Origin of the sequence: Borborobacter xinjiangensis (assembly GCF_047739745.1) — a bacterium.
GTDB lineage: Bacteria > Pseudomonadota > Alphaproteobacteria > Rhizobiales > Rhizobiaceae > Pseudaminobacter.
In genome coordinates this window covers 1-55568 of sequence record NZ_JBLLVA010000021.1, presented here as the reverse complement: position 1 = coordinate 55568, position 55568 = coordinate 1, and the positions used below count along the sequence as shown (strand labels likewise).

At 62.8% G+C, this 55568-nt stretch carries 56 protein-coding genes (1 of these 56 running past the window's edge); 27 read left to right on the top strand and 29 right to left on the bottom strand.

The genetic code is table 11. From position 1 onward, the window contains the following. A protein-coding gene (locus ACLKMW_RS19455; RefSeq protein ID WP_415726162.1) for a beta-ribofuranosylaminobenzene 5'-phosphate synthase family protein crosses the window boundary here: on the bottom strand, nucleotides 1-828 show its 5' portion. Its footprint begins 141 nt before the window's first position; only the first 828 of its 969 coding nucleotides appear in the window; its start codon is at nucleotides 826-828; its stop codon lies beyond the left edge, outside the window. A 158-nt stretch (nucleotides 829-986) separates the two neighbouring features. On the opposite strand from ACLKMW_RS19455, the gene ACLKMW_RS19450 reads away from it, so the two are divergent. The 6 genes from ACLKMW_RS19450 (at nucleotide 987) to ACLKMW_RS19425 (ending at nucleotide 7061) form a co-directional block, all read left to right on the top strand. Beyond that, a complete protein-coding gene (locus ACLKMW_RS19450; RefSeq protein ID WP_415726161.1) occupies nucleotides 987-1379 on the top strand; it encodes a 4a-hydroxytetrahydrobiopterin dehydratase in 393 nt (130 codons plus the stop codon). Between the two features lie 104 nt (nucleotides 1380-1483). Beyond that, complete coding sequence (locus ACLKMW_RS19445; protein WP_415726160.1) at nucleotides 1484-2569, top strand: tungsten formylmethanofuran dehydrogenase; 1086 nt, start codon at nucleotides 1484-1486, stop codon at nucleotides 2567-2569. Further along, nucleotides 2563-4194: a formylmethanofuran dehydrogenase subunit A gene (locus ACLKMW_RS19440; RefSeq protein ID WP_415726159.1), complete on the top strand. Its 1632-nt coding sequence runs from the start codon at nucleotides 2563-2565 to the stop codon at nucleotides 4192-4194. The genes ACLKMW_RS19445 and ACLKMW_RS19440 overlap by 7 nt, the downstream gene beginning before the upstream one ends. Then, complete coding sequence (fhcD, locus tag ACLKMW_RS19435) at nucleotides 4182-5090, top strand: formylmethanofuran--tetrahydromethanopterin N-formyltransferase (protein WP_415726158.1); 909 nt, start codon at nucleotides 4182-4184, stop codon at nucleotides 5088-5090. Before ACLKMW_RS19440 ends, fhcD begins: the two co-directional genes overlap by 13 nt. Continuing rightward, complete coding sequence (locus tag ACLKMW_RS19430; RefSeq protein WP_415726157.1) at nucleotides 5087-5902, top strand: formylmethanofuran dehydrogenase subunit C; 816 nt, start codon at nucleotides 5087-5089, stop codon at nucleotides 5900-5902. Before fhcD ends, ACLKMW_RS19430 begins: the two co-directional genes overlap by 4 nt. A 175-nt stretch (nucleotides 5903-6077) precedes the next feature. Then, nucleotides 6078-7061: a L,D-transpeptidase family protein gene (locus tag ACLKMW_RS19425; protein ID WP_415726210.1), complete on the top strand. Its 984-nt coding sequence runs from the start codon at nucleotides 6078-6080 to the stop codon at nucleotides 7059-7061. Between the two features lie 216 nt (nucleotides 7062-7277). On the opposite strand, the gene ACLKMW_RS19420 is transcribed toward ACLKMW_RS19425, so the two are convergent. The 3 genes from ACLKMW_RS19420 to ACLKMW_RS19410 all read right to left on the bottom strand — a co-directional run bounded on the left by ACLKMW_RS19420 (nucleotide 7278) and on the right by ACLKMW_RS19410 (nucleotide 8816). Next, on the bottom strand, nucleotides 7278-7691 hold the full coding sequence (locus ACLKMW_RS19420; RefSeq protein WP_415726156.1) for a BA14K family protein: 414 nt from the start codon (nucleotides 7689-7691) through the stop codon (nucleotides 7278-7280). Between the two features lie 288 nt (nucleotides 7692-7979). Next, complete coding sequence (locus ACLKMW_RS19415; protein WP_035028221.1) at nucleotides 7980-8192, bottom strand: cold-shock protein; 213 nt, start codon at nucleotides 8190-8192, stop codon at nucleotides 7980-7982. A gap of 411 nt (nucleotides 8193-8603) precedes the next feature. Then, nucleotides 8604-8816 carry a cold-shock protein gene (locus tag ACLKMW_RS19410; RefSeq protein ID WP_415726155.1) on the bottom strand — a complete coding sequence of 71 codons (213 nt, stop codon included), beginning with the start codon at nucleotides 8814-8816 and terminating at the stop codon, nucleotides 8604-8606. Between the two features lie 403 nt (nucleotides 8817-9219). Here ACLKMW_RS19410 and ACLKMW_RS19405 point away from each other — a divergent pair, with 403 nt between their 5' ends. Beyond that, nucleotides 9220-9711, top strand: a complete 492-nt coding sequence (locus ACLKMW_RS19405) for a Kazal-type serine protease inhibitor family protein (RefSeq protein WP_415726154.1) — start codon at nucleotides 9220-9222, stop codon at nucleotides 9709-9711. A gap of 51 nt (nucleotides 9712-9762) precedes the next feature. On the opposite strand, the gene ACLKMW_RS19400 is transcribed toward ACLKMW_RS19405, so the two are convergent. From ACLKMW_RS19400 to ACLKMW_RS19385, 4 genes are all read right to left on the bottom strand, one after another. Continuing rightward, nucleotides 9763-11217: an MFS transporter gene (locus ACLKMW_RS19400; RefSeq protein WP_415726153.1), complete on the bottom strand. Its 1455-nt coding sequence runs from the start codon at nucleotides 11215-11217 to the stop codon at nucleotides 9763-9765. A 115-nt stretch (nucleotides 11218-11332) separates the two neighbouring features. Then, nucleotides 11333-11788: a redox-sensitive transcriptional activator SoxR gene (gene soxR, locus ACLKMW_RS19395; protein ID WP_415726152.1), complete on the bottom strand. Its 456-nt coding sequence runs from the start codon at nucleotides 11786-11788 to the stop codon at nucleotides 11333-11335. Nucleotides 11789-11855: 67 nt separating this feature from the next. Then, a complete protein-coding gene (locus ACLKMW_RS19390; protein WP_415726151.1) occupies nucleotides 11856-12458 on the bottom strand; it encodes a DUF922 domain-containing Zn-dependent protease in 603 nt (200 codons plus the stop codon). Nucleotides 12459-12553: 95 nt separating this feature from the next. Further along, the gene (locus ACLKMW_RS19385; protein WP_415726150.1) at nucleotides 12554-12901 is read right to left on the bottom strand and encodes a hypothetical protein; all 348 of its coding nucleotides are present in this window, start codon (nucleotides 12899-12901) and stop codon (nucleotides 12554-12556) included. A gap of 724 nt (nucleotides 12902-13625) precedes the next feature. Between ACLKMW_RS19385 and ACLKMW_RS19380 the strand changes: the two genes are divergently transcribed. From ACLKMW_RS19380 to ACLKMW_RS19360, 5 genes are all read left to right on the top strand, one after another. Continuing rightward, entirely contained in the window at nucleotides 13626-13898 is a 273-nt protein-coding gene (locus ACLKMW_RS19380; RefSeq protein ID WP_415726149.1) for a hypothetical protein, read from the top strand. Between the two features lie 570 nt (nucleotides 13899-14468). Next, nucleotides 14469-15104, top strand: a complete 636-nt coding sequence (locus ACLKMW_RS19375) for a TetR/AcrR family transcriptional regulator (RefSeq protein ID WP_415726209.1) — start codon at nucleotides 14469-14471, stop codon at nucleotides 15102-15104. Between the two features lie 10 nt (nucleotides 15105-15114). Next, the gene (locus ACLKMW_RS19370; RefSeq protein ID WP_415726148.1) at nucleotides 15115-15558 is read left to right on the top strand and encodes an SRPBCC family protein; all 444 of its coding nucleotides are present in this window, start codon (nucleotides 15115-15117) and stop codon (nucleotides 15556-15558) included. A 49-nt stretch (nucleotides 15559-15607) separates the two neighbouring features. After that, nucleotides 15608-16042: an SRPBCC family protein gene (locus tag ACLKMW_RS19365; RefSeq protein ID WP_415726147.1), complete on the top strand. Its 435-nt coding sequence runs from the start codon at nucleotides 15608-15610 to the stop codon at nucleotides 16040-16042. Between the two features lie 375 nt (nucleotides 16043-16417). Further along, nucleotides 16418-18190: an adenylate/guanylate cyclase domain-containing protein gene (locus tag ACLKMW_RS19360; RefSeq protein WP_415726146.1), complete on the top strand. Its 1773-nt coding sequence runs from the start codon at nucleotides 16418-16420 to the stop codon at nucleotides 18188-18190. Nucleotides 18191-18228: 38 nt separating this feature from the next. Here the strand turns inward: ACLKMW_RS19360 and uvrB are convergent, their stop codons facing one another. Then, nucleotides 18229-21465 carry an excinuclease ABC subunit UvrB gene (uvrB, locus tag ACLKMW_RS19355; RefSeq protein WP_415726145.1) on the bottom strand — a complete coding sequence of 1079 codons (3237 nt, stop codon included), beginning with the start codon at nucleotides 21463-21465 and terminating at the stop codon, nucleotides 18229-18231. Between the two features lie 200 nt (nucleotides 21466-21665). Between uvrB and ACLKMW_RS19350 the strand changes: the two genes are divergently transcribed. Then, a complete protein-coding gene (locus tag ACLKMW_RS19350; RefSeq protein WP_415726144.1) occupies nucleotides 21666-22799 on the top strand; it encodes a glycosyltransferase family 4 protein in 1134 nt (377 codons plus the stop codon). Between the two features lie 65 nt (nucleotides 22800-22864). On the opposite strand, the gene ACLKMW_RS19345 is transcribed toward ACLKMW_RS19350, so the two are convergent. The 4 genes from ACLKMW_RS19345 to ACLKMW_RS19330 all read right to left on the bottom strand — a co-directional run bounded on the left by ACLKMW_RS19345 (nucleotide 22865) and on the right by ACLKMW_RS19330 (nucleotide 27401). Further along, a complete protein-coding gene (locus ACLKMW_RS19345; RefSeq protein WP_415726143.1) occupies nucleotides 22865-23122 on the bottom strand; it encodes a SemiSWEET family sugar transporter in 258 nt (85 codons plus the stop codon). Between the two features lie 169 nt (nucleotides 23123-23291). Beyond that, the gene (locus ACLKMW_RS19340) at nucleotides 23292-24218 is read right to left on the bottom strand and encodes a radical SAM protein (RefSeq protein ID WP_415726208.1); all 927 of its coding nucleotides are present in this window, start codon (nucleotides 24216-24218) and stop codon (nucleotides 23292-23294) included. A 261-nt stretch (nucleotides 24219-24479) separates the two neighbouring features. Then, on the bottom strand, nucleotides 24480-25697 hold the full coding sequence (locus ACLKMW_RS19335) for a mandelate racemase/muconate lactonizing enzyme family protein (RefSeq protein WP_415726142.1): 1218 nt from the start codon (nucleotides 25695-25697) through the stop codon (nucleotides 24480-24482). A gap of 87 nt (nucleotides 25698-25784) precedes the next feature. Beyond that, nucleotides 25785-27401: a GMC family oxidoreductase gene (locus ACLKMW_RS19330; protein ID WP_415726141.1), complete on the bottom strand. Its 1617-nt coding sequence runs from the start codon at nucleotides 27399-27401 to the stop codon at nucleotides 25785-25787. 171 nt (nucleotides 27402-27572) lie between these two features. Between ACLKMW_RS19330 and ACLKMW_RS19325 the strand changes: the two genes are divergently transcribed. After that, nucleotides 27573-27965, top strand: a complete 393-nt coding sequence (locus tag ACLKMW_RS19325) for an acyl-CoA thioesterase (RefSeq protein WP_415726140.1) — start codon at nucleotides 27573-27575, stop codon at nucleotides 27963-27965. A gap of 10 nt (nucleotides 27966-27975) precedes the next feature. Here the strand turns inward: ACLKMW_RS19325 and ACLKMW_RS19320 are convergent, their stop codons facing one another. Next, complete coding sequence (locus ACLKMW_RS19320; protein WP_415726139.1) at nucleotides 27976-28350, bottom strand: winged helix-turn-helix transcriptional regulator; 375 nt, start codon at nucleotides 28348-28350, stop codon at nucleotides 27976-27978. A gap of 88 nt (nucleotides 28351-28438) precedes the next feature. On the opposite strand from ACLKMW_RS19320, the gene ACLKMW_RS19315 reads away from it, so the two are divergent. After that, nucleotides 28439-29035 (top strand): NADPH-dependent FMN reductase, encoded by a 597-nt coding sequence (locus ACLKMW_RS19315; protein ID WP_415726138.1) that lies wholly within the window; start codon nucleotides 28439-28441, stop codon nucleotides 29033-29035. Between the two features lie 172 nt (nucleotides 29036-29207). Here the strand turns inward: ACLKMW_RS19315 and ACLKMW_RS19310 are convergent, their stop codons facing one another. The 7 genes from ACLKMW_RS19310 to ACLKMW_RS19280 form a co-directional block, all read right to left on the bottom strand. Continuing rightward, entirely contained in the window at nucleotides 29208-30518 is a 1311-nt protein-coding gene (locus tag ACLKMW_RS19310; protein WP_415726137.1) for a hemolysin family protein, read from the bottom strand. Nucleotides 30519-30774: 256 nt separating this feature from the next. Beyond that, nucleotides 30775-31485, bottom strand: a complete 711-nt coding sequence (locus tag ACLKMW_RS19305) for an LssY C-terminal domain-containing protein (RefSeq protein ID WP_415726136.1) — start codon at nucleotides 31483-31485, stop codon at nucleotides 30775-30777. A 17-nt stretch (nucleotides 31486-31502) separates the two neighbouring features. Next, nucleotides 31503-32420 (bottom strand): extensin-like domain-containing protein, encoded by a 918-nt coding sequence (locus tag ACLKMW_RS19300; protein ID WP_415726135.1) that lies wholly within the window; start codon nucleotides 32418-32420, stop codon nucleotides 31503-31505. A 107-nt stretch (nucleotides 32421-32527) separates the two neighbouring features. Beyond that, nucleotides 32528-33343 (bottom strand): extensin-like domain-containing protein, encoded by an 816-nt coding sequence (locus ACLKMW_RS19295; RefSeq protein WP_415726134.1) that lies wholly within the window; start codon nucleotides 33341-33343, stop codon nucleotides 32528-32530. Between the two features lie 132 nt (nucleotides 33344-33475). After that, a complete protein-coding gene (locus ACLKMW_RS19290; protein WP_415726133.1) occupies nucleotides 33476-34204 on the bottom strand; it encodes an MOSC domain-containing protein in 729 nt (242 codons plus the stop codon). Beyond that, entirely contained in the window at nucleotides 34194-34619 is a 426-nt protein-coding gene (locus ACLKMW_RS19285; RefSeq protein WP_415726132.1) for a DUF3775 domain-containing protein, read from the bottom strand. Before ACLKMW_RS19285 ends, ACLKMW_RS19290 begins: the two co-directional genes overlap by 11 nt. Nucleotides 34620-34711: 92 nt before the next feature. Further along, the gene (locus ACLKMW_RS19280; RefSeq protein ID WP_415726131.1) at nucleotides 34712-35605 is read right to left on the bottom strand and encodes a DMT family transporter; all 894 of its coding nucleotides are present in this window, start codon (nucleotides 35603-35605) and stop codon (nucleotides 34712-34714) included. 160 nt (nucleotides 35606-35765) lie between these two features. On the opposite strand from ACLKMW_RS19280, the gene ACLKMW_RS19275 reads away from it, so the two are divergent. After that, complete coding sequence (locus tag ACLKMW_RS19275) at nucleotides 35766-36116, top strand: DMT family protein (protein WP_415726207.1); 351 nt, start codon at nucleotides 35766-35768, stop codon at nucleotides 36114-36116. Between the two features lie 107 nt (nucleotides 36117-36223). Then, complete coding sequence (locus ACLKMW_RS19270; protein ID WP_415726130.1) at nucleotides 36224-36760, top strand: tetratricopeptide repeat protein; 537 nt, start codon at nucleotides 36224-36226, stop codon at nucleotides 36758-36760. A 10-nt stretch (nucleotides 36761-36770) separates the two neighbouring features. Here the strand turns inward: ACLKMW_RS19270 and ACLKMW_RS19265 are convergent, their stop codons facing one another. Next, on the bottom strand, nucleotides 36771-37937 hold the full coding sequence (locus ACLKMW_RS19265; protein ID WP_415726129.1) for a PQQ-dependent sugar dehydrogenase: 1167 nt from the start codon (nucleotides 37935-37937) through the stop codon (nucleotides 36771-36773). 261 nt (nucleotides 37938-38198) lie between these two features. Between ACLKMW_RS19265 and greA the strand changes: the two genes are divergently transcribed. The 3 genes from greA (at nucleotide 38199) to ACLKMW_RS19250 (ending at nucleotide 40662) form a co-directional block, all read left to right on the top strand. Further along, on the top strand, nucleotides 38199-38672 hold the full coding sequence (gene greA, locus ACLKMW_RS19260; protein ID WP_415726128.1) for a transcription elongation factor GreA: 474 nt from the start codon (nucleotides 38199-38201) through the stop codon (nucleotides 38670-38672). Nucleotides 38673-38749: 77 nt separating this feature from the next. Further along, a complete protein-coding gene (locus ACLKMW_RS19255) occupies nucleotides 38750-39790 on the top strand; it encodes a glycosyltransferase family 4 protein (protein WP_415726206.1) in 1041 nt (346 codons plus the stop codon). 137 nt (nucleotides 39791-39927) lie between these two features. Further along, nucleotides 39928-40662 carry a glycosyltransferase family 25 protein gene (locus ACLKMW_RS19250; protein ID WP_415726126.1) on the top strand — a complete coding sequence of 245 codons (735 nt, stop codon included), beginning with the start codon at nucleotides 39928-39930 and terminating at the stop codon, nucleotides 40660-40662. Nucleotides 40663-40692: 30 nt separating this feature from the next. Here ACLKMW_RS19250 and ACLKMW_RS19245 read toward each other — a convergent pair whose 3' ends face one another. Then, complete coding sequence (locus ACLKMW_RS19245; RefSeq protein WP_415726125.1) at nucleotides 40693-41175, bottom strand: Lrp/AsnC family transcriptional regulator; 483 nt, start codon at nucleotides 41173-41175, stop codon at nucleotides 40693-40695. A 259-nt stretch (nucleotides 41176-41434) separates the two neighbouring features. Here ACLKMW_RS19245 and trxB point away from each other — a divergent pair, with 259 nt between their 5' ends. Together trxB and ACLKMW_RS19235 are read left to right on the top strand one after the other, a co-directional pair. Further along, nucleotides 41435-42409, top strand: coding sequence for a thioredoxin-disulfide reductase (gene trxB, locus ACLKMW_RS19240; protein WP_415726124.1), 975 nt, complete (start codon nucleotides 41435-41437; stop codon nucleotides 42407-42409). Nucleotides 42410-42450: 41 nt separating this feature from the next. Further along, nucleotides 42451-43347 carry a LysR family transcriptional regulator gene (locus tag ACLKMW_RS19235; protein ID WP_415726123.1) on the top strand — a complete coding sequence of 299 codons (897 nt, stop codon included), beginning with the start codon at nucleotides 42451-42453 and terminating at the stop codon, nucleotides 43345-43347. A gap of 557 nt (nucleotides 43348-43904) precedes the next feature. Here ACLKMW_RS19235 and ACLKMW_RS19230 read toward each other — a convergent pair. Further along, a complete protein-coding gene (locus ACLKMW_RS19230; RefSeq protein WP_415726122.1) occupies nucleotides 43905-45956 on the bottom strand; it encodes an elongation factor G in 2052 nt (683 codons plus the stop codon). Nucleotides 45957-46149: 193 nt separating this feature from the next. Then, on the bottom strand, nucleotides 46150-47352 hold the full coding sequence (locus tag ACLKMW_RS19225) for a pyridoxal phosphate-dependent aminotransferase (protein WP_415726121.1): 1203 nt from the start codon (nucleotides 47350-47352) through the stop codon (nucleotides 46150-46152). A 214-nt stretch (nucleotides 47353-47566) separates the two neighbouring features. Between ACLKMW_RS19225 and ACLKMW_RS19220 the strand changes: the two genes are divergently transcribed. After that, complete coding sequence (locus tag ACLKMW_RS19220; protein ID WP_415726120.1) at nucleotides 47567-48415, top strand: EAL domain-containing protein; 849 nt, start codon at nucleotides 47567-47569, stop codon at nucleotides 48413-48415. Between the two features lie 93 nt (nucleotides 48416-48508). Beyond that, nucleotides 48509-49120, top strand: a complete 612-nt coding sequence (locus tag ACLKMW_RS19215; protein ID WP_415726119.1) for a glutathione S-transferase family protein — start codon at nucleotides 48509-48511, stop codon at nucleotides 49118-49120. Nucleotides 49121-49770: 650 nt separating this feature from the next. Here the strand turns inward: ACLKMW_RS19215 and ACLKMW_RS19210 are convergent. After that, nucleotides 49771-49983: a cold-shock protein gene (locus ACLKMW_RS19210; protein ID WP_415726118.1), complete on the bottom strand. Its 213-nt coding sequence runs from the start codon at nucleotides 49981-49983 to the stop codon at nucleotides 49771-49773. 333 nt (nucleotides 49984-50316) lie between these two features. On the opposite strand from ACLKMW_RS19210, the gene ACLKMW_RS19205 reads away from it, so the two are divergent. Further along, on the top strand, nucleotides 50317-50643 hold the full coding sequence (locus ACLKMW_RS19205; protein ID WP_415726117.1) for a hypothetical protein: 327 nt from the start codon (nucleotides 50317-50319) through the stop codon (nucleotides 50641-50643). 27 nt (nucleotides 50644-50670) lie between these two features. On the opposite strand, the gene ACLKMW_RS19200 is transcribed toward ACLKMW_RS19205, so the two are convergent. Then, nucleotides 50671-51246: a methylated-DNA--[protein]-cysteine S-methyltransferase gene (locus ACLKMW_RS19200; RefSeq protein ID WP_415726116.1), complete on the bottom strand. Its 576-nt coding sequence runs from the start codon at nucleotides 51244-51246 to the stop codon at nucleotides 50671-50673. Between the two features lie 280 nt (nucleotides 51247-51526). On the opposite strand from ACLKMW_RS19200, the gene ACLKMW_RS19195 reads away from it, so the two are divergent. Beyond that, a complete protein-coding gene (locus ACLKMW_RS19195) occupies nucleotides 51527-52351 on the top strand; it encodes a transglycosylase SLT domain-containing protein (RefSeq protein WP_415726115.1) in 825 nt (274 codons plus the stop codon). A gap of 1324 nt (nucleotides 52352-53675) precedes the next feature. Next, nucleotides 53676-54131: a GFA family protein gene (locus ACLKMW_RS19190; protein WP_415726114.1), complete on the top strand. Its 456-nt coding sequence runs from the start codon at nucleotides 53676-53678 to the stop codon at nucleotides 54129-54131. A 228-nt stretch (nucleotides 54132-54359) separates the two neighbouring features. Here ACLKMW_RS19190 and ACLKMW_RS19185 read toward each other — a convergent pair whose 3' ends face one another. Beyond that, nucleotides 54360-54563 carry a sigma factor-like helix-turn-helix DNA-binding protein gene (locus ACLKMW_RS19185; RefSeq protein ID WP_415726113.1) on the bottom strand — a complete coding sequence of 68 codons (204 nt, stop codon included), beginning with the start codon at nucleotides 54561-54563 and terminating at the stop codon, nucleotides 54360-54362. Between the two features lie 254 nt (nucleotides 54564-54817). Beyond that, nucleotides 54818-55228: a hypothetical protein gene (locus tag ACLKMW_RS19180; RefSeq protein WP_415726111.1), complete on the bottom strand. Its 411-nt coding sequence runs from the start codon at nucleotides 55226-55228 to the stop codon at nucleotides 54818-54820. Nucleotides 55229-55568: the final 340 nt, after the last annotated feature.

The window sequence follows — 55568 nt, the reverse complement described above, 5'->3', positions numbered from 1 at the left end:
GAAGACGAAGCCGGTCGGCCCCCACGAACTTTGCCCCATTCCGACGGCGCCGGCCTCCGCGAGCCGTTGTATTACAGCTTCCACCCGTTTGCTGGTGAAGATGCCGCCCTGCGCCGGAGCGAAATAGGAACCGATGATCGTCTGGATTCGCGCGATTGCCTCGCCAAAGGCGGGCAGGTCGCGCTCGACCAGGGCCGGCATTGCGCCCATCAGCACGTGGCGACAGATTTCACCAGCGCTTGCAGTCGGAAACGGCGGCAACGCCTTGAAAGCCTTGACCTCCTGCTCGCCATGGATGCCGGCTTGATCGGACTCCATCACCAGTATGACGCGCCAGTCTTCCGGGAACGGGATCCGCGCGATGACAGGGGGCTGGGTGGCGCCGTTGTCCTTTCCCGCATCGACGATGAGGCCGCCATTTTCAAAGCTGGCAATGCCGATTCCGGACCGCTCTCCGCGTCCCAGAAGGATCGCGTCGTTGCCGACGTCCAGAGGCAGCTGGTGCAGGGTGCGCAGGGCGGCCGCCACCGCGATCGCTATCTGCGTGCCCGAACCCAGGCCTGCATGGCGCGGAATGGCGCGTTCGATCACCAGCCGGTGCCGTGCGCGAATACCAAGGTGCCGCGACAGCGTCGCCAGGTGTTCGGCCGCGCGGCCGTCCTTGTCGCCTTCGACGGTTGTCTCGCCGGCGCGCGACAATGTCGCAACCATTTCCGGCTCGCTCAGCGGCAGGCCGAGGCTGCCGAATCGGCGCGCGCTCTCGCCGCTCAGGTCCAAGAAACCGAGATGAAGCCGTGCTGGTACTTTGATCGTAACAGAATTAGACATCTGCCCCCTGGTGGGTGCATCATACGTGCATCACAGAAGTTTAGGTGCCCGCCGCCATGATAGCGGCTTTCATGGAGCGAGCAAGCGGCGAAGGGCATCAGTTGCCCTTCGCATCGGTGCCATATACAGGCAGCCTAATGCAACAGCCGGAGATGACGATGAGCGACGAAGACAAGAAAAGACCGAAAGAGCGCGTTTATTCCGAGGCCGAGATCACCGAGCGGCTGAACCGCGACCTGCCCGGTTGGCGCTATGAAAACGGCTGGATCAGGCGAAAGTACAAGACGCATGGCTGGAAATCCACGCTGATGGTGATCAACACCGTGGGCCATCTGGCGGAAGCCGCCTGGCATCATCCCGATATCGCTGCGTCCTATGCCTGGGTCGAGGTCAAGCTGACGAATCATGCGGCAAAAGGCGTCACCGACAAGGATTTCGAGCTCGCCCGCAAGATCGAAGATGTGATCCACTGGCAACCGGCCAAGGAAGGCGGCGCGCTCGAGGGTACGCCACCGACGGACCAGCGTTTCGCCTATATCAAGTACGATTGAGGCTGCTTTAGGCGAATTGAGCCGGGCGGAAATGTCGGATAACAGGGTTCAACTCGAAAACTGTTTCGTTTAAGATCGAATTGGCACCAGAAAGTTAGTTAAGTATGGCGGTTGCATGGATCGGCGACCGGGACGTTCCGTTTGCGCGCGCGGTAGAGCAAGCCGCCGAGCTTCTGGTGTCGAGTCTCAGCCCGGTTTTCAGTTTGGATACGGATGTACATGGCGCAAGGGCGGCGATTTTCCTCGCCGGCCAGGTCGGTGCTGCCTATGACCATGTCGGCGGTGACGCGCTGGCGCGGGAGACGGCTCTGTGCACTGACCGGGGCGGCATGTTCATTGCGCCGGGCGAGGTGCGCCGGCGCGCGGACGTCATCGTTCTGGTCGGTGAACTGCCTGCCGCTCATAGCGGGTTCGTAGCCGAACTGGCGACGGTCGAGCCTGACCTGGACGGAGATACGCCGTCGGCGCGCAGGTTTTTCGTCATCGGCGACGCATCGACCGAAGTTCCGGACGGGATCGAGGCAGTCCGGCTTTCCTGCGATGGAACGGATATCAACGGCACCCTTGCGGCACTGCGGGCGCAATGCCTCGGCCGTCCTGTCACCAGCCCGGTGTCGAATTTCGATGACTTCGCCAAAGCGCTGGCCGACGGGCGCTTTCCGGTTTTCATCAGTTGCGGGCAATCGCTGCAATTGCTCGCGCTGGAAATGCTGCAAGGTCTGATCGCCGATATCAATCGCACCAAGCGCGCCTCCGCACTGCATCTGCCGGCCAGCGAAAGCGGGTGGGGCAGCACGCTCGCTTCCGTCTGGATGACAGGATTTCCAATGCGCACCAGCCATGCGCGCGGTTTGCCGGAATTCGATCCTTGGCGCTTCGACGTGTCGCGAATGCTCGCTGACGGCGAGGCCGACCTGCATATCTGCGTTTCCGCTTCCGGAGACGGCTTGCCCGAGGCCGGAAGCGGCAGCTTCATCGCCCTGACGAAGACTGAGGAACCGGTTCCCGGGGCAGCAGTCACCATCGCGATCGGCGAGCCGGAGGTGGACCACGACGCGGTGGCTTACTCAAGCAGGATCGGCACGCTGACGGCCGTGACGGCGAAAGCCGATTCCGGTTTGCCGTCGGCTGCTATGGTTCTGCGATCGATCACCGAGAGCCTGCCGGGCGGAAAGGCGCTGCCATGCTGACCAGGATCGCCGGCGGCGAGATCATAGATCCGGTGAACGGCCGATCGGGCATTGGCGATGTCTGGATCGAGGACGAGATGATCGTCGCCGCGCCCGTTGGCCGGCAGGCCGACCAGACCGTCGACGCGACAGGCTGCATCGTCATGGCTGGCGCGATCGACATCCACTCCCATATCGGCGGCGGCAATGTGAACACGGCGCGGCTGCTTTTGCCCGAACAGCATAAGGCACATAGGCCACGGCCGGCCGAGACACCGCTTTCCAACGCCGGCTGGTCGACGTTCGAAACCGGCTGCCGCTATGCGAAGATGGGCTTCACCACGGTCGTCGAGCCTGCCATGTCGCCGGGCGCGGCGCTCCATACCCATCTGGAACTTGCCGATATTCCGATCATCGACAAGGCGACCCTGGCGATCCTCGGCAATGACGATTTCCTGCTGTCGATGATCCGGGACAATGCATCGGCCAGCATGATCGAGGATTATGTTGCCTGGACGGTCGCGTCGAGCCGGGCGCTTGGCGTCAAGGTCATCAATGCCGGCGCCGCGACTGCCTTCAAGGAAAATGTGCGGACGTTCTCGCTCGACGACGTCGTGCCCTCCTATGGCGTAAGCTCGCGGCGCATCGTCAAGACTCTACAGGCGGCGGTCTCCGCACTTGGCGTGCCGCATCCGCTGCATGTCCATTGCAACAATCTGGGTGCAGCGGGCTCGGCCGACACGGCGGCCGACACGATCGCGGCGGCCGAAGGCGTGCCGATGCATCTCGCCCATCTGCAATTTTACGGCTACGGCACCCAAGGCCGGCGGAAATTCTCTTCCGCCGCGGCCCGGCTTGCCGAACTGGTCAACAATACGCCCGAAGTCACAATCGATATCGGCCAGGTGATGTTCGGCCAGACGGTGACGATCTCGTCGGATGTGCTGCGGCAGTTTTCGGCGCGCGGCTCGGCCAGTCCGAAGAAGACCATGATTTTCGACGGCGACGGCAATGGCGGCGGCATCGTGCCCTACCGTTACAAGGGCGATTTCTACGGCACCGTGCAGTGGGCGGTGGGGCTCGAGCTTTTCCTGCTGATCGACGATCCGTGGCGCGTGTTCTTCACCACCGATCATCCCAACGGCGCGCCCTTTACCGCCTATCCGAAGCTTTTCGAATTGCTGATGGACCGCAATGCCCGCGAGGAGGCCGCGTCCAAGCTGTCGCAAAAGGCTTTGGCCTTGTCGACGCTGGCGTCCATTGACCGTGAATACAGCTTTGAGGAAATCGCCATCATGACGCGCGCAGCACCCGCAAAGCTGCTCGGGCTGAAGGACAGAGGCCATCTCGGCACCGGTGCGATCGCCGATATCGCCGTCTATCGCAAGGGCACCGATATCGCCGGGATGTTCGGCTCGGCGGCTGCGGTCTTCAAGAATGGCGAGCAGGTGGTCAGGAATGGCGAGATCGTGAAATATCGCTGGGGCAGGGCGCTGCGGCTCAATCCCCCGCCGGAGAAGTCGATGGTGCGAAGGCTCGATGCCTATCATCAGGAACGCTACGGCCTGTCGCTCGACTGGTTCAATTTCCCGGATTCAGCCATTCAGCGCGAACAAGCTTTCGGCGAGGTGCCATGCAACGCCTGACGGTCAACGGTGTGGCGATCGACGATACGTTCGCGGAAGCGTTCGGCATGCGCGCCACCGCAATCATCATTACAGGACCCAACCGCAAATGGGCGCGCCAGGCGGCGATCACCATGACCGGCTACGCGACCTCCGTGATCGGTTGTGGCTGCGAGGCGGCGATCGACGTGGAACTGTCGCCCTCGGAAACGCCGGATGGCCGGCCCGGCGTCCGCGTCATGATCTTCGCGGTCAGCACCGATGAATTGCAGAAGCAACTGCAAAATCGTCTTGGCCAGTGCGTGCTGACCTCGCCGGGCAGCGCCTGCTTCGCCGCCCTCAAGGGTACGGCCGATCTCAAGCTTGGAGCAGCGCTGCGCTATTTCGGCGACGGCTGGCAGGTTTCCAAAAAGCTTGGGGACAGGCATTACTGGCGGATTCCGGTCATGGACGGCGAATTTCTTTGCGAGGCGACAACCGGCCTTACCAAGGAAGCCGTCGGCGGCGGCAATCTTCTGCTTCTGGCGGAAAACAACACCAAGGCGCTTGCAGCCGCCGAAGCGGCGGTCGCCGCAATCGACGAGATCCCTGGCGCGATCATGCCGTTTCCGGGCGGTGTCGTGCGCTCGGGCTCGAAGGTCGGGGCCAAGTACAGGGGCATGACGGCATCCACCAACGACGCCTTTGCGCCGACATTGAGCGGCGTGGTCAGGAGCGAGCTCGATCCAGGCGTCAATGCGGTGCTGGAAATCGTGATCGACGGCGAGACCAGCGAAGCGGTCGCGGCCGCGATGCGGGCCGGCATTGAGGCAGTCACCAACCTCGGCCCGCAAAAGGGCGCTTTGCGCATCAGCGCCGGCAACTACGGCGGCAAGCTCGGCAAATTCCACTATCATTTGAAGGAACTGCTGCCGTGAGCGCGCTGACCTTTTCGCTGTTGTCGGCGCCGCCCGAACGGCTCGACCTGTCGCCATTGACACCCGAAAAGCTCGGCGGAATGCCGGTTCGGGACATCGAGAAAATACGGCTCGGCCAATCGAAACGGGCGCTTTCGGTCGGCGATCTGTTCCGCATTTCCGGCAGCGAAGTGGCCAGCATCGTCTTTGAGGGGGGCAGCCGCCGGTTTGACGGCGTCGGTTCAGGGCTGACGGAGGGCGAGATTCGTGTGGTCGGCGATGCCGGCGCGCAGGCCGGCCGCAACATGAAGGGCGGACGCCTGGTCATCGACGGCGACGCGGGGCCGCATGCCGGCTCATGCATGCAGGGCGGGCGCATCGAAATCGCCGGCAATGCGGACGATCATCTTGGCGGGCCGCTGGCTGGAGAACTTGCCGGCATGAGCGGCGGCGTGCTGATCGTGAACGGCAGTGCCGGAAATTTCGCGGCGGACCGCATGCGACGCGGCGTCATCGCGGTGCTCAAGGGCTGTGGCGATCATGCCGGTGCCCGCATGATCGCCGGCACGCTCGTGGCTACCGGCGGGGTCGGGGCCATGCCGGGCTATCTCATGCGGCGGGGCTCCATTCTGCTTGATCGAAGGCCGGAAAAGCTGTCGCCGAGTTTTGTCGAATGCGGTGCGCCAGACATCGCCTTCGCCGCTGTCATCGACCGTTATCTGGTGGCCGAAGGCATTCTCAAGCGGCCGCTCCTCGGCAAGTCGCCGAGCAAATTCGGCGGCGACAATGCGGTGTTCGGCACCGGAGAAATCCTGTTTCGCGACGAGACGTGAGCGCAAGTCGGAGAACGCAAAAGAGGCCCGGCGCGTAAATTCTTCATTAATCATGCTGGCCAAGAATAGCTTCTTGACATCAGTATGTGCCCGCAGTTCCGCCACACAACCGTGCAATGGAGCGAGCGGGACAAGAATTTTCCGGGGCCGTCGGTTGGTTTATTCGTTGCGCAAAATTGCGATTCTGTGTGCTGCGTCGGTGTTGCTTTCCGGCTGCGTCTCCAGCGTTCTGGACGTCGACACCAAGGCGAACCAGCCGATTCCGGCCAAGCTGATGAGCCAGATGAACGCGCGGCAGATGAAGCCGTCCGATCCTGTCCTGATCCGGATATTCAAGCGGGAAAGCGAGCTGGAGGTGTGGAAACGCAACCGCTCGGGCCGTTATGCGCTGCTGAAGACCTATCCGACGTGCCGCTGGTCAGGAAAACTCGGACCCAAGAAGGCAGCCGGCGATCGCCAGACGCCTGAGGGCTTCTATCAAATTTCCGCGTCTATGCTGAATCCGGCGTCGCAATACTACCTGTCGTTCAATCTCGGTTTCCCCAACCGGCTCGAAAGCGCGCTCGGTTACACCGGCGATGCGCTGATGGTGCATGGCGGCTGCTCGTCATCCGGTTGCTATGCGATGACCGACGAGGGAGTGGCAGAGATTTATGCGGTCGTGCGCGAGGCTCTGAGGGGAGGACAGACTGCGTTCCAGGTGCAGGCTTTTCCGTTCCGGATGACGCCGAAGAACATGGCCGAATATCGCAACGACCCGAATATGCCATTCTGGAAGAACCTCAAGGAAGGGTATGACATTTTCGAAGTTGCCAAGCGTCAGCCGAAAGTTTCGGCATGCGAAGGCCGCTATGTTTTCGACGCCGAGTTCGAGGGCGGGGAGCCCGCCGATCCGCTTGCCGCCTGTCCGCCAATGACCACCATGCAATCGCCGGCGCTGATCGCCAAGCGGGATGCCGACATGCGGGCAATCGAGATGGCGACGGCTGGCGCGACGCTGACCACCCACGCCTACACGGATGGCGGGATGCATCCGAGCTTCCGCGCGATCCTCAAACGCAGCGGCGCGAAGGCGCTCGCCAAGCGAACCTCGCGCACCAAGGTTCCAATCAGCCGGCCAGCCGCGGCGCTGGCCGACCCGCATCAGGCCGAGAACTAGATCGTGAACTCATAAATCTGGTCGAAATGGTGTGAGGTCACCTGGCCGGATACAAAGAGCGAAGGCGCAGGAAATGGTGACCTTCGCGACGCTGTAGCCGGCCAGAGGGGCTACATCCTGCGGACGCCGAAACGGCTTCGATCTGCGGCGTCGAAGCCCTCGGTCGATGGAACCACATCGACCGGCGGCCTTCTCCTGGCGACGGTGCCGGCTGACTCAGTTGGCGACGCAGAAATGCTCCAGCCCGTCATAACCGATGAAGGTGCCGGAACGCGGGTTGAAAGAGCGATAGCGGCTTTCGCAGTAGCGGTACCATGCCGGCGACCACGGCTCAGCTCCATAGCGTTCGACATAGACGGGGGCGGGGCGGACATAGCGGCGGTAGGTGTAGCGCGGCTCCACATAGGTATAGTCCGGCTCATAGTAGCGGCGCTCATAGTAGCGGGGCTGGGTGAGGGCGCCGGCGGCCAGGGCGCCGACCGCGAGGCCCAACACGCCGGCGGCCACGGCATCGCCATTGTTGTGGCGGTGATGGCGCCAGCGGTCCCCGGCATCGGCCGAAAACGACATGGCCAGCGTGGTGGCGGCGACAGCCGCCGAAAAGATGGTGGTCCTGAAAATCCGGTTCATGTCGGTCTCCTTCGTCCGATCCCGCCGCCGCCAAGCTTGAAGCAAATATAGAATGTCGAGCCTGAACGCAGGCTGAACAGTTTTTTGCGTCTTAAGTGTGGACGAAACATGAGAATGGAAAGGGGAGAGGAGAACGTCGTGCCTCATCGAAAAAGCCGGGCAGGACACCCGGCTTTTTTGTTCGATAGCCGTCCGCCACACGGATAAGCGCAGCGTGTCCGGTAGTCAGGTAGTCATCGTCTAACGCGGACTTCCCGAAAAGTACGAAGCTTTCCGGCGCGTTCGTGGCTAGCCGATCGTGAGATTGACTGCCTTGGGTCCTTTGCCGCGCTTGTCCGGCTCGGTCTCGAAGGTCACCTTCTGCCCGTCTTCAAGTCCGGGAAGCCCGGAAGCCTGAACCGCCGAAATGTGGACGAATACGTCCTTGGCGCCGTCATCGGGTGTGATGAAGCCGAAGCCTTTGGCATGGTTGAAGAATTTGACAGTGCCGGTCTGCGGCATGGGAAACTCCTTATGATCCCCTCATAGGCTATTTCGGCCGGGATACGCCCGCGCCGACTCGTTCATTCACTGGAGGAGAAGAAACAGTTTATCGCACCGGGGCTATGCCTGCCCTCTCTTTTCGCGATCCAGCCGGGCCGCCTTGCGACAGTCCGGTTCAGGCCATTCCAATCTCCGGGCCGGCAAATGCCCGAAGCCGGAATTTCTCCAATATTTTGGCCGAAGGGGCAAGAAAAAGTTTTCGTTGCGCCAACTCGGAAATGCAAACCGGCGCGCCGCGCTTCGCTCGGAAGCACAGGGCACGCCGGTATCTCATGTCTTATGTTGGCATGCTTCAGCTTGGCCGGGCAATTCGTCCGGCCGGCTGGAACGCCAATCGCCGGGCTCGGAGCCCAGCTTACGTTATTCGCCTCAGGCGGCGCTGAGATTGACCGCCTTCGGGCCCTTGCCCATACGGTCGGGTTCGACGTCGAAGGTGACCTTCTGGCCGTCGATGAGCGTGCGCATGCCCGACGCCTCCACGGCGGAAATGTGGACGAACACGTCCTTGGCGCCGTCATCGGGGGTGATGAAACCGAAGCCTTTGGTGGCGTTGAAGAATTTTACCGTTCCGCTCTGGGACATTTGGGAACTCCTTTTCCCGTTTCGTTGGTCAGGTCCGAATGTTGTCCGGTTTCAGCCTGACTTTTGCTTGTTGCTCGGCGGTCATGCCTTCGCGCGTAGCAAAACACCCCCGCTGCGAAACGAGGCTGTCAGATATTCACGATGTCGGGGAAAGGGCTCGTCCAAAACGTTCCAGTCTCCGGGTCAGCAAACGCCCGAACAAGAAATTTATCGCACGGAACGAGGCTTCTTGCAAGATGGCCGATGACGGCAATCGACAGACTGCCATCGCAAAGCGCAATGAAATCAGCGGGCTGTGGGCCGGGTCGCGAGCGCCGCAGGATTGCAATTGCCGCTGGAATCGCGAGGATCAATTTGCAACCATAGGCGTTGCATGGCGGGACATGGCCAAGGAGAGGATTTCATGGGTTTGTTTGGGACAATATTTTCCGGCCGCGGCCTGGCCTTGTTTTTTGGGGCGACGGCGCTGTCGGCCTGCACCGTGGTCGAGATGCCCGGGCCTTATCCGGGGTCCCGGCCGGAGCCCGTTCCGCGCTTCTGCACGCGTGAATATCAGCCGGTCTGCGGTGAACGTGGCCCGAGCCGTCAGAGTTTTCCGAATGCCTGCGAGGCCGACCGTGCCGGCTATCGCATTGTTTACCCTGGCCAATGTCGCAGCTCCGGCGGATGGGGTGGCGGACCAAGCGGTCCTGGTGATTGGGGCTCGCGCCCGCCGCGCCCCGGCCCCGGCGACTGGGGCACGCGACCACCTCGACCGGGTACAGGTCCGGTAGCTTGCACGCGCGAATACGCGCCAGTCTGCGCTACCAGGAGCGGCGCGGTGCGCACCTTCCCCAACGCTTGTGAGGCGCGCGCCGCCGATTATCGGATCGTCGATCAGAACGGCCCCTGCTGACAGCCTGGCCGTGACCGGTCGAAGGCGGCGTGAGGCGGGCCGATGCACGTCTCACCCCCTTTTACCGGTGAGGCGTGCGACTTTCACTGCGATTGCAATTCCCAGAGCGGGCGCGACGGCAAAGATGACCGCGAGCCAGAGCGCGGCGTTCGAGGCCCCGGCCATGCCTCCGGGCTCGGCGATGCCGGCGAAGTTCGCGACCATGCCGGCGCAAGCTGTCCCGAACGCGATGGCGAAGAGCTGAACGGTCGTCATGCCACCCGCCGCAAGATCCTGCTCGGTCGCGGGGGCGTTCTGGTAGACCCGCGTGACCAGGCTCGGCCAGGCGAGGCCGATTCCGAAGCCGATCAGGATGAGCCCCAGGCAGATCGGCGCGAGCAGTAGCCAGTCACCGGCGCCGTCGATCGGCAGGAAGATGGCGAGCAGAGCAAGACCAATAAGGGCCAGAACGGGGCCGGCGATGATGAGCCGGTTGCCGCTGCCCTCCTGCCAACGCGAGCTGAGGAACGACGCCACCGTCCAGCCGATCGCCATCAGGGCGGCGAGATAGCCGGCCCAGAGCGGCGATTGCCCGTGCAGGTGCTGGAGCAGGTAGGGCACGAAAATTTCGGGCTGCATGCTGAGCATGAGCAAGGCGATGATGAGATAGAGGGCACCGAGCGGGGTCGCGACATTGAAGGATCGCCTGGGCAGCAGCCGCGCCTCGGCCTGCGTCTCGACTGCCGCGATCAAGGCGATGAGGGCAAGGCCGGCGACGAGGCCTGCTATCTTCCACCAAGCATCGGACGATAGACTTCCGGCGGAGACGGCGAGAACCGCGCCCGTGAGCAGGGCAAGCTGCAGGAGCGGTACCGAGGATCGCTCGTTCTTGTCCCAACTGCTGCGGGGAAGCGTGGCGAAGGCCAGAATTGCGAAAACGCCGGCGAAGGGCAGCAACGACCAGAAAGCGGCACGCCATGCGCCATACTCGGCGAATATGCCGCCGACGGCAGGCCCGATGAGCGTCGCGACGCCCCACATGGCGGCGATCAAGGCGATCGCGCGGCCCCAGAGCCGCTCCGGAAGCACCACGCGCGTCAACCCGTAGGCGAGCGCATAGAGAAAGCCGCCGCCCAGCCCTTGAATGCTGCGGCCGGCGAGCATCGCCGGCATGTTGATGGCGATCGAGCAGATCAGCGTTCCCGCCGCGAAGAGGATCGTCGCGATAATATAGGCGCCGCGCGGGCCAGCGCCGTTCAGGAGCTTGGCGGTCAGCGCGGCGCCGAGGATCGAGGCCACGACGAAAAGCGTCGTGGTCCAGGCGTAGAAATCGAGACCACCGATATCGGCGATGACCGACGGCATGACAGTCGTCGCGATATACATGTTGAGGGCGTGAAGCGTGACGCCCCCGGCGAGGGCGAACGCATAGAGGCCATTCCTTCCGCTGAGCAGGTCGCCCCAGCGGGCCGGGGCGCTTTCGACGGCGATCGTCGCCGAAGCCGTATTTTCAATGTTATTTTGCATGTCGGCACTCCTTCACGCGACCACTCGTCGCTTGCCGACATGTCTTCTAGGACCTCAACCATAGTTGAGGTCAATAGGCACCCTGCCTTCCGAGGTGCGCGAAATTGTCCGGGCATCAGGGCTTTGATATCAACCGCCTGGGACCCGCGCCTTGCTTGCCGAGCTCGTCGCCCGGATTCCGTAGCGGGCATTCCTCGAGGGAAAGGCAGCCGCAGCCGATACAGCTTGCAATCTGATCCTGGAGCTGCATGAGGCTGACGATCCGTTCCTGCAGCATATCCTTCCAGGCGTCGGTGAAGCGCCGCCAGTCGCGAGCGTTCGGCACATGATCATGAGGCAGGTCGGCGAGCGCATCGCGGATGATCGAAAGCGAGATGCCGGCGCGCTGGGCGATCCTGATGATGGCGATGCGGCGCAGGACGGCCCGATGATAGCGGCGCTGGTTTCCCTCGGTGCGCCAGCCCTCGATCAATCCTTTCGCCTCATAGAAGTGAACGGTGGAGACCGCGATGCCGCTGCGTGCGGCTACGTCGCCGACGGTGAGCGTGCGTTTGATGTCGCCATTTTCCATTTGTCTGTAACCTCAACTATAGATCAGGTTACAGGCTGCGCCAGCAGATGCAAGAGACGGATCATGCTCAATGGCCGTTCACCAGCTTGAGGATGAGCTGGTGGATATTGCCGCCTTCGCTGAGTTCGATCCGGTCGAAGTCGCGACTGCGCTGCCGTTGCGCAAGCGAGAGCCGGGAGAGATGTTTCGTCAGTTCGGCCCTGATCTTGCGGCATTCGGGATCATCGGTAACGGACAGGCCGACGCTCACGGCCTCGATTTCCTCGACCATCTTCTTGATGAAGTCGCCATGTACCAGTTCGTGGGCGTGCACGCCGGCGGCAAAGGTCTCCCAGTTCTCGCGGGTGGCGACCGGCAAATGGTCGGCCGGCTTGGGCAGCATATAGGTGATGACAAGGTTGGGCCGCGCCGAAACCAGGGTGCAGGCATTGTCTTCCTGCGGTTCGTATTTCCGCGACCAGGTCAGCTTGAAATCCGTATGCGCGATGGCGCGGACATTTGCGCCCACCTTGGGGCCGCGCTCGCCGATCGAGGCATAAAGTTCAGCGCCGGATTTGCCTGAAATGGCATAGCTCCGCACCTTCTCGACCGCCCGCCACTCGGCATGCGAAGCTATCGGCAATGACGTCAAACAAGCTGCAAGAACGCAAAGTCGAAGCCCTCTCTTCACGCAAATCCCCTCGGCCTGGCCTCTATTTGCCGGATCAATAGCCGCGATTGCCGGCCGCGCCTAGAGCAGCGGCCTCTGGAAAAGCCGCACTTGCCCTATGGCGCTAACACCTTGCGCATTTCGGTGGCGCGGCGTTCGGCGAGCAGATGGGCAAACACCATGCCCTCGGCCGCTGCCTCGAGCCGGGCAAGCTCGGCATCCGACCAATGCGCGCCGCAGGCCGGGCCGGCCTTGCCGATGGCGGCGGCGCGACACCGCCCGGCACGCCGGCAATCCGCCCGGCCGCATTTTTCCGGAATGCCGGCCTCGGTGGCCATAAGGCGCGCCAGCGCCAGAATATCGGCCGAAGGCCAGGGGTGCGGCGCGAACAGGTCGGCAATGCGTGGAGGCAGTTCGCCCAGCACCTTTTGCAGCCTGGCCTGAAGCGTTGCGGAATGGGGCATGGGAAGTCTCCTTGTTCTGGACGGCGCGCGAGCGCCTGCTGCGCCGCGCTTCCATGGGAGCCGGGTGTTGCGGAAGTTGGGAAGACGGGCGGCCGGGGACGCGCTCATCTTTTTTGTTTTCGTGCGGTCCTTCGACCGCCCGTCCGGTGTCTGTCCCAAAGGTCGGCCGGTCACAGCGCCCCGATCCCGTCGCCCTGACGGGGAGTACGCCGCGGCTTCTCCGCATGCTTCCAGCGAGGCATTTGCGCCCGGCCGAAGCACGCCGGCCCGTCCGCCCTTCGCTATGGCTCCGGGCGTTCGTCACTCGAAAAGCCAAATCGTTGGCTTTTCGTCCGCTGTGCGGACCGTTCCTCACCCCTCTACATGCCCGCACGTACCACGGCGCGGGGGAGGGTCACCGCCATTCTCCCTGATCCCGGTTCTAGACCCGGTTCCCGTGAGAACAGTGAGGCAAGGATAGGGTAGGTGGGGAGGGCGGGGATGAAATGGGGGATATCGCTGGCAAAATGCGTTGTTTCGAAAAGGTTTTTATCGGCGTTGAGTGAAGTTTTGTCCTTCATCAAAGGAGCAAATGCATGAGCGCTCCTTGGACCAACTCCTTGGAAATGGAGGGTTGCGCCGGGATCCAGGATCGACCCGTCGCAGACTGGGATCGTTCCGGGCCGCTGTTCATCGACGGTTCAAGCTCGATGGCTTAATGTGATGGCCAGCGAAGGAGAAAGCCATGCGTATCGAGTTTGTCCTGTTTGCTATTGCAGCCTTGGCGACCAACTCGGCCCAGGCGGGGAGCCAATCGTCGAATACGAGCTCGAATAGCTCATCCAACAACGGCGTGGTACGCGAGCGGATTGTCGAAACTTATTGCGAGGACGGTTATTGCGAGCGCTACGTTAAGCGCCGAGTGTTTATTGAAGATTGGAGCGGTGATCAGCATCGCGAGCGGGACCGCTATCGTGACCGCTACGATGATGACGATGACGGTGATGACGATGATTAATGTTATTGCTCAATTCAGTCGGGGATACGAGCGACCTGGGTGCTAGCTGAAGGGCAGCAACGGGTGGAATCCGGAGGCTGGTAGCGAATGCGCGTCTCGCCGGTGAGCGGACTTTCAGCCTGGCCGAAGCACGCCGGTCTGTCCGGCCCTTCGCTATGGCTCCGGGCGTTCGTCACTCGAAAGCCCAAATCGTTAGCTTTTCGTCCGCTGTGCGGACCGTTCCTCACTTCTCTACATGCCCGCACCTACCACGGCGCGGGGGGGTCACCGCCATTCTCCCTGGTCCCGGTTCCCGCGAGAATGGTGAGGCAAGGGTGCGGAGGGCGTGGATGAAATGGGAAGCTGTTGACGCGTAAGGGGCTTGTTTTGAAACAGCTTTATCGATTTCTTGAGTGAATTTTGTCCTCAGAAGCAGCGGTATGAGCTCGATGCTGTACCGCGTTGGGTAGCGGTAACGTAGGCCGCGACTTTGCGGCCAGCGTCGCTCATCGCAGAAGCCTCGATCCTCGTCTGAATTTTGGCTTGATTAAATACCGACTAGTTGGTATGTGTTTAGACATGGAGTGCGAAATGCCTAGAAAACAGAACCCGTTGACCAAGCAAAACCTGCTGGAAGCCGCCTTTGACGTCATTCGCGCCAAGGGCTATGCGGCCACCACGGTCGACGAAATCTGCGCGGAGGCGGGCGTATCGAAAGGGGCGTTTTTTCACCATTTCGCCAGCAAGGAAGATTTGGCGGTCGCCGCGGCGGGCCGGTGGTCGGAAGTGACGGGGGAGCTGTTTGAAAGCGCGCCCTATCATGACGCTGACGATCCGCTCGAACGCCTGCTGGGCTATGTCGCATTTCGCAAGCAACTGATCCAGGGCGCATTGCCGGAGTTTACCTGCCTTGTCGGCACCATGACGCAGGAGGCCTATGGCACGAGTCCAGCGATCCAGAAAGCGTGCTGGGACAGCATTTCCGGCCATGCGGACACGCTGGTTGCCGACATCGAAGCCGCCATGGATCGATATGGCGTCAAGTGCGAGTTCACGGCTGAAAGCTTGGCGCTGCACACCCAGGCCGTCATCCAGGGTGCGTTCATCCTCGCGAAGGCGAGCGGCGAACCACAACGCGCTGTCGAGAGCATCGACCACCTTCAGCGGTATCTGAAGCTGCTCTTCAGCCCGGCGACTACCGAACAACCAAGTGAAATCGAACCATAGGGAGAAAGCCATGCCCAATACTGTCCGTCTGCACCGCGTCTTTCCCGCCAAGCCCGAAAAGCTCTATCGCGCGTTCCTCGAACCGGATGCGGTTGCGAGCTGGCTTCCGCCATTCGGGTTTACCTGCACCGTCCATGAGCTGGATGCGAAGGTCGGCGGCAATCACAGGATGTCGTTCCGGAATTTCACCACGGGCGACAGCCACTCCTTTGGCGGCACGTATCTGGAACTCGTACCTGGTGAGCGCCTAGTCTACACGGACAAGTTCGATGATCCCAACTTGCCGGGCGAGATGAAGGTCACCGTGACGTTGAAGGCCGTGTCGGTCGGCACGGAAATCCACATCGAGCAGGAAGGCGTGCCGGACGTTATCCCCCTCGAAGCCTGTTATCTCGGCTGGCAGGAATCCCTGCGCAAGCTCGCAAGGCTCGTCGAACCCGAAATCAACCAGTAGGCGCAAGCGTCTGGCGTCTGCCGATTCAGCTACTAATTGGGAGCGAACAATGGGCACTGAAAGAATCTGCGTTGAAACCTCTGTCGCGGCACCGGTTGAGGAGGTCTGGCGGGCCTACACCACACCTGAAGACATCATGCACTGGAATTCCGCCTCGGATGACTGGCACTGCCCTGCCGCGACGGTGGACCTGCGCGAGGGCGGCGCATTCTCCTCCCGGATGGAGGCAAAGGATGGCAGCATGGGATTCGACTTCGCGGGCACCTACACGAAGATCGTGGAGTACAAGCGCATCGATTATGCATTCGGCGACCGCACTGCGACGGTCGAGTTCGATCCGGACGCAGATGCGGTTGTTGTCCGTGTAACCTTCGACGCCGAGACCGAGTACCCGTTGGAACAGCAGCGCGATGGTTGGCAGGCGATCCTGGACAATTTCGCCCGGCATGTCGGGGCAAGGCAGGCGAAGCAGAATATTGCGTGAAACCACCGGCGCCCGGAGATTTTGCCGTATGAGCGCTGCTCGTTCGGGCGAGGCATGGATCCTCGGGTCAAGCCCGAGGATGACGATGCGGCGGCGGTGGTACCCAACTGGTACGACGGAGCGCTGCCTCTTGATCCGGCCCTGCTGGCCACCGCCGGGGCCGAGCCACTTGTCTCGGCCCGCCCTTCGAACCCCCGTGAACGGGGAGAAGGAAAGCTTCGGCACGGGAGAAGGGACGGCGGCCGTCAGCCCTTCTTGACAGGGAGCGTTCGCCGCCGAGCTTCCTTTAGAGCGGGGCACTAATAAAGGTGACGCTAATTTAGTAGGTAGGCGATTGCGACGGGGTGCGATAGAATTCGTTCCGTTGGCAAATCGATGGAACAGAGGCTCGCCGCAGTACTGGCGGCCGATATGGCAGGCTATAGTCGGCTGATGGAGGCCGATGAAGCAGGCACGATCGCCCGCCTCAGAACGCACCGGATAGAATTGATCGATCCCGCCATCGCAAAGAACAAGGGCCGGATCATCAAGACGACGGGCGACGGCATGCTTGTCGAATTCCAGAGCGTGACCGACGCGGTGAAATGCGCCATCGAGATCCAGCAGCGCATGAAGCGGCGCAATGCCGACGTGGCCCAGGATCGGCGGATCGAATTCAGGATCGGCATCAATCTCGGCGACATCATTTTCGACGACGACGACATCTTTGGCGATGGCGTGAATATCGCCGCTCGCATCGAACAATTGGCCGATGTCGGGGGTATCTGCGTGACGGCTGCAGTGGCGACGCAAATTGCCGACCGCCTCGAAGTGCCCGTCGAGGATTTGGGCGAGAAGATGCTGAAGAACATCAGCCGCCCCGTGCATCTTTTTCGTGTTGGGCTCGAAGGCTCCGTCCTGCCGGCTTCCTCGGAAGAGACTGACGCGAAGCGAGCCGTCTCCAAACCCTCGATCGTGGTGCTGCCGTTCAACAATATGAGCGGCGATTCCGACCAGGAGTTTTTCGCGGACGGTCTGACCGAAGACATCATCACCGAACTGTCCCGCCGCCACGAGCTCTTCGTCATCTCGCGCAATTCCAGTTTCGTCTACAAGAACCAGCCGGTTAACGTGCGTGAGGTGGCCGGAAGGCTTGGGGCTCAATACCTGGTGGAGGGCAGCGTCCGGAAGATCGGCGACAGGGTGCGCGTGACGGTTCAGCTCGTCGATGCGATCAACGATGCCCATGTCTGGGCTGACAAATACGACCGAAGACTGGATGACATTTTCGCCATCCAGGACGAGGTGACGGCCGCGATAGCCGCCACTCTCCCCGGGCGCGTAGAGGCTGCCCAGCGAGATCAGCTCGCCCGCACGAAACCGGCGAACATGGCCGCCTACGAGTGCGCTCTTGCAGCCAAGGTGCTGCACCACCGCGGCACGGTTGCGGATAATGAACAGGCCCGGTTGCTCATAGACAGGGCCGTCGCACTCGACCCCGGCTATGCGCATGCCCATGCCTGGCGGGCCTGCATCCTCGGGCAAGCGTGGGTCCACGGATGGTGTGACGACAAGGACGCGGTCTGGGCCGAGATCGTCGCCGAACTGGAGCGCGCGTTGGCGCTGGACGACAACGACGCCGATGTGCATCGCATTCTCGCTGCGGTGAACGTGAACAACAACGAGCTGACGACGGCACGTTATCACCAGGAGCGGGCCCTTTTCCTGAACCCCAATTACGACCTGGTGGTGGTCCAGCAAGGCGAGCTTCTGACGTGGCTGGGGCGGCCGGAAGAGGGGGTAGAGTGGATCCGAAAGGCGATGCGGCTCAATCCCCATCATCCCGAACGATTTTGGAGCCATCTCGGGAAGGCGCATTTCGCTGCGCGTCAGTATGGCGAGGCGATCGAGGCATTCATGCACCTATCGACCATGGATGACGTCCAGCATGCGTTCATTGCCGCCTGCTACGGCTGGCTCGGCGATGGCATCGCTGCTTCCGCCCATCTGGAGAAGGCCAGAGCGCTCGCTCCCGAGTTTGGCATCGAATCGTTCCTTGCCACGTTGCACTACGCCCAGGAATCCGACGCGCAACACCTCCGCGAAGGGCTTGTCAAAGCGGGAGCAAGCGACGGCTTGCCGGCAGCGAACGATATCGCAACGCAGTAGCGCCCTGCGCGCCGTGGACGGGAGAAAGGTCGCGCGGCTTACCGGCCCGGCCTGCCGGACTTCCCCGGGCGGCGCTTCTGGCGTCGATCGGCAGGGTCTTCGTAGGAGCCGATGCCGGCGCGCTCGCGGTGGATGGGTTTTGGCGCGTCGTCCCGGGGTTGGTCGGCGCTGCCCCTCATCCGGCCCTCCGGGCCACCTTCTCCTCGTGAACGGGGAGAAGGAAGATCCGGCTTTGCCGGCTTGACGCCCTGAACCGGCTTTTCGGTGCGGCGGACGGTCATTTCGTCGAGCGAGTTCTTCTTGAAAAGTGAGCGGCGCGAGTCCTCCGGCACGCCGTAGTCCGAACCGTGGGCCTCGGCGGCGGTCTGCTTCTTGAACAGCGAGCGCGAGATCGCGCCGGCGGGTTTCGCCGCGTCGGTGCCCGGCCCCATGTCGTCCAGCGAAGGCTTCTGGAACAGCGGCTTCTTCACCGGCACGGCGCCGTCGGCGCCCATCTCGTCCAGATGCGGCTTGCGGAAGAGGGTGCTCGCGCCGTCATCTTCCCCTTCGCCCACGGTTCTATGCCGCGCCCGGCCCTTGTTGTGCTTGCCCTTCTCGCGGCCGGAAACCGGACTTTCGGCCTCGGCATAGCGGGCGAGCGGGTCGTCGGAAATGGCAAGCTCGGCCTCGCGCAGGCGCTTGATCTCGTCGCGGATGCGGGCGGCGCGCTCGAAGTCGAGATCGGCGGCGGCGTCGCGCATCTGCTTGTCGAGCGCTTCCAGATGCGTCTTGAGGTTGTTGCCGACCATGGCGCCATCGGCGGCGAAATCGGAAATGTCGGCGCGCACATGGTCCTTCTCGTAGACCGATTCCAGAATGTCGGAAATGCGTGACTTGACGCTTTCCGGCGTGATGCCGTTGGCCTCGTTCCACGCCATCTGCTTTTCGCGGCGGCGATTGGTTTCGGCCATCGCCCGCTCCATGGAGCCGGTGATCTGGTCGGCGTAGAGGATGACCTTGCCGTCGACATTGCGCGCGGCGCGGCCGATGGTCTGGATCAGCGAGGTTTCGGAGCGGAGAAAACCTTCCTTGTCGGCGTCGAGGATGGCGACGAAGCCGCATTCGGGAATGTCGAGGCCCTCGCGCAACAGGTTGATGCCGACCAGCACGTCGAAGGCGCCGAGGCGCAGGTCGCGCAGGATCTCGATGCGCTCCAGCGTGTCGATGTCGGAATGCATGTAGCGCACGCGCACGCCCTGCTCGTGCAGATATTCGGTGAGGTCTTCGGCCATGCGCTTGGTGAGCACGGTGACCAGCGTGCGGTAGCCGGCGGCGGTGGTTTCGCGGATTTCACCGACGACATCGTCGACCTGGGTCTTGGCCGGGCGCACCTCGACCGGCGGATCGATCAGGCCGGTGGGGCGGATAACCTGCTCGGCGAAGACGCCGCCGGACTGTTCCATCTCCCAGCCACCCGGCGTGGCCGAGACGGCTATGGAGAGCGGGCGCATCGCGTCCCACTCCTCGAAGCGCAGCGGGCGGTTGTCCATGCAGGAGGGCAGGCGGAAGCCATATTCGGCGAGGGTTGCCTTGCGGCGGAAGTCGCCGCGATACATGCCGCCGATCTGCGGGATGGTGACGTGGCTTTCATCGATGAAGATCAGCGCATTGTCCGGCACATATTCGAACAGAGTGGGCGGCGGCTCGCCGGGCGCGCGCCCGGTGAGATAGCGCGAATAGTTCTCGATGCCGGCGCAGGAGCCGGTCGCCTCCAGCATCTCCAGGTCGAAGCGGGTGCGCTGCTCCAGCCGCTGCGCCTCCAGCAGGCGGCCGGCCTTCTCCAACTCGGCCAGACGGTGCTTGAGCTCCTCCTTGATCGACTTGATCGCCTGGTTGAGCGTCGGGCGCGGCGTGACATAGTGCGAATTGGCGTAGATCTTGACGCTCTTGAGGTCGCCGGTCTTCTGGCCGGTCAGCGGATCGAATTCGGTGATCGCCTCGATCTCGTCGCCGAACATGGAGATGCGCCAGGCGGAATCCTCAAGGTGGGCCGGGAAAATCTCGATGGTGTCGCCGCGCACGCGGAACGAGCCGCGCACGAAATTGATGTCCTGGCGCTTATATTGCTGGGCGACGAGGTCGGCGAGCAACTGGCGCTGGTCGAGCCGGTCGCCGACCTCCATCTGGAAGGTCATGGCCGTATAGGTCTCGACCGAGCCGATACCGTAGATGCAGGAGACCGAGGCGACGATGATGACATCGTCGCGCTCCAGGAGCGAGCGGGTGGCGGAGTGGCGCATGCGGTCGATCTGCTCGTTGATCGACGATTCCTTCTCGATGAAGGTGTCGGTGCGCGGCACATAGGCCTCGGGCTGGTAGTAGTCGTAATAGGAGACGAAATACTCCACCGCATTGTCGGGGAAGAACTTCTTGAACTCCGAATAGAGCTGGGCGGCGAGCGTCTTGTTGGGCGCCAGGATAAGGGCGGGACGCTGCGTCTCCTCAATGACCTTGGCCATGGTGAAGGTCTTGCCCGAGCCGGTGACGCCGAGCAGCACCTGGGTGCGGTCGTTGTCGCCGATGCCGGCGACAAGATCGTTGATGGCGGTCGGCTGGTCGCCGGCGGGTTCGAAGTCGGAGACCATCTTAATCGCCAGTCCGCCTTCGGATTTCTCCTGGCGGGCGGGGCGGTGCGGAACCCATGCCTGCCCGTTCTTGTGCAGCGGGTTGCCGGATTCGATCAGCGCCGAAAGGGCGGCCACGGTGGCGGTGACGCCGCTTATTTCGCTCAGGCCCGTATCGCGCTGCGCGCTGGGCTCAGCGGGGGCGGCCTGGCCGGCCGACGCGCGGTCGCGCTTGCCGCCCTTCGGGCGGAGACTTGCAAGCAGTTTCTCGGCCTCTTCAAGTGAGACATCGAGGCCGGCGACCGGGTTCAGGCCGGCCGCGGCGCGTTCTCTCGCGGTGGCGGCGCCGCCCATCGAGGTGCCGCGCGCGGTGCGCGTGGCGGCGGCTAAGCGCTCGGGGATTTTTTTGCTGGGCTTGGCAGCTTTCTGTTGCCCCTCACCCTTACCCTCTCCCCGCGAGAACGGGGAGAGGGGGGCGTCAGCGTCGCGGCCGTCATCCTTCTCCCCGTTTCCACGGGGAGAAGGTCCGGTAGGGGATGAGGGGCGGCGCTCCGCCTCCTTGGCGATCTGCCCGGCCCAATCGGAGATCGAGCCGGTCAGCGGCGCGCCGGTAAATTCAGCCTGCGGCGCTTCCTCGAAGCCGCCGCCCTTCTTTGCGGGAGTTTTGACCATGCGGCGAATATGGTGGGAGTTCGCTGGAATGGAAAGAGCCCGACGGCCGATTTGAACATTGCCGGCGGCTTCCTGACAGTGCGGTGTCAGGAGCATTCCGTCCATCGCGAGGCTGAACGGCAGCTTTGCGCAATGCTGCGGAACGCGCTAGGAGGGAGGCCGACCGTCCGCCCTTCGCCAACCAACAACGGCTGATTTCGATGAAGATTGCCCACCTCGTAGGCCATAGCGCGTTGAACGGCGTGGCAACCAGCACGAAGATGCTGATCGACGCGCAGATCCGCGCCGGCCATGAGGTGATGCTGGTCTATCCGCGTGACTCATGGATCGGACGCCAGACATTCGCCGGGCCGCTGAAGAAGCTGGAATCCAGCTTCAAGACCAGCCCCGCCGAGCTGCGCAAGACAGGCTATCCGATCCGCGACTGGGGCCGCGCACTGGTTCATGCCCATGGCAACCGGGCCAACAAGCTGGCGATGATCTACACCATTGTCGACGGCACGCCCGCGGTGATGACGGCGCATGCGCGCCGGTTCCAGATTCCCTGGCGCTTCGCCCATGCGGTGGTGGGGCTGAGCCGGCCGACCGCGGACTATTATACGAGCCGGCTCCTTGTTTCGCGCAGCCGCATGCATGTCGTCCCGAACATGTTCGATCTCGCCAGTGTCCAGCCGGTGACGGCCGAGGCAAGGGCTGCCGCGCGCCGCGAGCTCGGCATCCGCGACGACACGCTGCTGCTTGGCGCGGTCGGAAAGATAGACGCGCGCAAGAACCAGGTGGATGCGCTGCTGGTGCTCAAGCGACTGCTCGCGATAGGACATGACGCGGAATTGCTGCTGATCGGCGACGCATCCGAGGGCGACGAACTGCCGGGCTGGCGCGAGGCGCTTGCCGATCCGGCGCTTGCGGGGCGCGTGCATCTGGCCGGGCACCGGGAAGATGCGGTTTCGCTGATCTCGGCAATGGACATATTCCTGTGCGTGTCCAGGGTCGAGGAAGCGCCGATTGCGCCGCTGGAGGCGATGGCGCAGTCCGTGCCGGTGATCTCCACCGATGTCGGCAACATGTCGGAGCTGCTGCCGGCCGATCGCTTGCTTCCGGTGGGCGAGGTGGATGGCATGGCAAAGGCGGTGGATCGGCTATGCCGCGAGACGACATCGCTTGGCGAGGCGGGGGCAGCCGACCGGCGCATGGTGGCGGCCAAGCTGTCACCCGAAGCGATCCTGCCCCGGATCGAGGCCATCTACCGTGCGGCTCTCGGGCGCGCGCGCGATCGCGGCTGGAAGCATTTTGCAAATCCGGACGACCGGTGGACGCCAAGCCAAAGAGCCTGAGAATCCGTCTGGAACTCTGCTCTGCCGGTCACCTGATGCGCTTCCGGTGCTCAGGCACTGCCAGCTCAGCCGTAGCGCAGCTTCAATGCGACGATGGCGCCGATGAACAGGAAGGTGACCGTATTGGCCATGATGACCGGCCATGAGCCGATGAGCGCGCCGTAGATGATCCAAAGGAAGATGCCGCCGGCAAGCGCGCCGTTGGTGACCAGGGAAATATCGGCCGCCTTCTTCTCGCGGCGTATCTTCAGGATCTGCGGCAGCCAGCAGAACGTGGTGATGAAGGCGGCGGCGGCGCCGAGAATTTCGATCGAGGGGTGCAAGGAAGACTTCCGGAAGCAAGGGCGACAGGCAATCGCCACAATGCATGACAGAAGCGCGAATCATTGTGAAGCGGGATTCGCGCGCTGGTCCAATCAGCGCGCGAGTCTGCGAGCCCCCAATCGGCCGCGTTTCAGCGCATGGCGTCGGCTTCGTTTGAACGACGCAGGTTCAGCCCTTCGGGGCGCAAGGACTACAGCCGTTCGGAGCGCATGGTCCACAAGCCTGGGTGGTCGGGCAGCAAGCGTCATAAGGACCGCAGGTCTTCGGAACACAGGTCATCTTCAACTCTTCGGCCGATCTTGCGGGCGCGATGACGGCGTCATGAATTCGGTGCCGGATATCGGTTAGTTGCTGTGAGCTCAAAATGGCTTCGAGCGGCCTTTCAAGCACCGATCCGACTGCCCATTGCTTGGACATGTTGCAAGGTGCAACGATGCCGTCGGGGCCGATCGAGATGGTCCCGCCCGCGCAGCTTCCACACAGCTCGTCCATGCCGCATGCGGTTTCGCCGGTCGCGCGACCGAACTGGCGGACATGATCGAAGCCGATGTTTTCCACGCCGAGCGCCTCAAGGAACGCTTTGGTTTCGTCTGCGTGATCCCGATTCATGTCCATCAATATGATGCCGGCCCGGAAGCTGAGCTTGGCCGAAAGTACACGGCGGATATTTGCCACGGTTCGCCGGAAGCTGCCCTTACGCGTGGTGACGGCATCATGGATTTCTTCGCGCGCCGAATAGAAGGAAGTGGCGACCGCTACCTGGTTTTCCACGAAGTGGCGAAGCAGAGATTCATCCAGCGCGACAAGATTGGTGAATACTTCGACGAATTCGAAGCCCAGCCGGCGGGCTTCCGTGATGAGGCGAGGCAGATCGCGATTGAGCGTCGGTTCACCGCCGATGAACTGCACCTTCGTGCAGCCGAGGCGGTGAAGATCCTGCAGGAGTCCAAGATATTGCTGAACCGTGAGAAGGTCCTTCTCGCCTGAATAGGGGCTCGACTCCGCATAACAATGGCTGCACTGCAGATTGCAGCGGTTGGTGATTTCGAGCCATGCGAAATCAAGCGGCGGGTTTGGCTGGAATTTCGAACGCATGGTATCGGGCTGAATGTGCATTTCAGGTCCCCTTTGCTCTGGTCAGAGCGCGTCAAAAGCGGAAATCTATAGGAAGGGATTTCGTTGTTTAAAGACGTGATTATGGAGAAGGCCGATATACTGACTACAACTTTAGGTGGATGTGTTCACGACAATCAAGCTGCCGATGCGGGCGTGATCCTTCGATCCGACAGCTCGTGCTTTTGACAGCCGGATTCCGTTTCCTTCGCCAAGCCGCTGATGCGGAATCGCTTTTTGGGCTCAGGGAAACAGCGGTTTCGGCGACATCTCCAGGTGAAGCTCGCTTCCCGTCCAGGGATGGGCCTCGCAGACCGCCTCGTCGAGCTCGACGCCGAGGCCGGGTTCCGTCGAAGGGATGACGTGGCCCTGCTGCCACTCGATCTTGTTCTTCAGGAGCTTGGCGTGGAAGCCATCCCAGGTCTTGAGCGACTCAAGGATGAGGAAATTCGGCAGCGTCACCGAAAGCTGGATATTGGCGGCCCCGACGATCGGCCCGCAATAGCAATGCGGTGCAATCTGGATGTGGTGGGTCTCGGCCATCGCCGCGATCTTCTTGGCCTCGAGGATGCCGCCGCAGCGGCCGAGATTGGGCTGGAGGATGGCGGCAGCGCGGCTTTCGATGAGGCGGGCGAACTCCCATCTGGTCGTCAGCCGTTCGCCAGCGGCGACGGGAATGGAGGTGCCGCGCGCCACCTCGGCCATCGCTTCCGGCGCGTCCGGCGGCACCGGCTCCTCGAACCAGAGCGGATCATGGGGTTCGATGGCGCGGGCCAGGCGCAGCGCGCCTGCCGCGGTGAACTGGCCATGCGTGCCGAAAAGGATGTCGGCTCTCGTGCCGACAGCCTCGCGGATGGCCTTGAGCATGCGCGCCGACAGATCGATGTCGGCAAGGCGCGGCTGGTGGCCGTCAAAGGCGGTGTAGGGGCCGGCGGGATCGAGCTTCACGGCGTTGAAGCCCTGCTCGACATAGGCGAGCGCGCATTCGGCGGCGAGTTCGGGGTCGTTGTAGACGTTGCGTTCGGGATTTTCGGCCTCGGCCGGGACGGCGCTGCCGGCGGCCGGGTAGAGATAGGTGTAGCTGCGCAGCGTTTCATGCACCCGGCCGCCGAGCAGCTTGTAGACCGGCTTGCCGGCCTCCTTGCCGATGATGTCCCAGCAGGCGATCTCCAGCGCCGAGACGCAGCCCATGACGGATGGGTCCGGCCGCTGCGAGAAGCCGGAGGAATAGGCGCGGCGGAAGAAGTTTTCCACGTCATGCGGGTCGTGGCCGACGAGATAGCGTGCGGCGACATCCTCGATCATCCTAGCGGTGACGTGCGGGCCGAAGGCGGCGCTGTAGGCTTCGCCATAGCCGACGACATTGGCATCGGTGGTGAGCCTGACGAAGATGAAATAGCGCCCGCCGATGCCGGGCGGTGGATTGGCGACCACGAAGGTTTTGACGTCGGTGATTTTCATGGATGTTTTCCTCCGTTGCGGCCTTTCCCCTCATCCGGCCCTTCGGGCCTCCTTCTCCCTGCGGCAGGGGATGAGGGGCAACCTTGCTCATTGCCAATCCTCCAGAATCATCTGCGCCCCCTTCCAACCCGTAACGATGGCGGCGGCGTTGGTGTTGCCGGTGATACTGTCGGGGAAAATCGAGGCGTCGACAATGCGCAGGGATGAGAGGCCGTGGACCTTGAGGCGCGGGTCGACGACCGATCTGGAGGGATCGGGGCCCATGCGGCAGGTCGAGACCGGATGATAGACGGTGCCGCTGCGGGCGCGGAAATCGGCAACCAGTTCATCGTCGGTGAGGCAGGCTGGGCCGGGCAGCATCTCCGCCTCGATGATTCCGGCCAGTGCGGGCATGGAAGCGAGCCTGCGCACGAATTTCACCGCGGCGAGCATTTCGGAAACGTCCCGCTCTGTCGAATAGGCATTGGCGACGATCCTGGGATGATCGCGCGGATCGGGCGAGCGGATCGTGATCGAGCCGCGGCTGGTGGGGCGGCAGTTCGACAGGCCAATGGAGAAACCCGGCCAGGGATCGGGCGACAGGATCGGCCGCTCGCCGAGCCGCGGGATGACGGTGGAGAAGGCCTGGAAATAGAGCTGCATGTTGGGGCGCGGCTGGCCCGGATCGGTGCGGAAGAAGCCGCCGCCCTGGTTCATGCTCATCGACAGCGGGCCGCGACGCAGCAGCAGATATTGCGTGCCGACGAGCAGCTTGCCCCACCATGGCCGGAGAATTTGGTTCAGCGTCGGCAGGCTGGCCTTGTAGGTATAGTTGATGCCGAGATGGTCCTGCAGGTTTTCGCCGACGTGGGCACTGGCGTGGACCACCGGAATGCCGAACCTCTGGAGCAGGCCGGCCGGGCCAATGCCGGAAAGCTGCAGCAATTGCGGCGTGGCGACTGTGCCGGCGCTGACGATGACCTCGCGCCCGGCAAGGGCAGTGACGGCCCGGCCATTGCGCAGATACTCGACGCCGGCGGCACGCCTGCCATCGAACAGGATTTTGGTCGCCAGCGCATGGGTTTCGAGGCGGACATTAGCGCGCTTCATCGCCGGCCGCAGAAAGGCGCGCGAGGCCGACATGCGCCGCCCGTTACGAGTGGTGATCTGGTAGATGCCGACGCCCTCTTGGGCAGCGCCGTTAAAGTCCTGATTCAAGGTGAGGCCGGCCTCGATGCCGGCTTTCAGGAAGCGCTGGGTAAGCGGGTGTATGCGGGCGCGGTTGTCAGTGATGTGGAGGGGGCCGCCGCGGCCGCGCCATTGGTCGGCGCCGGCCTCATTGTCCTCGAACTGGCGGAACAGCGGCAGGAGGTCGGCATAGGCCCAGCCGGGATTGCCGGCGGCCGCCCAGGCATCGTAGTCCTCGGCCGCGCCTCTGATCCACACCATCGCATTAATGGAACTGGAGCCGCCGAGCAGCTTGCCGCGCGGCCAGTGATCGGCATTGCCGTTGAGGCCGGGGTCCGGCTCGGTGCGGTAGTTCCAGTTGACGGCGGGGTCGAAGAAGGTCTTGCCGTAGCCAAGCGGCATCTGCACGTAGAAGCGGCGGTCGCTGCCGCCGGCCTCCAGCACCAGCACTGAAAAGCGACCGTTCGCGGAGAGTCGTTCGGCGACAACCGAACCGGCAGAGCCCGCGCCGACGACAATGAAATCAGAGGTTTGCATTTGAAATCAAACGCCGCCCGCGAACTGGCTCACATGTCGATTCATCCTAGCGTTTGCAGGTGCTGGCCGCCATCGCAGCATCCGTCACGGCTTGTGAAAAATGCGACCGGGGCTTGTCGCCGGACGATCTTGCTGCCATCCAGAAGGGATCGAATTCGGAGGACAGGCGGCATGGTGAAGTATGCTGACGGCAGGCCGGCAGGCGAACTGACGCTGCGGACGCTGGCAATGCCTTCGGATGCCAATGCCGCCGGCGATATTTTCGGCGGCTGGGTAATGGCGCAGATGGACCTTGCCTGCGGGATACGCGCCGCCGAACGCGCCAGGGGCAGGGTGGTGACGGCGGCGGTGAAGGAGATGTCCTTCGCCAAACCGATGAAGATCGGCGACACGCTCTGCATTTATACGCATGTGACAAAAGTCGGCCGCACTTCGATGACGCTGAAGGTCGAAGCCTGGGCGCAGCGCTATCTGCAGGAGCTGATGGAGAAGGTGACCGACGCCGATTTCATCATGGTGGCTCTGGATGGCGAGGGGCGGCCGACGCCAGTGCCGGCGGAGTAGGCGACGCGGCTCAGTCTTCGGCCGCCGCCGCGTCGTAGCGCGCCCGCGCCTGGTTGATCCGCAGCGTGTTCTTGCGCGCCCAGTCGGCGAGGGCGTTTACCGGCTCTTGCAACTGGTGGCCGAGTTCGGTCAATTCGTAGTCCACGCGCGGCGGGATGGTCGGATACAAGGTTCGCGTGACGAAGCCGTCGCGCTCCAGACCGCGCAGCGTGGTCGTCAGCATCTTCTGCGAAATACCGCCGATGGCTTTGCGCAATTCGTTGAAGCGCATCGGCCCGTCGCTGAGCATGCCGACGACGAGCACCGTCCATTTGTCGCCAACACGCTGCAGGATATCGCTGATCGCACGGCAATCCTCGCTGCGGTGAACGTGCCTCGGTTTCAAGAAAGTGCCTCCTTGCGTCGGTATCTAATGGTTACCTATATAGCGTCGGTATCCAACGTATACCATAGATTTTGACCAGGAGAGAAATATGTCCAAGCCAAAAATCGGCATCATCGTCGGCTCGACGCGCGCAACGCGCTTTGCCGACAAGCCGACCGAGTGGATCGCCGATATCGCCAGGGAACGGACCGACATCGATTTCGAGGTCGTCGACCTGCGCGATTATCCGATGCCGTTTTTCGAGGAGGCAGCGTCGCCGGCATGGGCGCCTTCCACCAACGAGGTGGCGCAGCGCTGGCAAAGGAAGATCGCCGAGCTCGACGGCTTCATCATCACCGCCGCCGAATACAATCATGCGCCGACAGGCGTGTTGAAGAACGCCATCGACTATGCGGCGAACGAATGGAACCGCAAGCCGGTGAGTTTCGTCGGATATGGCGGTGTCGGCGGTGCGCGCGCCGTCGAGCAGCTTCGCCTTATCGCCGTCGAATTGCAGATGGCGCCGACCAAGGCGGCCGTCCATATTCTGTGGCCGGACTATCTGGCGGTGACGCAGGGCAAGAAACTGTCCGAGATCGAGCACCTGAACCAGAGCGCCAAGGCGATGCTGGACGACGTCGCTTGGTGGGCCAGGGTGTTGAAGGCAGCACGCGGGGCCGACGCCGTGCGAGCCGAGGCGGCCTGAGGAACTCCGGCAATTCCGCTAAAGGGCGACGCTTGTGTCGCCCTTTTTGTTGGGCGCAACGTACCGCTTCGCCTCTCTTTGCTCGGCTGCCCTTGTCGTCCGCCGTTCATGTGGTGATCATCCTGAATCAAGAGCGGTCGCCAAGCTATTGATTGTCGGCGGAAATCTCCGACTACATGACGGCTTTGCGATGCGGTGTGGCGAGGCGCGAGACGAGTATCTTGTCGATGCGGCGGCCGTCGAGATCGACGACCTCGAAGCGCCAGCCCTGCACATCGACGCTCTCACCGGTCGTCGGCAGGTGATGCATGTGCGACAGCACGTAGCCGGCGACCGTCTCGTAGTCCCGGCTTTCCGGCAGGTCGACGCCGATCAGGTCGGCCATCTCGTCGGCCTGCATGTAGCCGGCCAGCAGCCATGAACCGTCATCACGCTGGACGGCTGTTTCCGCCTCATCGGCATCGAGGTCGGCGCGGAACACGCCGGTGATGGCCTCGAGAATGTCGGCGGGGGTGACGATTCCTTCGAAATGGCCGTATTCGTCGTGGACCAGGGCGACCGGGACTTCCGACTGTTTGAGCGTTGCCAGCACGTCGAGAGCATCGGCCTGGTCGTGAACGATGGGGGCGGTGCGAACATTCTTGCGCGGATCCAACGTGCGGCCGCGAAGCATGGTGGCCAGGATCTCGCGCGTCTGCACGACGCCGATCATCGCATCGACGCTGCCTTCGCCGACGGGAAGGCGCGAGTGCTGCGTTTCCATCAACAGCTTCCTGATCGTGGCTTCGTCGGAATCGAGATTGAGCCAGTCGACCTCGGTGCGCGGCGTCATGACGGCACGCACCGCGCGATCGCCAAGCCGCATGACGCCGGCGATCATGCGGCGCTCGTCGGATTCGATGGTGCCGTGATGCTCGGCTTCGGCCACCAGCATCTTGATCTCGTCGTCGGTGATTTTCTCCTCGCTCTCGCCGCGTTGGCCAAGCAGCCAAAGGAGACCGCGCCCGGAAATGTCGAGCAGCCAGACGAGCGGGGCGCCGATAATGGCGAGGATGTACATGGACGGCGCGACCCGGCTGGCGACCGCTTCAGGATTGCGCAGCGCGATCTGCTTGGGGACCAATTCGCCGACAATCAGCGAGCCATAGGTGATGATAGCCACCACGATACCGACGCCGAGCGGATCGGCGACGCCCTGCGGCAAGCCGAGGGCAAGCAGGCTCTGCGAAAGCCGCTGGCCGAGCGTTGCCCCGGAAAAGGCACCGGAGAGCACGCCGACCAGCGTAATGCCGATCTGCACGGTGGAAAGAAACTTGCCCGGATTGGCGCCGAGTTCGAGGGCGCGCGCCGCGCCCTTCACATGACGGTCGATCATGGTTTTGAGCCGGGCGGGCCGGGCCGAAACGATGGCCAGTTCCGACATGGCCAAAAGGCCGTTCACGCAGATGAGGACGACCACGATGGCGATTTCGACGTAAAGCATAATCGCTCAATAGCATCAGGCCCGCCAAGTGGAAAATAGGTAAAAGCAATTGATTGGGCCACAGGCGATGCGAATTTTTCAGCCGTTAGTCCCCCTTTGTTCTGGAGCCCTCCTTCGAGAGGCTTCTCAAGGGGCCATTGGAAATGGCGGGGACTTTCCCTTTTACCCCCTGCTCCGTCTCGGCTTCGCCTCGCCACCTCTTCCCGCTGCGCAGGGGAGAGGACAAGAGCCAGGCATGCCACCGCCGTGCTGCAGGTCAGCGATCGATGGGGTTCAGCACGATGACGCTGGCCATGCCGTCGGTGAAGTAAGGATCGCCGCCGCCATTGCGGCCGGCTGTCGTCGGGCCAATACCGTCCATGCTGTAGCTGGAACCGACCACGCCGGCGGCGGTAAGCTGGGAGACCAGGAAGTCGCGCTCCGCGTCAATGTCGGGGCCGATGTGATGGGTGATCTGGCCGGTGTCATGGCTGAAACCGACGCCGCGATCATAACTTGCCGAGCCGAGCCAAAGCGGCGGCTTTTCCGTGTCGGCCGACGCGACCTGCCAAAGGCGGACATGATGGCGCTGGTCGGCGCTGATGCCGACCGGCTTCTCGAAGGCGAGATCCTGTTTTCGCCCGTCAAACAGCAACGTGCTGACAGGTGCATCGGCATAGGGACGATCGAAGACCACGCTTTCGCCGATTTCGAGGCTGGATCGCAGGGTGATTGCGTCGGCCGGGCTCCATTTCGCGGCGGCGAAGGCGTGGAGGACGTCGGCCTTCGAGCCGATCAGCCCGACATTGATCGGGTCGCCCGGAATGCCTTGCGGTGTCGTGGTGAGCATCTGTTCGGGAGCGCGATCGAGACGACGGTCCCTGAACGACCAGTATTCCGGCGCGGCCATGTAGGCCAGGCCGATATAGAGAAAGCCGCAGGCCAAGAGAAAGCCAGCGGCGCGCTTCGGCAATGCGTGACGACGCATGGCTGCACGGAGCCTTGTTAGCGGCAGGCGACGCGCCCGTTCCTTCGCGGCATTATATCGAAATGGAAATGGTTGCGGTGATCGTAATTGTAGCCGGGGCCGAGCACGGTGGTGAAATAGGAGCAGCCATCGGCACGCACCGTGTTGAGGAAGCCGCGCTGGCGGAAGGAGAACCAGCCGGGCTTGCGCACGTCGATGTCGCGGCCGTTGTTGAGCTCGATGCGCATGATATCCAGCGCATTGCCCATCGAATGCTGCGAGGGCGTGCGGCTGCGGGCGATGCGGCGGCAGGAATAGCTGGAGCCCTGGTGGATGGTTTTCACGCCGGAGAAATATTTCCAGCGGGCGGCGGGCACGAGTTCCTTGCGGGTCCAGCGGGCAAAGGTCGCGGCCATGCGGCAGCTTAGCGTCGCGGCGGGCTTCATGCCGACGCTGCCGATGGCCGAGACCTTGACCGGATGGTCGATGCGGCAGGCGCCACCATCGTTGATCGGCGCGAGGTCGCGGAAGGTGACGCCAAGGCGTTTGAGCTCGTCGCGGCAATCGATCTCCTCGACCGGCATCGACGTCGAGGGCGGGGCGGCGGGCGCGTCGGGGCGCGGATAGGCGACCATGTAGGGATTGGATGGAACCAGCGTTTGCAGGCCGGCCGTTGTCGGAGCAGGCGTCGGCGCTTCAGCCGCAGGTAGTTCCATCGGCGCCAAATCCGCTGGGGGCGGGGCAGACGGGGGTGGCATCTCGACGGGCGGCATGGAAGCCGGCATTACCGCGGCCGTCTGCATGCCGACATCCACGTCCGGCCGCATGTTCATCAAGCTTTCGGTGGTGCAGGAACTGGCAAGCCCGGCAGCGAACAGGGCAGCCGCGCCGCCGGCAAGGAGCCGTATGCTGCCGGATTTTTGCGCGCGCGCCAGCATTGCCCGAAATGGGGCCATCGGTCGGTTCCCTGTCCCTGGTATGTGGAAAATAGCAGCCAAGGGTAAAGGAATGATCAGCGGCGGCTTTTACCCCTGTGGCGGCATTGCGGCGCGGAACTTGCGGGCTACTGGCAGAAGGTTCCGCCATTCTTGCGCGGCGCGAGGTCGAAATGGAAATGCAGCGAATGGTCGGCATCGCTGCCGGGGCCGAGCACCGTCTTGAACGGCCCGCAGGCGGCTTTGCGGATGCGATCGAGGAACTGCGCCGCTTTTGCGTCGGGCGTCTGCGAAACATCGACCTCGGTGCCTTTCGACAAAATGAAGCGGGCAATATCGAGGGCATTGCCGAAAGCGTGTTCGGAGAGTTTTTGCGAGCCGTTGCGCGGCCGGCAGACATAGGCGGAGGCCTGGGCGATGGATTTGAGCTCCTCGCCATAGGCGGTTTTGGCGGCGGGCGAGATGACATCGCGGGCAAAACGCGCGGCGGTCTCGGCGATGGCGCAATTCATGACGGCTTGCGGCGCAAGCTCGATGTCCTTGCCGAGCGAACGTATCTCAAGCGGCCAGGGCAGGGCGCAGCCGGCGGGATCGGAGAGCGGCGGGCGTTCCTCGAATTTGACGCCAAGGTCGCGCAGCCGTGCGCGGCAGGCTTTTTCCTGCGGCGGCATGGTGGCCGGGCGAGGTGCGATGGAACGCGGATCTGGCGGCTCCGGAGGCAGCGCCTTCTCAGCCGGGGGGACGGGCTTTTCCGATGGCACCGGCGGGCCTTTCTTCTCGGCTTGCGGTGTGGTGCCGGTGTCCGGGCGAGGCTCGGGCACCGGTGTATCGCCAAGCCTGGCGGGCGGAATATTGCCGGCCGACGGCGCGTGCACCTTTGGAACCGGGACCTCCTGCGGCAGCACGACCGGCTCTGCCGTCGCGACGCCTGCGGACACAAGCATCGCCAGCAACAGGGAGAGAGCCGGCCATTTGCCTGGCTGCGAAAAATTCATCGCCCGCAAACGGCGGAGGGGGCCATTGGTTGCGGGGGGCGCCGTTCACGATCGGTGACGGTCGATGACGATCGGGCTACGCTATTGCGGGCTGCGAAGCCTTCTGTTCCAGTCCTCGACCGAATGCGTTGCAATGCGGCGGGCGGCGAGATCGCGCCAGGACGTGGCGAGTTCCGGCAGGTCGCGAAGGTCCGCCAGCGCCTCCATGTCCAGCGTGCGGGTGTAGAGAAGGTCGATGACGCGGGCGAGCGGCCATCGCGGTTGCGGGCGATGGTCGAGAAGCATGAGGTCGCCGGGCGCGATCGTGCCCTCCTGCAGGACGCGGTAGTACCAGCCGGTGCGTCCGCTTTTCTGCACGCGAAACGCCATGTCGGGCCGGTCGAAGCGGGCATTGAGCCGCCAGCAGGGCTGACGACCCTGGCTGACCTGGAGCAGGCTGGTGCCCAGCCGATATACGTCGCCGATGCAGACGGTCGCCTCGGTCATGCCAAGCGTCGAGATGTTCTCGCCGAAGGCCGGCGGGGCGGCGAGCCGTTCGGCCAGGCCGGAATCCTCGGCGAGCCAGGCCGGATAGTGGTCGCGGGCATAGTGGTGCAGCGCCTTTTCCGCGCCGCCGTGATGGCGCGTGTCGCCCTGATGATCGCCGCGAAGGCCGAGCCTGGTGACCGTCTGTGGTCCATGCACCGGCTGCTTGTCGATGCCGCTCGGCACATTTTGCGGCCCGAGCGGGCGAAGCGCGCCGATGTGAATTGCGTCGACGACAATGGGCGCCGACGGCGCATCCGCATCTTGCCGGGTGTCATGCGCCAATGGCTTCGAGCCCTTCCTCGAGCCAGTCGCCCAGCATCGGCATGCCGAGCAGATAGGCCGAGGTCCGCCGGAGATCACGCTGGCGCGCCTCGGCAAGCGCCTCGTTCCATTCCGAGCCGTCATAATCGCCGCGCCCGATCCACATCAGCGCGATCAGCTCGGCCGCCTCGTCGACATTGAGGTCGTCGAGCAACTGCCGGAGTTCCTCGGCCACCAGGTTCTCGGATTTCTCCTCGGCCAACCCGTCATGGTGATGGTTGTCGCGGGTGTCGCCGTCGAGCTCGACCTCGTGTTCGCTGCCGTCGGCATAGTCATCGTTGATGGCGGCGCTGATGGCATTGGCTTTTTCGATGAACATGCGAACGGTGTCCGGGCCGATGGACAGTTCCCAGTTCCTTTCGCTCTTTTGCTGCACGGCCGTCCTCCTGACGGAAGTCGCAAGGATGATAGCCGATTTATAGGGGACGTCACGTCCCCTTGGTGGTTTTGGCAATTGCGCCGCCGAAATCACGGATTGGCCGCCGAGCGCTGGCGCAAAACAGCCGGCAGGACTTCGACGGCGATGATGGCGCCGAAGATCAGCAGGCAACCGAGCAATCCGCTGGCGGGCAGGCGCTCGCCGAGCAACAGCGCGCCGAACAGGCCGGCAAACACCGCCTCCGACGACAGGAAGATCGCCGCCTGCGGGGCGGTGGTGTAGCGCTGGCCGATCACCTGCAGGGTGAAGGCGGCGCCGCCGGAGAATATTCCGGCATAGAGGATTTCCGGCAGCGCCAGCCGCACCGCGTTCCAGTCGACCGGTTCGAGCACGAAGGCAGCCCCGAGGCCAAGCACGCCGCAGACGGCGAATTGGGTGACCGCCAATGTGACCGGCCGCCCTGTCGGCGCGGCGGCGCGACCGATGAAGATGAGCTGGAGCGCGCAGAAAGCGGCCGCCGCCACGTTGAGCCAATCGCCGACGACGAGGGCGGTGAGCGTGCCGCCCGACATCAGCCAGATGCCCACCACTGCGGTGATCGCGGCGGGCCAAACGACCGGATGCGGCCAGGTGCGAAACAGGAGCACGGCAAACAGCGGCACCATGACCACGTAAAGCCCGGTGAGAAAGCCGGCATTGGTGACCGTGGTGGTCATCAGCCCAACCTGCTGGGTGGCCGAAGAGGCAAACAAGAGCGCGCCGATCCACGCGAAGGCCAACCAGCTCGACCGTGACAGCGTGGCTTTGGCGCGCCCGGATTCGCGAAGCGCAAAGGGCAGGATGACCAGCGTGGCGAGCAGGAAGCGAAGCCCTATGAAGAAGAACGGACCAATGGCGTCCATCGCCGTCGACTGGGCAACGAAGCCCATGCCCCACATGGCGCCGGCAAGAAGCAAGACGAAATTGGCCTGGAGACGGGTCAAGATGCAGGCATATCCTGAATTGAAAGCCCGTAGCTATGCCACGCTCCGGCAATTTGACAGGGCCAGTTCCGGAGCTTGCTTGGGCTACAGCTCAGCGGCGATTGACAGGCTCGGCCGGCGGCCTGAAATGGCGGCGCTCCTCCTCCAGAATGGTTTGCGCATGGCCACGCTCCTATCCCCGAAAATTCTGCCGATCCTGATGCTTCTCGTCTCGAACATCTTCATGACGTTCGCATGGTACGGTCATCTGAAGTTCAAGACCTCGGCGCTCTATGTAGCGGTGCTGGTGAGCTGGATGATCGCCTTCTTCGAATATTGGCTGGCAGTGCCGGCCAACCGCATCGGCAGCCAGGCCTATTCGGCGGCCGAACTCAAAACCATGCAGGAAGTGATCACCCTGTCGGTCTTTGCGGTGTTTTCAGTGTTCTATCTCAAGGAGGCGTTGACGTGGAACCACCTGCTCGGCTTTGCGCTGATCGCCGGCGGGGCGGCGCTGATCTTCAAGGGCTGACGGAATTTGCAGCACGGCGCTCGCATTTTGTTGAGATGATGCGATCTGGCCGATGCGTTAGCATCAGCCCGTGCGGACAATTATGGCGGTGTAGAAGGAGGAATTCCATGCATATCCATACTGCCATCAAAGCGGTCTGCCTCTGCCTGGGCACGGCCATGGTCGCGGTGCCGGCCTACTCGTTCGATACCGGCGGAAACGCGGTTCCGACCTGCAAGAAAGGCCAGGTCTACAGCAAGGCGCTCAAGAAATGCGTGGCGCAGCAGAGCAGCGGCGCCGTTGACGACGACGATCTCTACGACACCGGCCGGCAACTCGCCTTGGCGGGCAAATATGACGAGGCGATCCGTGTGCTCAGCCGCGCCGCCAACAAGTCCGATCCGCGCGTGCTGAACTATCTCGGCTATTCCTATCGCAAGCAGGGCGATGTGAAGCGCGGCCTCGACTACTACGAGGCGGCCCTGAAGCTCGATCCGGATTACACGCTGGTTCGCGAATATCTCGGCGAAGCGCATCTGCAGCTTGGCGATCTCGCTTCGGCGCGCAAGCAGCTCGCGGAGATCGAAAAGCGCTGCGGCACGACTTGCGAGGAATATACCGACCTGTCGGGCGAGATAGCGGCATTCCTGAAGACGAAAGGCTGAGCGTTCTCGGTCAGTCGCCGCGCGACAGCCGGATGATTGCGCCGTCGTCCTCGTCGGTGAGCAGCCACACGGAACCGTCGGGCGCGAGGTTGATGTCGCGGATGCGGCCGAATTCGCCTTCGAACATGCGTTCCTCGCCGGTGATCACGCCGGCCTCGTCTCTTTCCAGCCGGGAAACGAGGGCGAATTTCAGCGATCCGACGAGAAGATCGCCGTTCCATTCGGGAAACATCTCGCCCTGGTAGACGGCAAGGCCCGAAGGCGCGATCGACGGATCCCAGTAGTAGAGCGGCTGCTCGTAGCCTTCGCCCGAGGTGCCCATGCCGATCTTGTCGCCGGAATAGTCGACGCCGTAGCTGACGACCGGCCAGCCATAGTTCTTGCCGGCTTCGGGGCGGTTGATCTCGTCGCCGCCCTTGGCTCCATGCTCGGCCGTCACCAGGCTTTCGGTAACGGGGTCGAAGATCGCCCCCTGTACATTGCGGTGACCCTTGGACCAGAGCTGGGGAAGGCCTCTCGAACCTTCGGCGTACGGATTGTCGGCAGGGACCTGCCCGTCGGTTCCGACGCGTAATATGGCTCCGGCGCTGTCCTGCATGTCCTGCGCACGCTGGCCCCGGCCGCGGTCGCCCGTGGTGATGAAGAGCGTGCCGTCGGGCGCGAAGACAAGCCGCGAACCGAAATGATGCGAGGTGCGCGTCTTCCGTGCCATCGAAAAGATGGTTGTCATATCTTCAAGGCGCGCGCCGTCCTGGTCTCGCACCAGCCTGGCCCGAACGACGGCAGTGCCAGCGCCGCCTTTGCCAGGTTCGGAGAAGGCGAAGAAGATCAGATTGTCTGACGCGAAGTCGGGGGAGGCGACGACGTCGAGCAGGCCGCCCTGTCCGCGCGCGACGACGTCGGGGACGCCTTCAACCGGTTTCGACAGCTTGCCTTTCGACAGAATGCGCATGCGGCCGGGACGTTCTGTGACGATTGCGTCACCGCCGGGGAGAAAATCGAGGCCCCATGGATGCTCCAGCCCGTCGACCACCGTTTCCGCGTGAACCGTGGCTTTTTGCGTATCGAAATCTTGCGCGTTGGCGCCGCCCCACGCAGCCGGGATGGCGGCGAGCAAAGCGAATGCGATTGTGGATTTCAATGTGCGCATGACCTTGGCGTAGCCCAAATGATGCATGGTCCTGACATAGCCCAAATGATCGAGCGAGCAAGTGCGAGAGACCGAATGCTGGCCGGACGCGATCACGATGCGGTGAAATCGGGCGGTTCGCGGCCTGATTTTTTGACGTGAAAAGCGCGTGAAGCTTGCTATATTGGGCGGGAGTGACTGAGCGGTACCCGTAGCTGAGGCTGCTGGACCGTTTTATTTTTATGTAGGGGAGGCTCCGCCAGAGATGGCCGGGGACACCCGAACTGTTTGAGGAAAGGGCCGATTATCATGAATAAGGTTCCGATGACCGCCGGGGGATTCGAGACGCTGAAGGAAGAGCTGCGCTGGCGCCAGCAGGACGAGCGCCCCCGCATCATCGAGGCGATCTCGGAGGCGCGCTCGCATGGCGACCTTTCGGAAAATGCCGAATATCATTCGGCCAAGGAGGCGCAGAGCCTGAATGAAGGCCGCATCAACGAACTCGAAGACCTTATCGCGCGCGCCGAAGTGATCGACATTTCCAAGCTCTCGGGCGAGAAGATCAAGTTCGGCGCCACCGTCAAGCTGGTCGACGAGGACACCGAAGAGGAAAAGACCTACCAGATCGTCGGCGACCAGGAGGCCGATGTGAAGCTCGGCCGCATCTCGATCTCCTCGCCGATCGCGCGGGCTCTGATCGGCAAGGAAGTCGGCGAATCGATCGAGGTCAATGCGCCTGGCGGCTCACGCGGCTACGAGGTCGTGCAGGTTCAATTCATCTGAAAGGCGGTCGGCCAATGGCCGCTTCCACGGGCACCACGCCTGCGACCCTGGCGACGGGGCATCACGCCAGCGTCGATATGAGCCGGATCGAAGTCGTCGCGCCCAACCTGAAGCGGCGGCTTTCGGGCGTCACCAGCACGATCGTCCAGCTTGTGCCGGTGCAGGCACGCACACTCGGCATCGCAACGCTTGGTCCGGGCCTGCCCGACAGTCTGCCGAAAATGCGCTGGTGGCAGGTGCCGGCGCTGGCCACCCGGCCGAAATCCGGCCGCAAGCGCATCTGGCACGCCAGGCGCAATACCGAAATGGTGGCGGGGCTGCTGCTGAAATCGGTGCTGCGCATGCCGCTAAAGCTGGTCTTCACCTCGGCGGCGCAGCGTCACCATAAACCGTTTACCCGCTGGCTGATCCGGCGCATGGACGCGGTGATCGCCACCAGCGCACGCTCCGGCGGATTTCTCCAGGTTCCTCATACCGTCGTCATGCATGGCGTCGATCTCGACGCGTTCTATCCACCCAAAGGCAGCGACGACGGGTTTTCCGCTTCCGGCCTACCCGGCAAATATGCCGTCGGCTGCTTCGGGCGCATCCGCCACCAGAAGGGCACCGACCTGTTCGTCGATGCGATGATCGAGCTTCTGCCGCACTATCCGGAATGGACGGCGGTGATCGCCGGTCGGGTGACGCCGGAACACAAGGCGTTCGGCGACGATCTCAAGGCGCGGGTGGCGAAGGCGGGGCTGTCGCAGCGCATCGTGTTCCTCGGCGAGGTGGACGACATCAAGCCCTGGTACAGGCGCATCTCGCTCTATGTCGCGCCCTCGCGCAATGAGGGGTTCGGCCTGACGCCGCTGGAAGCGATGGCGTCGGGCACGGCGGTGGTGGCAAGCGACGCCGGCGCCTATGCCGAGATGGTCGATGTCGGGCAGACCGGCGCCGTGGCCCCGGCCGGCGACGGCGCGGCGCTGCGCGAGGCGATCAGGCCCTATCTGGCCGATCCGGCGCTGGCGGCGGCGCATGGGGCCAATGCGGCGGCCGACGTCAAGGCGCTGTTTCCGCTGCAACGCGAGGCGGAAGGAATTCGCCGCGTCTACGATCACGTGTGGGCCGAGCGGTAGGAGCCCGCGGGCGCATCATGACACGTCAGCGTCATGGTTTGAGCAATATCATCTGTTCATACAATTCCGTCCGAACGCACAGCGCTTGAGCAGCCCCGCCCATCTCGCCTCTAATTGACCCTCCCAGGATCTGGTCGATGCCCACAGAAGCTTTCATCATCCACCTGCCGCGCGCCGAACAGCGCCGCAGGCAGGTCGAGGCTCTTTTGGCCGGTCTGCCGTTGCCGACCAGCGTCATCGACGCAGTGGATGGGCGGGCGTTGAGCGAGGCGGAGGTGAGCGCCGTCTATCGACGTAACCTGTACCGGCCGTATTATCCGTTCGAACTGAGCCGGGGCGAGATCGGCTGCTTCCTTTCTCACCGCAAGGTGTGGCAGGCCATCGTCGATCGGCAGCTCGATGCCGGTCTGATCGTGGAGGACGATGTCGAGCCGGATGCAGCACTTTTTCCGCAAGCGCTGAAGCTGGCATTGGCGCAGGTCCAGCCGGGGGATTATGTGCGGTTCGGTTTTCGCAGCCATACCGATGCGGGTCGCACCGTGGCTGGCGGCGCCGGTGTGACGCTGGTCGAACCGGCGCAGGTGGGGCTTGGAACGCAGATGCAACTCGTCGGGCGGCAGGCGGCGATGGAGTTGCTGGAGTCGACCAGCCTGTTCGATCGGCCGGTCGACACAACCATCCAGATGCGTTGGCTAAGATCTATGCGGATATTGGCGACGAGGCCTGTCTGTATTCGCCAGATCGATCATCTGCTGGGCGGCACCGTCGTGCAAAAAGCCGGAAAACCGCTAGGCGAGGTGTTGTCGCGGGAGGTAAAACGGTCGTTTTACCGGCTGTCGCTGCGAACGGCGGCCATTATCAGCAAAGGCTGAGCGGCGCTGCCGGCTTGGCATAGCGGAGTATCAATGCCGGTCGCCAATCGCCACGAGGCCCTCGTCCTTGACCTGGCGGATGGTGAGGGCCGTGCGCACCGTGTCGACATTGGGCGCGGAGGTCAGTTCCTCGATGACGAAGGATTGGAAGGCGGCGAGGTCGCTTGCCACGCAGTGGAGCAGGAAGTCGCTGTCTCCCGAGACCATCCACGCCTCGCGCACGATCGGCCATAGCCGCGTGCGGTCGGCGAAGGCCTTGAGCTCGCTTTCGGCATGATGATGCAGGCCGACCAGGCAGAAGGCGACGACATCCATGCCGAGCGATGGCCCGTTGAGCAGCGCGCGATAGCCGCGAATGATGCCCGCCTCTTCCAGCCGCTTGACGCGCCGGAGGCACGGAGGTGCCGAGATGCCGACGCGTTGCGACAATTCGACATTGGTGATGCGTCCGTCATCTTGAAGTTCGCGCAGAATCCTCCAGTCGATCGCGTCGAGGTCGGCTTTGAGCGGCATTTTTGGGGTTCCAGTCCGGTGGGCGTAAGAATCTGTCGCGTACGTGTAATAAACGTTCTTCGCGGACAGGAAAAGCGGAACTGTTTGGTCGGTTCGCGAATGTAAGGCCCGGCGCAATCAAGACTTGCAGCCGCGGCCTGCTGCAAGCTTTCCGGGGACGGTCGAATCGCCGCCTTGCTGGCGCGCCTGCCAGCACCTAAATTAGCCGCGAGTTCCGTGGCGTGCCTGATGCGCCGCGCAGATGACGAAGGTTTTTCATATGACGACCAAACACGCGCCTGTCCTCATCATCGGTTCCGGACCGGCGGGCTATACGGCAGCGATCTATGCGGCGCGCGCCATGCTGAAACCTGTGCTTGTGGCGGGCCTGCAGCAGGGCGGGCAACTGACGATCACCACCGATGTCGAGAACTATCCGGGCTTCGCCGAACCGATCCAGGGGCCGTGGCTGATGGAGCAGATGCTCAAGCAGGCCGAGCATGTGGGAGCCGAGATCGTCAACGACATGATCGTCGAGGTCGATCTCGACGTGCGGCCGTTTCGGCTGAAGGGCGATTCAGGAACGCAATATAGCTGCGACGCTTTGGTCATCGCCACCGGCGCGCAGGCGAAGTGGCTCGGCATTCCGAGCGAGCAGACCTACATGGGCTTCGGCGTGTCGGCCTGCGCGACCTGCGACGGCTTCTTCTATCGCGGCAAGGATGTGGCGGTGATCGGCGGCGGCAATTCGGCGGTGGAAGAGGCTCTCTATCTGTCGAATCTCGCCAGGAGCGTGACGGTGATCCACCGGCGCAGCGATTTTCGCGCCGAGCGCATTCTGCGCGAAAGGCTGTTCAAGAAGGAGAACATCAGGGTGATCTGGGACACGGTGGTGGACGAGATCACCGGCAATCCGGGCAAGGCGCCGCTGCCACCTTCGGCCGATGGCCTGAAGCTGCGCAATGTGGTGACCGGCGTGGAAAGCCATCTCAAGGCCGACGGCGTCTTCGTGGCGATCGGCCATGCGCCGGCGGTGGAACTGTTCGTCGGCAAGCTGAAGCAGAAGCCGAACGGCTATCTTTGGACCGAGCCGGGTTCGACCCGCACCGATGTTGCGGGCGTGTTCGCGGCCGGCGACGTGGCCGATGATGTCTACCGGCAGGCGGTGACGGCGGCAGGACTTGGCTGCATGGCCGCGCTGGAGGCGGAAAAATATCTGGCGGGCGTGGAAGCAGTTCGCGAAGCGGCGGAATGAAAAGCAGACCGACCGCAAAAGGCCGGCGGAACGAGGGGAACATGGCACTGGACTGGGACAAGCTACGCGTGTTCCACGCCGCGGCGGAAGCCGGGTCGTTTACGCATGCGGCCGAGACGCTGCGACTGTCGCAGTCGGCGATCTCGCGGCAGGTGGGTGCGCTGGAGCATGATGTCGGCGTGCCGCTGTTTCACCGTCATGCGCGCGGCCTGGTGCTGACCGAACAGGGCGAGATGCTGTTCCGCACCGCCCATGACGTGCTGATGAAGCTGGAATCGATCAAGACGCGCCTGATCGAGGCCAAGGATCGGCCGTCGGGCATTCTGAGGGTGACGACGACGGTCGGCCTCGGCGCCGGCTGGCTGACCGAACGGGTCCAGGAATTCCTTGAACTCTATCCCGAGATCAACCTTCAGCTCATCTTGGCCAATGAAGAACTCGACCTGACCATGCGCCAGGCCGATTGTGCCATCAGGTTGCGCCAGCCGCAGCAGCCCGATCTGATCCAGCGGCGTCTCTTCACCGTGCATTTCCATCTCTATGCCGCACCCTCCTATATCGAGAAGCACGGCCGTCCGGAGACGATGGCGGATCTGAAGAAGCACCGCATCGTAACCTTCGGCGTGCCGGTGCCGCCGCATCTGAGCGAACTCAACTGGCTGGAGACGGTCGGCGATTTCGACGGCGGCCAGCGGATCGCCAATCTGCAGATCAACGATATCCTTTCGGTCAAGCGCGCGGTGCAGACCGGAGCCGGCATCGCCATGCTGCCTGATTACGTCGTGAGCAAGGATGCAGGGCTGGTGAAATTGCTGGGCGAGACGGAAGTGCCGTCGTTCGACACTTATTTCTGCTATCCCGATGCGATGAAGAACCAGGCGAAACTCCATGTTTTCCGGGACTTCGTCATCGCCAAGGCGCGCAACTGGTCCTATTGAGGCGGCCATCTGGATCAAAGGCTGCGTCATTTTGCATGGGTGCCTTGCAAGGATTGTGCTTGTTTCTCAGGCATGGACGGCCCATATAACAATCATCTCCAGGGCGCGTTCCTCCTCCCATTAGCGCCCTCGAGTGTTCCCCTCTGGAGGTAGCTTTAATTAGCACTCCAACAAACTCAGCCGGGTCTTTCAGATCCGGCTTTTTTGTTTTCTGGCACCGTGGCCCAAGCTGTGTCGTCGTGACGAATTGGGCGGATGAATTAATTCCGCCGCCTTACTTGCCGGCCGACGTAACCGTGACATGTAACATCCGGTAACCTGCCCGACCTGCCCCATCTTTGTTAGGTGGGTTACAGGACGCGACGGGTCGTCGGGAGATGGGGGCATCACCCGGTCGGCCAGGACTCAGGTAACGGTCGCGTCCAACTATTCTGCCGCGGCCAATGTGGAAATCGCATGCGGCGGACCTGACGTGCCGCCTCCTCCCACTCCCAACGGTGGCACGGTCCGCAAACGCGGCGTCCGGATCTTAATCCGGGCGCCGTGTCCATTTCCGATCAGGCCGCCTTGCCGTTGGCGTTCATCGCCTCATCGGCCAGCCGCCCGGTGAGTTCGGCCATATGGTCGAACACTGCGCGATAACTGGCGACGCCGGCCGTCGCCGAGCGCAGCTCGATGATAAGGTCGGCGATCTCGGCTTGCGGCATGGTTGCGTCAACGACGTCCCATCCCGGCCAGCCGGGCCGCGCGTCATAGCCGAGGATCTGACCGCGCCGCTGCGGCACGATGCCGGTGATCTTGGCCGTCGCATCGGAGGGCGTGAAGATCTCGACCTTCATGATCGGTTCCAAAAGCACAGGCGAGCAGGCTGCCATGCCTTCCTTCATGGCGAGCCTCGCCGCCATCTGGAACGCCATGTCGGAGGAATCGACGGCGTGGTAGGAACCGTCCGATAGGTTGACGGCGACATCGACGACCGGAAAGCCGAGCGGACCGGATTTCAGGTAGTCGCGGACGCCGGCTTCGACCGACTGGATGTAGGTCTTGGGCACCACGCCGCCAGTGATGGTGTCGGTGAACTGGAAGCCGGTGCCGCGGGGCAGGGGCTTGATCTCCACCACGACATCGCCGAACTGGCCGTGCCCGCCCGACTGCTTCTTGTGGCGGCCGCGCTGCTGCGTCGATTTGCGGATGGTCTCGCGATAGGGCACGGCCGGCACGCGGCCTTCCACCGGTATCTGGTTTCGGCCCTCCAGCCGCTCGACCGTGACGCGCAGATGCATTTCGCCGTGACCGGACAGCACCGTCTCGGCGCTTTCCTGCTGCTGGCGCAGTGTCAGGGAAGGGTCCTCCTCGGCGAGGCGCTGGATCGCCGCCGACATCTTCACGTCGTCCTTGCGCTCCTTCGGCCGCAGCGCCATCGAAAATACCGGCGGCGGTGGCGAGAGTTCGACGAGCGGGGCGATGCCGCCCTTGATGGACGACAGGGTCTGACCGGTTCGCGCCGCGTCGAGCTTGCCGAGCGCCACGGTCTCGCCTTCGCCGGCGGAGGGCTGCTTGGTCTGGTCCTTGCCGAACATGCGGTAGACGCCGGAGACACGAACGGCCGCACCGCCGGGCAGGAACAGCTCGGTGCCGTCGGCGAGGCTGCCCGACAGGACGCGCGCGACCGACAGCTTGCCGCCATGCGGCGTGTAGATGGTCTTCATGATCTGCGCCACCGTGGCGGTTCCCTCGGGCACACCGAGGCGAATGCGCGTCGCCGCGACATCCGGTGCGTCATGGCGGATCGCTTTCAAGAGACGCAGCACGCCGTTGCCTTTTTCCGCCGTGCCGATGAGGACTGGGGTGACCGTGCCGTCGCGCAGGTCGGCCGAAAGATTGTCGAAAACCGCATCTTTTGGCGGCTCGATCTCCTCCAGCAACTGCTCCATCAGATGATCGTCATGGTCGGCCAGGGTTTCGAGCATGGAGAAGCGGGCCTCCAGCTCGCGCGCCTTGTCGTCACCGGGAATTTCGGCGATCTCGCTTGGCGCATATTCGCGGTAGACATAGGCGCGCTCGAGCGCCAGGTCGATCGAGCCGACGACGATGCCATCCTTGCGCAGCGGAATTTGGCGCAGCAGCAGCGGCACGGAACTTGCCGGCTGCAGCATCTTGAGCGTATCGCGCACGCCGATGGTGGATTTGTCGATCTTGTTGAGGAACAGGATGCGCGGCAGACCGATCTCGTCGAGCGTGCGCATGATCTGCTGCAAGGCCGGAATTTTCTTTTCGTCGGCTTCGGCGACGACAACCGCCAGATCGCAGGCGGCGAGAACCGGCTCGGCCTCGAAGGCGAACTCCACCGAACCCGGGCAATCGACGAAGGTCAGGTCGTCGCCCATGAATTCGGTGCTGGCGAATGTCGCTTCCACGCTCATGGCGTGAGCGCGGGCCTCGGCCGAATAGTCGGAAACGGAGTTGCCGGACGTTACCGGATTCTGCCGGGAAATGGCGCCGGTACGGGCGAGTATGGCTTCAAGAAGGGTGGTTTTTCCGCTTGAAAAGGGACCGACGATGGCGATGCATTTCGGTCCCGTGCGTCGTCCTCCGGCGCGACTTGCCATGATGCTGACCTCCACTCAGGCGTTATCCTTCGAGCGGCGGCCGGCCTGACGACCGTCGCGTGGAATGCATCGTCCCATGGCTCCGGGTCGAGGGCAAGGGAATTGAGCCGGCGCAAGGGACGAGCATCCCGGTTCAAAGAAAAACCCGGCGCGAGGCCGGGTTCTTCATCAGCCGAATGATGATTAAGGCAGGTCAGCTCAGCGACGCCGTGAAGCGCTGGATGCGGGTGCAGGCCTCTTCCAGCAATTTCTCGGAGGTGGCGTAGGAGATGCGGAAGTTGGGCCCGAGACCGAAGGCCGAGCCGAACACCACCGCCACGCCTTCGGCTTCCAGCAGTTCGCTGCAGAACGTCTCGTCGGTGTCGATGGTCTTGCCGGAAGCCGTCTTCTTGCCGATCAGCCCGGCGCAGGACGGATAGACGTAGAAGGCACCTTCGGGCGACGGGCAGGTGATGCCGCGCGCCTGGTTCAGCATCGACACGACAAGATCGCGCCGACCCTGGAAGATCGCCTTGTTGCGGGCGATGAAGTCCTGCGGGCCGGTCAGCGCTTCGACCGACGCCCACTGGGCGATGGTGCAGGCGCCGGAGGTCTGCTGGCCCTGGATCATGTCCATCGCCTTGATGAGTTCGATCGGGCCGGCGGCGTAGCCGATGCGCCAGCCGGTCATTGCATAGGCCTTCGACACGCCGTTCATGGTGAGCGTGCGTTCATAAAGGCGCGGCTCGACCTCGGCGATGGTCTTGAAGACGAAATCGCCATAGGTCAGATGCTCGTACATGTCATCGGTAAGCACCCAGACCTGCGGGTGCTTCAGGAGCACGTCGGCGATTTCCTTGAGCTCGGCCTCGGTATAGGCCGCACCCGACGGGTTCGACGGCGAGTTCAGCACCAGCCATTTGGTGCGCGGCGTGATCGCCTTCTCGAGTGCGGCCGCCTTCAGCTTGAAGCCGTTGTCGGCCGTGGTTTCGGCGAAGGTCGGCGTGCCGCCGCACAACAGCACCATCTCAGGATAGCTGACCCAATAAGGCGTCGGGATAACCACCTCGTCGCCCTGGTTCAGCGTCGCCATGAAGGCGTTGAACAGGATCTGCTTGCCGCCGGTGGCCACGATCGTCTGCGCCGGCTTGTAGTCCAGATTGTTTTCGCGCTTGAACTTGGCGGCGATCGCCTCGCGCAGAGGCACGATGCCGGAAACCGGCGGATACTTCGTCTCGCCACGGCGGATCGCCTCGATGGCCGCATTCTTGATGTTGTCGGGCGTGTCGAAATCCGGCTCGCCAGCACCAAGGCCGATGATGTCACGGCCGTTCGCTTTCAACTCGCGCGCTTTCTGGCTGACCGCAATGGTCGCGGAAGGCTTTACGCGGGAAAGGGCGTCGGCGAGGAAGGCCATGACTGTCTGTCTCCTTTTCATGGATTGGCCCGAGTTGGGCCGGGCTTGTCATGTCGGATTGCGCGGGAAATCGCAAGGGCTGGTTAAGCCTGCCTGCGCAAAGTTGTGCCGCCACATGCCTCATTAACGCCGGCGCAAATGTTGGATGCAAGTGTCGGGGCAACGAGGCGGCATCTCAAGCCGCTATCAAAAGACTTGCAGGGAGAATAGCGCCATGAATGCGGCATCTGGCGGACCAGCCGGCGTAAGACAGGCTATCGTCGTCGACGAACTCGGCATCGCAATCGGCGTTCATGAAGCCTACCGGCTGAAGAGCGCATATCGGCCTCTGTTCTCGAAGGAGGGCGACAAACTGGTGCCAATCGGCGTCAAAGCTTCAACCGTGCCGTTCACGGGTGGCAAGCAGATCGCCTTTGCCGATTTCCGCGCGGGTTTGAATCCAGCCGATATGTCGGGGGTCATCGGCCTGTGCTCTGCTCTCGGTCTTGCCAATTATCGCCATGTCGGCATCGATGGGCTCGATCTGTGGGTTGGTTATCATCCGATCCTGAACGGGGAACTTTCGCCATGGCTGGATGAAACGGTGGACGCCGACGATTATGAAGTGCTGCCGCGGCCGCGCCGGCTTGTCTGCGAGTTCGACGCGAGCGAGGAACATCGGCAGGCGCTGATCGGCCACGGTGGGACATTGCGCGAGAAGGGCTTCGGCGTTGCGATCGGCGTTTTCGGCAGCAAGCATCTTGCCGAGACGGAGTTCGGCCTGAGCGGACCTGATATCGTGCGGGTCGAGGCCGGCTGGTTTGCGCAGGCCTATCAGGATGCGGCCACGGCGAGGTTGCTTGGCACGGTCATTTCGCGGCTGCGTCACCGCGGCATAAGGGTGCTGGTCGAGGGCATCGCCAGCCCGGGGCATTTGCGCGTGGCGCACAAATGCGGGGCCGACCTGTTCCAAGGTGACTATCTCGCCCCGGCGGCACTCGGCGGAACGGTTTTCGAACTGGAGCCGCTGTCCATCCGGCGACTGCTCGACGAACCGTACAGGGTTACCCGACACTTGGGGTGACGCATTGATTCCATTGACGTGTCGTTTGAAAAAACTCACTGGATGACGGTGCCCGTCGGCGGGATAGTGCGCCGCCAAATCGGAGCGACCGGCATGGCAAGACTTTATGGGATGATCGACAGCGGCAATTGCTACAAGCCGCGTCTTTTGATGGCAAAGCTCGGCTTGCCGTTCGAGCATGTCGAGGTGAGTTCGCATACCGGCGCAACGCGCTCGCCGGAGTATACGGCCAAGAACCCCAATGCGATGGTGCCGCTGCTGGAGCTGGACGACGGACGGCTGCTGGCCGAATCCAACGCGATCCTGCTCTATCTTGCCGAAGGAACCCGCTTCCTGCCCGCCGACGCCTATCAGCGCGGGCTTGCCTATCAATGGATGTTCTTCGAGCAGTACAGCCATGAGCCTTATATTGCCGTGCGCAAGGCGCTGCTGACCGTGCCAAGGCGGGCCGGCGAGGCGACGCCGGAGCGACTGGCGCTGACGCTGGAACGCGGCAACAAGGCTCTTGGCGTCATGGAACGGCATTTGGCTGGCAATGCGTTTTTCGCCGGTGCGGAATTCAGCGTCGCCGATATCGCGCTCTATGCCTATACGCATGAGGCAGGCGCCGGCGGCTTCGATCTCGCTGATTATCCGGCGGTCTCGGCCTGGCTGGAGCGAGTACACGCCGACTCCGGCCATGTTCCGATCGAGTGGCTGCCCTGATCGCCATCTTGCGAGAGGGCGCTTGCTTGCTCGCGGCTGCGACCTGACGTAACGTCAACTATCTCGAAAAATTTAAGCGAACTCGAGGGAATGTCATGAAAGCCATTCTGTTGACGTGTGTCGCTTCCTTTATCGTTACAGCAAATGCCTTCGCTCACGACCAGGTCAGGCACAAGAAAATGACCGAGGCGCCGCGCGCTTGCGCGACGTCGGCGAACTCGTCCGCCAAGGTGAATTCGTCCGCCAGGATAGATTGCGTCGCGACCGGTGCAATCAGCGCGCCGCGAACCGTGGTCGTCGGCGAACGAGCGAAACCGAAGCCGCGTCTCGGCTATGACGGGAGCCCGTGGTTTTTCCAGTAGCGTAGAATGCGGGCCGGGTTGCTCGGGCTTTAAAAACAAAAAGGCGGGAGTTACCCCGCCTTCCGTATCCAAGTGGGCTGACCTTGCTGGAGTTCATCGACCGAGGCCGGCGGCAATCTGCCGCTTCGACGTTTCGATCATGACCCCGGCGCGCTTGTCGCGCGGCCGCCAGTACATCCGTGACTTGCCGCGCGCTCCGAACTCAGCGGTCCGGTGCGCGCTGGCGCTTTTCAGCTTGGCATGGTCTTCATGAAAGGTCTTTGCGACCCTTCGGGACCATGCGCCAAATCAGCCGGCCTTGGAAAGAGAACCAGCAGAGGACTTGCCGGTGCGGCGGTCCTGCTCGATCTCGAAATTGATCTTCTGGCCTTCGACGAGATTCGAAAGACCAGCACGCTCGACGGCCGAGATGTGGACGAAAACGTCCGCGCCGCCTGCATCGGGCTGAATGAAGCCAAAACCCTTGGTTGCGTTAAACCACTTAACGGTACCAGTTGCCATTTTACGTTCCTTGCGTTTGCAACGTTTAGGCCAGGCGAACCTGGCCGCTTGTATCGAGATTTTGGAGATAGATAACAGCAAACGCGAGGAAAATCGCGGGACTACAGATCGATCGGCCGAAATATCAACGTGGCTGATATAGTGCCTCTTGGCCAATAACACAAGGGCGGAGTTTTACCGAGCGCGTCACCGGCTTGTGATGGTGACGGTTGCGGGTCGGCGTCGCCGAAACCCCGCAGTTGTGTTAGCTTCAGCCGGTTAAGGCTCCTGTTCTCGGCGGCGGGCTGCCAGAATGCAAATGCCCCGAAGGGAGAATTGGCCATGAAACCTGTCATGAGACCTGTCTTGCTTGGCTTGTGCCTGTCGGTGCTGGGCGTTCAGGCGCAGGCAGTGTCCCGCTACAACCCCACCCGCATGTACTGCGCCGAGGTGCAGGCGACCATCGACGGGGAGGGGGCGGTGATCCTGCGCTACCAGTCGCGGCGCAACCCCTCGCTTCCGCTTTACGACCGCTATGTCAGCCATGCGGGATATTGCAGCTTCAACGAGTGGGCCGCGCCGGCCTATGTGCCCAGCGCCGATACGGCGTCATGCCCGGTGCGCAAATGCGAGCAGATCGACCCGCTCGAGCGCGTGGAGATATTCCGGCACAGGAACTAGCTCTGAGCTCGCTTTCGCGATCATGCTCTAAAAGCCGAACGACGCCTGTGCCGGCGGAGGCGGGCCGACGCGCACCCCTTCCATGGCCAGCAGACGTTCCTTCGTCGCCGAACCGCCGGGCGCCGAGAAGCCGCCGATCTTGCCGCCGGCGGCAAGAATGCGGTGGCAGGGAACCACGAGGGGCACCGGATTGCTGCCGAGCGCCTGACCGGTTTCGCGCGCCATGCCCGGATGGCCGGCGCGGGCGGCAAGCTCGCCATAGGTGGTGACTTCACCGAAGCCGAGCTTGCGGGCGGCAGCGTAAATTGCCAGCCGGAACGCGTCGACGCCGCCGAGATCGACCGGCGTGCCGGAAAAATCGACCGCCTCGCCGGATGCATAACGGGTGATGGCAGCGACGACCGAGGCGATTTGCTCGGGCAGGTGCTCGGCTGGCTGGGCCGCCTGATTGCCGCGATCGGGAATGGTGGCAAGCAGCCGCCTTTGCGTGGCGGCACGGTCGCGCTCCGGCAATTGCAGCCGGGTCAGGCCGGCGTCGCTCCAGGCAATGCCGATCCAGCCGATTTGCGTTTCGAACAGATGATAGCAAAGGCTTGCGGTCATGATTTCCCTTCCGGGGCTCGCAGACTTCTAGCATGAATGCCGGCGAGTACAAAGGAAGAACATCGGCCGCCGGCGAATTTCGCCGTCACTCTACGCCATGGGCGCTTCGCCAAAGGCGCGCGCGCCCCGTTGCCGAAAAGATGCGGCTCATGTAAGAAATGCTTCGGGGGCGGGACCATTTCGGGGCATTCATCGTGCTCCAGCCTATTGTTTTTCATGCATGATCCTGCCGGGAACCCGGCGTTTCGGATCGTGCGCCATATTTGGACAAGAGCGCGGTTTGCCTTCATTTTCCAGATTTTTCCTGGCTGCAATCGTGCTTTCGCCTCTGGCGCTGGCCGCCTGTTCGACCACCGGCGGGAACGCCGTGGACAGCCTGGCGCTGAGTTTTCCGGAGGACCCGGTGCTGCCGGAGGTGGTGGCGCTGGTGCCGACGCCGAGCGGCACGACCGAGGTCGGCTACGCCATGGCGGCGGAAGCCGAGGCCGACACCACGCTCAGCGTCAATTCCTATGCCGCGCCGGCGCCCGACACGCGCTTCGGCCCGGCGACGGTGGCGGCGCGCAGCCCCGAGCTCGACGCGCTGATTGCGCGCTATGCGGAACATTACGAAGTGCCGGTCGATCTGGTGCGGCGCGTGGTGAAGCGCGAAAGCACCTTCAATCCCGGCCTGCGCAACGGACCCTATTGGGGGCTGATGCAGATCCGCCACGATACGGCACGGGGCATGGGCTATCGCGGCCCGGCGAGCGGGCTGCTCGATGCCGAGACCAATTTGAAATATGCGGTGCGCTACCTGCGCGGCGCCTATCTGGTGGCGAACGGCAATTACGACCGGGCCGTGGGCTTCTACGCGCGCGGCTATTATTATGACGCCAAGCGCCGCGGCCTGCTGGACGAAACCGGGCTTGGCCGAGACCGCCGCCGCATGAAACGGAAAGCCCCGGCCGTGGCGCCGGAGGTGCTGCCGGTGGCCGCACCCGCCAATCCAGGACTGCCGACCGCCTCGCCGATGGAAGACGATTTCCGGATAGCCCCGCTGCAGGAGCCTGCCGAGTTGCCGGCCGTCGCGCCCACGCCGACCCTCGCGGCCACGCCCGCCTGAAGAACACGCATCATCATCGCTCCGGCGCAGCGTCGATAGCACCCCCACTCCGTCTCGGCTTCGCCTCGACACCTCTCCCCCTGCCCGGGGGAGAGGACAGGCGGCGGCGCCTTACCTTTTCCTTGATGGGGGGTGATGAGTTACTATGGACGTATGCCCCCACCCCGATCCGCTGACGCGGATCGACCCTCCCCACCTCGGGGGAGGGTAAAGCGCGTCTCAGCATCGCCACGTCGGCTGTTGCCGTCTGGAGGCGCGCTTTGCCCCGCCCTTAAGCTGGCCCCCCTCTCCGTCCCGGCTTCGCCTCGACACCTCTCCCCAGAGGGGCGAGGAACCCACGTTCTGATAGGGTCGCTCACAGTATTCCGCTGCCACGCCCGCTTTGCGTCTGGGGGTCCTTTGCCCCGCCCTTAAGCTGCCTCGCTTCGCTCGTCGCTGGAGGGGGCCCGAATGGCCAGACGCAGCCAGGCACAGATATTCATCGCCACGCCCGCTTTTGCGTCTGGCCATTGACAAAGAACGGACTTCCTTTCGAGAAGTCGGGAAGACGGGCGGCCGCGCGGACGCTCGTTGAGTTAGATATGCGACCTTGCGGCCGCCCGTCCGGCTTTGTCTCCGGTTCGCTCGCTGGGATCGCCCACTGCCGGGAACGGCTCCCTGCCGGAACGGCAGAAATGCCTTCCGGACGACGGCCCAGCGCTTTCCGCTGATTTCAACCGGCAGCCCCCGAAGGGCGGGCCGGCCTTTGATGAAGCCGCCATCCATGCGAACTTTCCGGGTCCGCCCCATGGCCACGTTAGCCGCGAGGACGGAAGCCGGTTTCTCCCCGCGCAACCACCGTCATGATCGGCCTTCCCGCAGGAGAAACTGCAAGGGATTATGCGAGCGGAGGAAAAGGGGTGGATGGATGTGCGGTCCTTGCCGGCGATGGTGTGAGTAAATTCAGCGGCTTGGTAGCGGGGAGGGTGGTGTTTTGTCCCTTCCTGTCGATGCATTTGCGCCCAAAGTTCCGAGCCGAATTTGGTTTGTTGGACGATGGGCATGAATCCCGGCTCACCGGTCGCTTTCGCTCCTGGCCGGGATGAAGATACCAACGGGCAGCGCGTTCCTGACGGTGGCGCCAGGCAGTTGAACGGAGGCCGCCAGACACACTCATCCCGGAAGCCGGCGCGGAGCGAGACTATCCGGGGCCTTGCCCTCGTCCACTTCCAGCATAGCCGCAGCACGGAGCATCCTCGGTCCGGGACGTGACGGCATGCGGTTCCCTCTTTCGCCGGGCTTGCGTAAGCTGCCCCGTCGATGGCCGGAAGACAGGAGGCGGCAAATGCGCGACTGGAAACTGCCATGGGAGGGCGGGTGCCGCTGCGGGCAGGTGCGGTTCAGGGTGAATGCTGCCCCACTGGTCACCATGGCCTGCCACTGCACCGGCTGCCAGAAAATGAGTTCTTCGGCCTTTTCGCTGTCGGCCGCCATTCCCGCCGAGGGTTTTGAGGTCATCCAGGGAGAGCCGGTGATCGGCGGGCTGCATGGCGCGACGCGGCATTATTTCTGCCCGCACTGCATGAGCTGGATGTTCACGCGGCCGGAAGGCATGGACTGGTTCGTCAACCTGCGCACCACCATGCTCGACGAGCCGAGCCGGCTCGCGCCCTTTGTCGAGACCTGGACAGCAGAGAAGCTGGCGTTTGCCCAGACCGGCGCGCCGCACAGCTACGACAAGCTGCCGCCTCTGGAAGCGTGGGAGGGGCTGATACGGGAGTATGAGGGGTGGGTGGGATGAGGGTTCTCGCATCTCATTCGTTCACCACCCAGGGCTGGGTTGCCGCCAACAAAGCGACAACCCTTTCTGTATTATCTGCGCTGACCCTTCTTCTCATCTTGAGAGAGTACCGAAGCTGCCAAGCGTTTCGCTTCCGCAGCGGTCGGTCTCCTGGATCCGCTCAAGATTTTTGAGGCAAGCGTTGATATCCGAGATGAACTCTGTTTCTTAGCCATCGCTGACAGCCTTTTATAGTTGCGCGGGCAGAATGCCAGGGTGACGCTTGCCCTTATTAATTTCGCTGACGCGACCCTGATTGATGCCGAAACGAGCAGCGATATCGTGCTGAGTCATTCCATGGGCCAACAATGCCTTGATAATTGCTGCCATCTCTTCGGAGACCTCTGGAGAGCGCTGGCGACGGGGATAGGGGAGTTCGATTTCGATAGTCATTTACGCATGTCCTTTTTGCGCGTCTGACCCGAGTTGAATGAGCGGAGAGTTTAATGTAAGGATTCCTTGTGAAGGGGGACTTACAGCTCTCATCCGACCATGCCTGACTCGAGTCGTAATTGACTTCAGGCTAGTCACATAAAGCGGGCGATGCATTGGTGGTGCAGCCCGCTTTTTTGTTGCCTCAAACCTATGAGGCAATTCTTGCTTCGCTGATGCTATTGAAACGGCATTCGTTATTGTGATCTTCATAGCTAATCATGCGCACTTATCTCCGGAACAAGTATCCATCGGCCCTTTGCGTCGTAAACAATCCCCTCGTGTTTCAGTCGAGAGAGTTGTGGGCTAAGGCTTGATCGCGGATAGTTAGTCCCGAGTAGTTCATTCATCCTAGACAGAATTTCGGTTGCTAGAAGTCCATCTGGGTATTTTTGGAGGATTTCCACGGCTGCTTCTTTCATAGTGAAAGATTTTTTTCGATTATCTTTTAGTTGACCCACGGAAATCGGCGGATTTTCTTCCACGACTGGCAAGCCTGATGCTCTCGACGCCTTTTCTATTTCGTCAATTTCTTTCTGAATGACTTTTAACTGCGTGTGAAGTTCTGCGCGCTGCCTTTGCAGGCTGGCGTATCTGGCTCTCAAAAATTCTTCCAACGTCGTCATGGGTTCAAATATAGTCGATGTGGACTCCGAAGTCAAGAATGTGGACTCGGAGTCGTGGTTAACGAGTCGTTAGCACGAAAACCTGCGATTGGCACGAAAGTTGCTACGCGTAGAAGCTCAACTTTCATGGAAAGGAACGAAATCCAGGCGAGTCGTGGTTAACGAGTCGTCACAACTCGGAGGTCCGCGATGCGACGTATTGACGCATGACTGGCTGCCGTACTCGAAATTTGATTCGGAGACAGACTAACGTGAATTCAGATCGTGTTCGGGGCAGCTAGCTCTTATGACCGTGGTCAAGTGTGATAGATGAACTTTTCCGTCCCATGTCTTTGCCACA

Coding starts and splice junctions, on each gene's coding strand:
- ACLKMW_RS19405 (WP_415726154.1), top strand. CDS start 9,220: ATGGGTTTGTTTGGGACAATATTTTCCGGCCGCGGCCTGGCCTTGTTT.
- ACLKMW_RS19365 (WP_415726147.1), top strand. CDS start 15,608: ATGGGCACTGAAAGAATCTGCGTTGAAACCTCTGTCGCGGCACCGGTT.
- ACLKMW_RS19200 (WP_415726116.1), bottom strand. CDS start 51,246: ATGACCGCAAGCCTTTGCTATCATCTGTTCGAAACGCAAATCGGCTGG.
- ACLKMW_RS19210 (WP_415726118.1), bottom strand. CDS start 49,983: ATGGCAACTGGTACCGTTAAGTGGTTTAACGCAACCAAGGGTTTTGGC.
- ACLKMW_RS19305 (WP_415726136.1), bottom strand. CDS start 31,485: ATGCGTCGTCACGCATTGCCGAAGCGCGCCGCTGGCTTTCTCTTGGCC.
- greA (WP_415726128.1), top strand. CDS start 38,199: ATGAATAAGGTTCCGATGACCGCCGGGGGATTCGAGACGCTGAAGGAA.
- ACLKMW_RS19310 (WP_415726137.1), bottom strand. CDS start 30,518: ATGCTTTACGTCGAAATCGCCATCGTGGTCGTCCTCATCTGCGTGAAC.
- fhcD (WP_415726158.1), top strand. CDS start 4,182: ATGCAACGCCTGACGGTCAACGGTGTGGCGATCGACGATACGTTCGCG.
- ACLKMW_RS19265 (WP_415726129.1), bottom strand. CDS start 37,937: ATGCATCATTTGGGCTACGCCAAGGTCATGCGCACATTGAAATCCACA.
- ACLKMW_RS19335 (WP_415726142.1), bottom strand. CDS start 25,697: ATGAAAATCACCGACGTCAAAACCTTCGTGGTCGCCAATCCACCGCCC.
- ACLKMW_RS19450 (WP_415726161.1), top strand. CDS start 987: ATGAGCGACGAAGACAAGAAAAGACCGAAAGAGCGCGTTTATTCCGAG.
- ACLKMW_RS19350 (WP_415726144.1), top strand. CDS start 21,666: ATGAAGATTGCCCACCTCGTAGGCCATAGCGCGTTGAACGGCGTGGCA.
- ACLKMW_RS19250 (WP_415726126.1), top strand. CDS start 39,928: ATGCCCACAGAAGCTTTCATCATCCACCTGCCGCGCGCCGAACAGCGC.
- ACLKMW_RS19440 (WP_415726159.1), top strand. CDS start 2,563: ATGCTGACCAGGATCGCCGGCGGCGAGATCATAGATCCGGTGAACGGC.
- ACLKMW_RS19360 (WP_415726146.1), top strand. CDS start 16,418: ATGGAACAGAGGCTCGCCGCAGTACTGGCGGCCGATATGGCAGGCTAT.
- ACLKMW_RS19410 (WP_415726155.1), bottom strand. CDS start 8,816: ATGTCCCAGAGCGGAACGGTAAAATTCTTCAACGCCACCAAAGGCTTC.
- ACLKMW_RS19185 (WP_415726113.1), bottom strand. CDS start 54,563: ATGACTATCGAAATCGAACTCCCCTATCCCCGTCGCCAGCGCTCTCCA.
- ACLKMW_RS19415 (WP_035028221.1), bottom strand. CDS start 8,192: ATGCCGCAGACCGGCACTGTCAAATTCTTCAACCATGCCAAAGGCTTC.
- ACLKMW_RS19220 (WP_415726120.1), top strand. CDS start 47,567: ATGAATGCGGCATCTGGCGGACCAGCCGGCGTAAGACAGGCTATCGTC.
- ACLKMW_RS19190 (WP_415726114.1), top strand. CDS start 53,676: ATGCGCGACTGGAAACTGCCATGGGAGGGCGGGTGCCGCTGCGGGCAG.
- ACLKMW_RS19400 (WP_415726153.1), bottom strand. CDS start 11,217: ATGCAAAATAACATTGAAAATACGGCTTCGGCGACGATCGCCGTCGAA.
- ACLKMW_RS19270 (WP_415726130.1), top strand. CDS start 36,224: ATGCATATCCATACTGCCATCAAAGCGGTCTGCCTCTGCCTGGGCACG.
- ACLKMW_RS19370 (WP_415726148.1), top strand. CDS start 15,115: ATGCCCAATACTGTCCGTCTGCACCGCGTCTTTCCCGCCAAGCCCGAA.
- soxR (WP_415726152.1), bottom strand. CDS start 11,788: ATGGAAAATGGCGACATCAAACGCACGCTCACCGTCGGCGACGTAGCC.
- ACLKMW_RS19255 (WP_415726206.1), top strand. CDS start 38,750: ATGAGCCGGATCGAAGTCGTCGCGCCCAACCTGAAGCGGCGGCTTTCG.
- ACLKMW_RS19315 (WP_415726138.1), top strand. CDS start 28,439: ATGTCCAAGCCAAAAATCGGCATCATCGTCGGCTCGACGCGCGCAACG.
- ACLKMW_RS19245 (WP_415726125.1), bottom strand. CDS start 41,175: ATGCCGCTCAAAGCCGACCTCGACGCGATCGACTGGAGGATTCTGCGC.
- uvrB (WP_415726145.1), bottom strand. CDS start 21,465: ATGGTCAAAACTCCCGCAAAGAAGGGCGGCGGCTTCGAGGAAGCGCCG.
- ACLKMW_RS19205 (WP_415726117.1), top strand. CDS start 50,317: ATGAGACCTGTCTTGCTTGGCTTGTGCCTGTCGGTGCTGGGCGTTCAG.
- ACLKMW_RS19225 (WP_415726121.1), bottom strand. CDS start 47,352: ATGGCCTTCCTCGCCGACGCCCTTTCCCGCGTAAAGCCTTCCGCGACC.
- ACLKMW_RS19325 (WP_415726140.1), top strand. CDS start 27,573: ATGGTGAAGTATGCTGACGGCAGGCCGGCAGGCGAACTGACGCTGCGG.
- ACLKMW_RS19275 (WP_415726207.1), top strand. CDS start 35,766: ATGGCCACGCTCCTATCCCCGAAAATTCTGCCGATCCTGATGCTTCTC.
- trxB (WP_415726124.1), top strand. CDS start 41,435: ATGACGACCAAACACGCGCCTGTCCTCATCATCGGTTCCGGACCGGCG.
- ACLKMW_RS19300 (WP_415726135.1), bottom strand. CDS start 32,420: ATGGCCCCATTTCGGGCAATGCTGGCGCGCGCGCAAAAATCCGGCAGC.
- ACLKMW_RS19420 (WP_415726156.1), bottom strand. CDS start 7,691: ATGAACCGGATTTTCAGGACCACCATCTTTTCGGCGGCTGTCGCCGCC.
- ACLKMW_RS19340 (WP_415726208.1), bottom strand. CDS start 24,218: ATGCGTTCGAAATTCCAGCCAAACCCGCCGCTTGATTTCGCATGGCTC.
- ACLKMW_RS19445 (WP_415726160.1), top strand. CDS start 1,484: ATGGCGGTTGCATGGATCGGCGACCGGGACGTTCCGTTTGCGCGCGCG.
- ACLKMW_RS19235 (WP_415726123.1), top strand. CDS start 42,451: ATGGCACTGGACTGGGACAAGCTACGCGTGTTCCACGCCGCGGCGGAA.
- ACLKMW_RS19215 (WP_415726119.1), top strand. CDS start 48,509: ATGGCAAGACTTTATGGGATGATCGACAGCGGCAATTGCTACAAGCCG.
- ACLKMW_RS19385 (WP_415726150.1), bottom strand. CDS start 12,901: ATGCCCCATTCCGCAACGCTTCAGGCCAGGCTGCAAAAGGTGCTGGGC.
- ACLKMW_RS19180 (WP_415726111.1), bottom strand. CDS start 55,228: ATGACGACGTTGGAAGAATTTTTGAGAGCCAGATACGCCAGCCTGCAA.
- ACLKMW_RS19330 (WP_415726141.1), bottom strand. CDS start 27,401: ATGCAAACCTCTGATTTCATTGTCGTCGGCGCGGGCTCTGCCGGTTCG.
- ACLKMW_RS19295 (WP_415726134.1), bottom strand. CDS start 33,343: ATGCTTGTGTCCGCAGGCGTCGCGACGGCAGAGCCGGTCGTGCTGCCG.
- ACLKMW_RS19230 (WP_415726122.1), bottom strand. CDS start 45,956: ATGGCAAGTCGCGCCGGAGGACGACGCACGGGACCGAAATGCATCGCC.
- ACLKMW_RS19375 (WP_415726209.1), top strand. CDS start 14,469: ATGCCTAGAAAACAGAACCCGTTGACCAAGCAAAACCTGCTGGAAGCC.
- ACLKMW_RS19380 (WP_415726149.1), top strand. CDS start 13,626: ATGCGTATCGAGTTTGTCCTGTTTGCTATTGCAGCCTTGGCGACCAAC.